The sequence below is a fragment of the Amycolatopsis sp. lyj-108 genome, assembly GCF_046549005.1.
GTDB lineage: Bacteria > Actinomycetota > Actinomycetes > Mycobacteriales > Pseudonocardiaceae > Amycolatopsis.
In genome coordinates this window covers 109,807-167,477 of record NZ_JAJPWQ010000002.1, presented here as the reverse complement: position 1 = coordinate 167,477, position 57,671 = coordinate 109,807, and the positions used below count along the sequence as shown (strand labels likewise).

Below are 57,671 nucleotides of genomic sequence, written 5' to 3'. Positions count from 1 at the left end.
CGCGGGTCAGCTCCTCCAGATGGCGGGCGGCGTCCGCCTTCGGTCGCAGCACGGCGCCGAGCCGATCCGGCGTCATCGCGTCGACCAGCCCGTCGTCCAGCACGCCGGCGGTGTGCACGACCGCGGTCAGCGGATGCTCCGGCGGGATCGCGGCGAGCAACGCCGCCACCGCGCCCCGGTCCGCGACGTCACAGCTGACCACGGAGGTCTCGGCACCGAGTTCGGACAGCTCGGCCACCAGCGCCTCGGCGCCGTCGGCCGCCATTCCGCGCCTGCTGACCAGCAGCAGCCGCCGGACCCCGCGGGTCCGCACCAGGTGGAGCGCGACGAGAGCGCCGAGGGACCCGGTGCCACCGGTGATCAGCACCGTCCCGTCCGGGTTCCACGAGGCGGGCTCCGCGGCCAGTGCCCCGGCCGCCGCGAGGCGGGGCGCCCGGAAACCGCCGTCCCGGGCCGCGAGCTGTGGTTCACCGACGGCCAGCGCCGTACCGAGGACCGGTCCGGCGTCGAGGCCCGGCTCCACGTCGAGCAGCAGCACACCGGGCATCTCGGCCTGTGCCGCCCGGACAAGGCCCCATACGGCGGCACCGGTCGCGTCGGTGACGCCGCCGGATCCGCCGTCGACGGCACCCTCGGTCCGCACCACGAGCCGGAGCTCCTCGGGGGCATGGCGTTGCCAGGCCTGGAGCACGGCGAGAACGTCGGCGAGGACGGCCGCTGGATCCGACGTGCCCGCCGGCACGTCGTACACGGCGGCCGTCAGCCGAGCGGGCTCGGCCACGACCGCGGCCAAACCGTCAGCGCCGGTGATCTCGGCGGTCGCGGGAAGATCGGAAGGGACCTCGGGGGTGGCGACGGGCTGCCAGCCCACCCGGTACATGGCGTCCGTCGCGGACCGGGCGCCCACGTCGTCCTGGCTGACCGGCGTCGAGCCGACCGACCGAGCGGACACGACCTGCCCACCGGTCTCGTCGGTCGCCTCGAGACTCCAGTGATGGTGGTCCAGCCGGGCGAGACGCGCCCGTAGCCTGCGTGTCCCGGTGGCGTGCAGCACCACCGACTCCCATCGCGTCGCCAGCGAACCGGGGTCGAGCACCGCACCGGTCACCGCGTCGAGCAGGGCCGGGTCGAGGCCGAACGGGGCGGGCTCCTCCTCGTCGGCGAGTGCGACCTCCACGAAGGTGTCCTCGCCGCGACGCCACAGCCCGAGCAGCTCCGAGCGTCCGACGGTCTCCTGGCCGGTCGCGACCTGCTCGGCGCCGGACGGCGGCCATTGCCGCACCGGCTCGATTTCGATGGCGGCGCCGGATTCCAGCGTGCCGACGGCGTACCGGACCCAAGTCCCCTCGGCGTCCCGCGCGCCGAAGACGCTGAACGGGCGGCTGCCGCCGTCCTCGGCTCCGACCACGATCTCCAGCCGGACGGTCGTCTCCGGCTGGATCGCGAGCGGTGCCTCCAGCACCAGGTTTCCCAGTACGCCGCAGCCGAGTTCGTCACCCACCCGCACGGCGAGATCGACGAACGCGGCGGCGGGCAGGATCGCCACCTCGTGCAGCCGGTGCCCGGCGAGCCAGGGATGGGTCGTGAGCGACAGCATGGCCGTGCCGATCAGGCCACCGGTGTCCGGAACGGGCACGATCGCCGACAACAGCGGGTGCTCGACCTCGACCTGCCCCAGATCGGCCGCGTTCACCGCGCCGGGCGCCGAGATCAGCCAGTAGTGCCGCCGGTCGAACGCGTACGTCGGCAAAGGCACGCTGGGAGTGCCTGGGACGTCTTCGGGGACGAGCGGCTGCCAGTCCATCGGCACCCCCCGCACGAACAGCGCGGCCAGCGAACCGATCACGGTGTCCGGCTCGGCCTGTCCGTCCCGGAGCGCGGGCACGCACAGCGGTTCGTACCCGGACCGCGCCGCCGTCTCCAGGATCGGCGAGGACAGGGCGGCCCCCGGCCCGAGTTCGACGAACAGCCGTCCACCTCGGTCCAGCGCGGCGCGGACGCCGTCGGCGAAGCGCACGGTGCGCCGGACGTGGTCGACCCAGTGGCCGGGGTCCGTCAGGTCGGCTCCGTCGTGGGCGACCACCGGGATCCGGGCAGGCCGCCAGACCACGTCCGCGATCGCGGACCGGAACTCGTCGAGCATCGGGTCCATCCGCGCCGAGTGGAACGCGTGGGAGACCGAGAGCCGGTGCACCTTGCGGCCCTGTTCCCGCAGCTCCCGCACGGCGGCGTCCACCGCGTCCTCGTCACCGGACAGCACGGCCGACGCGGGATCGTTCACCGCGGCGAGGGAAACCCTCCCGTTGAGGAACGGCCGGAGCTCCTCCTCCGTCGCGGCCACCGCGGCCATCGCACCACCGGCGGGAAGCGCCTGCATGAGACGGCCACGGGCGGCCACCACGGTCGCCGCGTCGTCGAGCGACAGCATGCCGGCGGCGTGCGCCGCGGTGATCTCGCCGATCGAGTGCCCGAGCAGCAGAGCGGGCCGTACGCCCCAGGACTCGGCGAGCCGGAACAGCGCGGTCTCGACCGCGAACAGCGCCGCCTGCGTGTAGACGGTCTGGTTCAACGCGGCCGCCTCGGTACTGCCGGTCCGCGCGAAGACGACGTCCCGGACGGGCCGGTCCACGACGCCGGCCAGCCGTTCGTCCAGCTTCGCGCACGCGTCGTCGAAGGCGGTGGCGTAGACCGGGAACCTCTCGTAGAGGGCACGGCCCATCTCCGCCCGTTGCGCCCCCTGTCCAGGGAACACGAACACCACCGACGCCCCGGCACCGGCGGAGACGGCACCCAGTGCGGTGCCCGGACCGGTCTCGCCGACGGCGACCGTGTCCAGACCGGCGAGCAGCGTGTCGCGGTCGGCCGCGGCGACGACCGCCCGATGCGGGAGCAGCGCGCGGCCGGCGATGAGCGTCCTGGCCGCACCCGGAAGCGGCACTCCCCGCTCCACGGCGGCCCGCAGGCGTCCCACCTGGCCTTCGAGGGCCGCCGCACTCTGCGCGGACAGGACGAACGGCAGCACGACCGGCTCGGCGTCCCCGTCCTCTTCCGGCGCCGCCGGTTCGGGGACCTGTTCCAGGATCAGGTGGGCGTTGGTACCGCTGATCCCGAACGACGAGATCCCGGCGCGCCGCGGCCGGTCGACGTCGGGCCAGTCCCGGCCCTCGGTCAGCAGGGTCACGGCGCCTTCGGACCAGTCGACGTGGGGGGTGGGTTCGTCGACGAAGAGCGTGGGCGGCAACTGCCCGTGCCGGATCGCCTCCACCATCTTGATCACCGCCGCGACACCGGCCGCCGCCTGGGTGTGACCGAGGTTGGACTTCACCGAGCCGAGCCACAGCGGTCGCTCGGCCGGACGGCCGTGACCGTAGGTCGCGATGATGGCCTGCGCCTCGCTCGGATCACCGAGCGTGGTTCCGGTGCCGTGTGCCTCCACGGCGTCGACCTCGTCCGGGCCGATACCGGACGCGGCGAGAGCGGCCCGGATGACCCGTTGCTGGGCCAGGCTGTTGGGGGCGGTGAGGCCGTTCGACGCGCCGTCCTGGTTGATCGCGGAACCGCGGACGACGGCGAGCGGCCGATGTCCCTTGCGTCGCGCGGTGGACAGGCGTTCCAGCACGACCACGCCGACCCCTTCGGACAACACGGTGCCGTCGGCCGCCGCCGCGAACGCCTTGAGGCGGCCGTCGGCGGCCAGTCCCCGTGCCCGCGAGAACCCGGTCAGGCCGACCGGGGAACCCATGACGGCGACCCCGCCGGCGAGCGCGGTCTCGCATTCGTCCTGGCGTAGTGCCTGTGCCGCCAGGTGGATCGCCACCAAAGAGGACGAGCACGCGGTGTCGACCGTCATGGCCGGACCCTCGAGACCGAACACGTATGACACCCGGCCGGAGGCGACGCTGCCTGCCGTCGCCGTGGTGGTGAAACCCTCGAACTCGGCCGGTACGCGCGCCAGGTCGCCGAGGTAGTCGTGGATGGACATGCCGGTGTAGACACCGACGGACTCGCCGCGCAGCGACGACGGATCGACACCGGCGGCCTCGAGCGCCTCCCACGTGGTTTCGAGCAGCAGCCGTTGCTGAGGGTCCATCGCGGTCGCCTCGCGCGGCGAGATGCCGAAGAGCGCCGCGTCGAAGTAGCCGGCGTCGTGCAGGAAACCGCCCTGCCGGGCGTAGGTGGTACCGGCCTGATCGGGGTCGGTACCGAGGAGGCGGTCCACCTCCCAGCCGCGGTCGGACGGCAGCGGGGACATCCCGTCCCTGCCTTCGGCAACGAGGTCCCAGAACTCGGCGGGCGTGGTGATCCCGCCCGGCAGACGGCACGCCATACCGACGATCACCACGGGATCGTCGGCGGCCGGGAGCGGACGTTCCGCGGCCCGTGGCGCGGGCACCGCGTCGTCGTCGACCGGCCCCCGCACCTTCTCGATCAGGTGGGCGGCCAGCTGGCGAGGGGTCGGGTAGTCGAAGATCAGCGTGGCCGGGAGCTTGACCGCGGCCGACGCGGTCAGCCGGTTGCGCAGCTCGACCGCGGTCAGCGAGTCGAAGCCGATCTCGCCGAAGCGGCTGTCGTCGGAGGAATCGTCGAGGTCGGCGATGCCGAGCACAGTCGCGACCTCGGTGCGTACGAGCGCGAGAACCAGTTCTTCCCGCTCCTCGGCGGTGAGCCCGGTGAGCCGCCTGCCCAGCGCGCCCCCTTGCTCGCCGTCAGCCGCCCGCGCGGTCCGCCGTGGCGGCCGGACCAGCGACCGGAACAGTGCCGGAACGGTGCCGTCGGCACCCGCCTCGGCCCGGACCGCGCCGAGGTCGAGACCGATCGGCACCAGCAGCGGGGCGCCGGCGCGGATACCGGCGTCGAAACTGGCGAGTGCCTCGGCGGCGGGCATCGGCCGGACGCCGCCCCGGCTCATCCGGGTCCGGTCGACGTCGGCCAGCCTGCCGGTCATCCCGGTCGCCGGGCTCCACAGTCCCCATGCCAGCGCCACCGCGGGGAGGCCACCGGCAGCGCGCGCGGACACGACCGCTTCGGCGTACGCGTTCGCGGCCGCGTAGTTGCCCTGGCCCGCGGAGCCGAAGACGCTCGCGGCCGAGGAGAACACGGTGAAGACCTCGGGCGGGTCGTCACGGGTCAGTTCGTCCAGCAGCCGCAGTGCCGTCGCCTTCGGTGCGAACACCCGCGCCAGGCGGTGCGGGTCGAGGCCGGTGATGACGGCGTCGTCCAGCACCCCTGCCGCGTGGATGACGCCGGTCAACCGGTGCTCGGCCGGGATCGCGGCGAGCAGCGCGGCGAGCGCGTCCCGGTCGGTCACGTCGCACGCGGCCACCTCGGCCGACGCGCCGAGGCCGCCCAGTTCGGCCACCAGTTCGGCCATCCCGTCGGCGGCCATGCCGCGCCGGCCCGCCAGAACCAGCCGTCGCACGCCGTGCTCGCTCACCAGATGCCGGGCAAGCAGCGCGCCGAGCACGCCGGTCCCGCCGGTGATCAGCACGGTGCCGCCGTCGGTGAATCCGCTCCCGAGCTCGCCGGTGAGGACGGCGCGACCCAGCCGCGGGGCCAGTACGACGTCTCCGCGCACCGCGACCTGGGCCTCGCCGGCGGCGAGACCCGCGGCGATCGACCCGTCGCGGTCCCCGCCCGGCTCCACGTCGACCAGGAGGAGGCGGCCGGGGTGCTCGGCCTGCGCCGAGCGCACCAGTCCCCAGACCGCCGCACCCGCCGGATCCACGACCGGAACCGACGCCGGAACCGCGCCGTGGGTCACCACCACCAGCGGCACCGAGGCGAGCACCGCCTCCTCCAGCCAAGCCTGCACCACTTCGAGCACCCGGCCCAGCGCCGGCAGCGGCTCGGCCCCGGGTACGACGTCCAGGACGGCGACGTCCGGGAAGGGATCACCGAGCTCCTCGGCCATCGCCAGCCGCACCACATCGCCGGAGTCGTCGACGACGACCCGGTGCCCCGGCGCCGTGGCGGGCCGCGTCAAGGGCAGCGGCGTCCAGTCGACCTGCCAGAGCGAATCCGGCGTCCGGCCGCCCTGCCGCCCGTTCAGGTCCGTGATCGGGAGCGAGACCAGTGATTCCATGGAGAGCACCGGCGCGCCGGTCCCGTCCGCGGCGTCGAACGACAACGCGTCCGGCCCACACGGCGCGACCCGCACGCGCAGCGCGACGGCACCACCGGCGTGCAACCGGACACCGTTCCAGGCGAACGGCAGGACGTTGCGGTCGTCCGCCCGCCGGTGGAAGGCGTTCGCGTGCAAGGCGGCGTCGAAGAGCGCCGGGTGGATGCCGAACCGGTCCACGTCGTCCCGATGGTCGGCGGGCAGCGCCGCCTCGGCGAAGATCTCCTCACCACGCCGCCACACGGCGGTCAGCCCGGCGAAAGCCGACCCGTACTGGTACCCGCGGTCGGCGAGACGCTCGTAGAAGTCGTCGACCGGCTCGGGAACGGCACCCGCGGGCGGCCACTGAGCGAAGTCGAAGCCGCCGCCCGGCGTCTGGTCATCCGCGTCGGACAGCAGACCGGCGGCGTGCCGGGTCCACTCACCGTCGGCGTGGGAGCTGTGCACCTCCACCCGCCGTCGACCGGAGGCGTCCGGCGCCCCGACGGCGACCTGCAGGCTGACGGCCGCGTCCGCCGCGAGCACCAGCGGCGCCTCGATCACCAGCTCGTCGAGCACGCCGTAGCCGAGCTCGTCACCGACCTGGATCGCCAGGTCGACATAGGCGGTGCCGGGTACCAGCACGTTGTCCTGGATACGGTGCCCGGCCAGCCACGGATGGGTCGCCAGTGACAACCGGGAGGTGCAGACCACGCCGTTGGTCTGCGGAAGTTCCACCACCGCACCCAGCAGCGGGTGGCCGCTGGTCACCTGACCGAGCGATTCGGCGCCCGCCGCGGTGGTCGGCATGGTGATCCAGTACCGCTGGTGGTCGAAGGGGTAGGTGGGTAGTCCGACCCGTGCCGCTCCGGCGTTCTCGGGCAGCAGGGCCTGCCAGTTCACCGGCACGCCACGGACGAAGACCTCGGCCGCCGAGGTGGCCAGCCGGGCGGGCCCGTCCTCGTCCCGCCGGAGCGACCCGACCGCGAGCACGTCCGCGTCCAGCTCCGCCGCGGTCCCGGTGATCGACGGCAGCAGTACCGGATGGGCGCCGAGCTCGATGAAGACCCGGTGGTCCTCGGCGATCAGCTCGCGGACGGCCGGTTCGAACAGCACCGGTTGACGCAGGTTGCGATACCAGTAGCCGGCGTCGAACGGGCCGTCGTCCCGGCGGCCGGGCTCGACCGTCGAATAGAACGGGACGCGCGTCGTCGTGGAGGTGACCGCGGCGAGATCGGCCAGCAGGGCGGATCGCACACTTTCCACATAGTGGCTGTGCGAGGCGTAGTCGACCGGCACCCGGCGGAACCGGACGTCGCTGTCCGCCAACCGCGCGGCGAGCTCGTCCAGCGCGGCGCCCTCGCCGGCGATCACCACGGACGACGGCCCGTTGAGCGCCGCCACCTGCAGGCGTTCCCCCCACGGCTCGATCAGGGCGCGGACCGCGTCCTCGGCCAGTCCGATCGATGCCATCCCGCCCCCGGCGGGCAGCAGCTCGGCGATCAGCTGGCTGCGCAACGCCACCACCCTGGCGGCGTCGGCCAGCGAGAGCGCGCCCGAGACGCACGCCGCCGCGATCTCACCCTGCGAGTGTCCGACGACCGCGTCCGGGACCACGCCGAGCGATTCCCAGACCGCCGCCATGCCGAGCATCATCGCGAAGCACACCGGCTGCACGACGTCAACGCGTTCGAGGTCCTCGGGGGCCTCTCCGCGCAGGACGTCGGCCACGGACCAGTCGACCCAGGGTTCGAGCGCCTTCTGGCACTCGGCGATCCGGGCGGCGAAGACCGGCGAGGTGTCCAGAAGCCGGCGACCCATGCCGAGCCACTGGGTGCCCTGGCCGGGGAAGACGAAGACGACCTTGCCCGGCCCACTCGTCCCTGCCGATCCGGTGATCACTCTGTGCCCGGTCCGGCCATCGGCCAGCGAAGTGAGCCCCGCGCGCAGCTCCTCCCTGGTCTGGGCGACCACCACCGACCGGTGGCTTTGGACCGCGCGTCCGGTCGCCAGCGCATGGGCGAGGTCGCCGAGCGCGGTGCTCCCCTCGCTCTCGCCGCTCTGGTCCAAGGTGTCCGTGAGCCGACGGCCGAGGTTAGCCAGCGCGGTCGGGGTCTTGGCCGTGACGACGAACGGAAGCGCCGTCTCCGGCGCGACGCCGCCGGCCTGCTCGCCCGGCTCGAGCTCGGGCGGAACCTCCTCCAGGATCATGTGGACGTTGGTCCCGCTGGCACCGAACGAGGAGATGCCGGAGCGGGCGGGCCGTCCGGTGTCGGGCCACTCGCGACCCTCGGTCAGCAGCTCGACCGTGCCGGGCGACCAGTCGACCTGCGGGGTCGGCGCGTCGACGTGCAGCGTGGCGGGCAGATACCGGTTACGCAGCGCCAGCACGGTCTTGATCACCGCCGCGACGCCGGAAGCACCCTGAGTGTGGCCGAGGACCGACTTGACCGAGCCGAGCAGCAAGGGCTGCTCCGGACTACGTCCCCGGCCGTAGGTCGACAGCAGCGCCTGCGCCTCGATCGGGTCGCCGAGCGTGGTCCCCGTTCCGTGCGCCTCGACGGCGTCGACCTCGTCCGCGGACAGCCCGGCGGCGTCCAGCGCGGCGCGGATGACCCGCTGCTGCGCGGGCCCGTTCGGGGCCGTGAGGCCGTTGGAGGCGCCGTCCTGGTTGACCGCGGAGCCTCGGATCACGGCGAGTACCTGATGTCCGTTCCGCCTGGCGTCGGAGAGGCGTTCGAGCAGCACCACGCCGACCCCCTCGGCCCAGCTGCTGCCGTCCGCCGCGGCGGCGAAGGACTTGCACCGGCCGTCGCGCGCGAGACCCCGCTGCCTGGCGAACCCGACGAAACCGCCCGGCGTCGCCATCACGGTCGAACCCCCGGCGAGCGCCATCGTGCACTCGCCCCGGCGCAGCGCCTGGCTCGCCAGATGGATCGCGACCAGGGACGACGAGCACATCGTGTCGACCGTGACCGCGGCCCCCTCGAGCCCGAGGCAGTACGCGACCCGGCCGGACGCGATGCCGCCGGCACTACCCAGCGCGCGCTCGAGGCTGAGGAAACCCTCCGCACCCGCGACGTCGGGCGCGTAGTCCTGATGCACGATCCCCGCGTAGACGCCGGTGGGGGTGCCGCGAAGGCTGTCCGGATCGATCCCCGCCCGCTCGATCGTCTCCCAGCAGACCTCGAGCAGCTGCCGCTGCTGCGGGTCCATCGCGGTCGCCTCTTGCGGTGAGATCCCGAAGAAGCGGGCGTCGAACTCGGCGGCGTCGTGCAGGAACGCGCCCTGGTCGACGTAGGTCGTACCCGGGGTGTCCGGGTCCGGGTCGTACAGGTTGGCCAGGTCCCAGCCCCGGTCGCCGGGGAACGGCGTGTAGACGTCGACGCCTTCGGACACCACCCGCCAGAAATCCTCCGGCCCGGCGATGCCCCCGGCGAAGCGGCATCCCATCGAGACCACCGCGATCGGCTCGGAGGCCGCGGCGAGCAGCTGGCTGTTCCGCTGCTTCAGCCGGGCCGTTTCCTTGACCGACTCGCGCAGCGCCCGGATGAGATCTTGCTCGGAGGTACTCACATCGGTCAACGCTAGGGTCGAGGCATCGCGGCCGGGATCCCTCAGCTTGACGGGCGATGTGGCCGCAGCCGGTCGAGCAGACCGTTCACCAGCGCGCCGGTCGCGCCCGCGGCTGCGGTGCCGTAGACGTGGTAGTCCGGCCTGATCAGCACGGACGCCGCGCCCCGGTCACGCAGGTAGTCCAGGTACCCGCCGTCCTCCTGGTCGCCGGGTCCGAGATGGACGACGGTGGCGCCGAGCCCCGACAGTGCGGCGCGCTGAGTCGCGCTGACGGCGTCCGGCTCCTCGGTGGTGAGCAGCAGGAAACCCGACGCGATCAGGTCGTCGAACCGGCCGGTGACGATCACGTCACCGCCGCCCGGCTGGAGGAATCCGGTGGCCAACGGTGTCGCTTCGGGTGGTGACGTCCGGCGGCCACCGCCATTGGCCCGGATCGCCGCGTCGCGGTCGGCGGCGGCGGCCGGATCGGTCACGCAGATGACCCTGCCGAGTTTGACCGAGGCGAGGACGGCCGCCTTGGTGTGGCCCCGCCGCTCGAGCGTGTAGGTGTCGAGCAGCCGCTCGTCGGCCCGGCCGCCGAGCACCAGGTCCAGCTTCCACGCCAGGTTGCTGACGTCACGGATGCCAGAGCACATGCCCTGACCGGCGAACGGCGGCATCAGATGGGCAGCGTCCCCGGCGAGAAGAACCCGGCCCTGCCGCCACTGCTGGGCCCATCGGGCATGAGATCGGTACACCCCGCTCCGCAGCAGCTCCGCCGTCCGCGGTGTGACGCCGTGCGGCGCCAGCAGCCGCCACGCCGTCTCGGCGTTGTCCATTTCCGCCGCGGACTCCCCCGGCAGGCACATGAACTCCCAGCGCCTCCGGTCACGTCCGCTGCCCACCAGCGTCGTGGGCCTGGCCGGGTCGCACAGCTGCAGGTTGGTCGGGACGAATTCGCGGGGCTCGTGCAGTCTGACGTCGCACAGCAGCCACTCGAAGGAGAACCCCAGATCGGTCATCGGCACGGCGGCCAGTTCGCGGACGACGCTGTTCGCCCCGTCGCAGCCGACCAGCCAGCCTGCTCGGAAGGTGTGGGTGGCACCGCTTTCGTCCTCGGCGCTCGCGGTGACGCCGTCGTCCGTCTGGCTGATGCCGACGACGGACAGGCCTCGCCGGACTTCGACCCCGGGTTCGGCCGCCAGCGCGGCGCCGAGCAGCCGCTCCAGCGCGGGCTGATGCATCGTGTTCGCGTCCGGCCACCCGTACCGGCCGGCGTCGCTGAAGGAAATGTCCAGCAGAACCTGTCCATCGGCGCCGCGCCACTGGTAGCCGGTCGCGGGCACCGCGATTCCGGGCAGACCGGCGCCGACCCCCGCCGCCGCCAGCAGCCGGGCGGTCTCCCCGTCGAAGCTGGTGGCCCGGGGCAACCCGAAGACCTCGCGATGCCGCTCCAGCACGATCACCCGGTGGCCCCGGCGGGCCAGCAGGCTCGCCAGCACGGCACCACTCGGACCGCAGCCGACCACCAGGACGTCGGCGCGAGAGGTCAAGAAAGCCATGTCTCGCGACCATACGCAGGCGGGCAGGCGCCACCATCGCTCGCACTGACAGTGCGGGCGGGGAACCTCGTCCGGCACCGGCGACCACTGTCAACGCGAGGGATCCGCGACGGCGGGCCCCGCACCTAGCGTTGCCCTGCACACCGTCACGACGGCCTGGTTTGTGCCGGCGCCCATGATCGCGGCCGCTCCGTCGGCCTCGATCGTCGAGCTGCATTGGAGATCACCGTTGCGGGGGCATGACCACTACGTCCGCCAGATCCTCGGCAGGCTCGACGCCGACCCTGCCGCCATTCCCGTCTGGCTCGGAGACGAACCCTTCTCGGCCGAGCGGCTCGCCAGAGCGGTCCGCACGACCGCGGCGTCGCTGCGTTCGGCCGGTGTCGGCCCTGGCACCTCGGTCGCCGTTCTGACCAGCCCCAACACGCCGTCCACCCTGGTCTACCGGTACGCGGTGAACCTACTCGGCGCGACGGCGGTCCACATTCGCGGAATCAACGCCGCCGACCCCAGGGACGAGCTGGGTCCTCGCGTCCAGGCCGAGATTCTCGCCGGCCTCCGGCCGAGCGTGCTGGCGGTCGACCAGGACAACCTCGACCGGGCGCGCGGGTTGCGTGCCGCGGCCGGATCGGCGTGCGCCCTCGCCGCCCCTGGTCCGTCCGGACCGGACGTGCTGGACATGACCCGGTCCCCGGAGACACCGTTCGACGACTCGACGGCCGAAGAGGCGGAGACCGCCGTGGTGACCTTCACCAGCGGCTCGTCGGGGCGGCCGAAGGGCATCAGCTGGCCGTTCGCGGTCAAGAACGACATGGCCGCCGCCGGCTCCCGGCCCGCGGTCTGCCTGATCACCGGGTCGCTGACCCACTCCAGCGGTTTCTCCGCCGATGACGCCATCATCGCCGGGGGCAGCGTCGTGCTGCACCACGGGTTCGACGCCGAGACGGTGCTCCGGGCCGTCGAACGGCACCGCGTCACCCGGCTCGTCCTCGCTTCTCCGCAGGTCTACGCCCTCACCGAGCACCGCGCGTTCGACGACTACGACCTCTCCAGCCTGCGTGAGGTGTTCTACACCGGGAGCCCGGCCGCGCCGGAACGGCTGGCGGCCGCCGCCAAATCACTGGGCCCAGTGCTGTTCCAGGTCTACGGGACGAGCGAGACCGGCATGATCAGCCTGCTCACCCCCCAGGATCACCTCGACCCCGACCTGCGCCGCACGGTCGGCAGGCCACCGGCGAACGTCCGGGTCACCGTCCGTGATCCGCAGGACCACGACCGGGTCCTCCCACCGGGTGTCGCCGGCGAGATCTGCTCGTCCGGGCGCTGGGCGATGAGCCACTACTGGAACGACCCGGAGCAGACCGCGCGGACGGTGCGCGACGGTTGGGTGCGCACCGGCGATATCGGACGGCTCGACGAGTCGGGATACCTGACTCTCGAGGGGCGGCTCGACGGCGTCCTGAAGGGCGAAGGCGTCCGCATCTACCCGGAGGCGGTCGAACGCGTGCTCCTCGAACACGCCACCGTGGCACAGGCCGCGGTGTTCGGGATCGAGGACGAGGACCGGCTGGCGCTGGTCCACGCGGTGGTCACCCCGGCCCCCGGCTGCACGCCGCGACCGGCCGACCTGCGGGCGGAGGTGGCGGCCGCGCTCGGTGACCGCCACGCTCCGGTGGATATCGAGGTCAGACCCGAACTGCCCCTGCTGGGATCGGCGAAGCCGGATCGGAACCTGCTCCGGGAGCAGGCGCTGGGGGCGCGGTTCTGGCAGTCGTCGCTGGCCGGTGCCGACGGTGATTCCCTGCTCCGGGACAGGCTCGGCCAGCGTGGCGACGACACGGCCGGGGGACCGGCTCCCGTCCGGCGGATCCCGGAGTTCCCGGCCGCGGAGAACACGCTGCTCGGAGCCTGGGCGGTACTGCTGCACCTGCTGGGTGCCGGCTCTCCGGTGCTCTTCGGAACCGGGCCCCGGCCACTGCTGGTGGCCGTCGCGCCGGGCGACGAGATCGGCACCGTCCTGGACCGGGCCGGGGACGCCGTGACCGCTTCGGGCGGGCACGCCGAGCTCGGACCGCGGGGGCGCGCCCTGCTCGACGCCGCGGCGGACGCGTCGTTCGACACCGCTGTCACCTTCACCCCTGCCGAACCGCCCCGGCCCCGCACCGCCGAACTCAGGGTCGGCCGCGACGCGGGCGAACTCGTCCTGACCCTGGTCACCGACCCGCGGCTCATCGGCGCGGAAGCCGCGGGGCGTCTGCTCGACATGGTCGTACGCCTGCTCCGTGAGTTCCGCGAGGCGCCCGGCCAACCGGTCGGCAGGCTGGACCTTCTCGACCCGGACACCCGCCACCAGGTGCTCCGGAAGTGGAACGCGGTCCGGAACCCGCAGCCCGCCGCGACGCTGGGCAGGCTGTGGCAGCGCGCCGTCGACGAGCACGCCGGGCGACCGGCGGTGGACTCCGGCGGCGCCGTGACCTCGTACGCCGAACTCGACCGCCGTGCCGGACGGCTCGCGGCCGCCCTCGCCGAGGCGGGGGCGGCACCCGGCCGGATGGTGGCCATCGTGCTGCCACGATCGCTGGACCTGATCACCGCGCTACTGGCGACGGTCCGGATCGGCGCGGCGTTCGTCCCCGTCGATCCCGGCTATCCGCGGGAGCGGATCGCGGCGATGCTGGAAGACTGCGACCCGCTCGTCGTCTGCACCTCGGCGTCGGCCGACCTCCCGCTGACCCGTCCCTGGCCGCGCGTCCTCGTCGAGGATCCGGGGATCGGCGAACGGGCGGACGGGTTTCCGCGAGTCACCCCGAGACTGACCGATCCGGCGTACGTCATCTACACCTCCGGCACGACCGGCCGTCCGAAGGGCGTCGCGGTCACCCACACCGGACTGGCGAACCTCGCCGCGACCAAGCGTGAAGGGCTGGGACTGGACAGCTCCTCCCGGTTGCTGCAATTCGCCTCGCCGAGCTTCGACGCGTTCGTCGCCGAACTGATGGGCGCGTTCACCGCGGGGGCGACGATCGTGGTGCCGCCGCCGGGGCCGCTCGCCGGGGAACCGCTGGCCGCGGCCCTGCTCGAGCGACGGATCACCCACGCCATTCTCCCGCCGGTGGCACTGTCCAGCATCGACCCCGTGGCCGTGCCCTCGCTCCGCGGCTTGATCAGCGCCGGCGAGGAATGCCCCGCCGAACTGGCCGCGCGGTGGTCCGGGAACCGCCGGATGGTGAACGCCTACGGGCCGACGGAGGTCACCGTCTGCGCCACTCAGAGCGAACCGCTCACGGGTGGCGGCCGCCCCCCGATCGGGCGCCCCGTCGCCGGTGCCCGCGTCTACGTCCTCGGTCCCGGGCTGCGGCCGGTGCCACCTGGATTCCGCGGCGAGCTCTACGTCGCGGGGCACGGTGTCGCCCACGGTTACCTCAACCGGCCCGCGTTGACGGCCGAACGCTTCGTGGCCGACCCGTTCGGCCCGCCCGGCAGCCGGATGTACCGCACCGGCGACATCGCCTCCTGGCACGGCGACGGCGACCTGGACTTCCACGGCCGCGCCGACGACCAGGTCAAACTCCGTGGCTTCCGGATCGAACCCCGCGAGGTCGCGGCGGTACTCGAAGAACTGCCCACGGTCGCCCGCGCGGTGGCGGGCCTGCGCGAGGACGGCGACGGCCGCGTCCGGCTGGTCGCCTGGATCGTGGCCGCGGCCGGGGAAGCGCCCGTCCGCGAGCAACTCCGCGAGCACGCCGCACACCGATTGCCGGACCATATGGTGCCGACCGGGTACGTCGTCGTCGAGGCCCTTCCCGTGACGCCGAACGGCAAGCTCGACCTTGCCGCGCTGCCCGCGGTCCCCGAGCAGGAGAGTTCCGCGACGGCACAGCCCGCCCTGCGGACCCCGGCGGAACACGCGCTGGCCGCCATCTTCGAGGAGCTGCTCGGCGTCACCGACGCCGGTGCCGACTCCGACTTCTTCGCACTCGGTGGCGACAGCATGCTGGCGATCTCGCTGATCCGGCGCGCTCGCGAAGCGGGGCTGGCCGTCTCCCCCAAGGAGATCATCGGGAACCCCACGATCGGTGCCCTCGCCGCGATGGCCACCTCGCTGCCGTCCTCGACCGCCAAGACTCCTCACGTGGAAGGCCGCCGATGATCCGCCCCGTACTCAACCCCGAGCTCCTCGATTCGCTCGACCTCGCCGACCCGGTGCTGCACGCCGAGAACGAACTCTCCGAGGTTTGGCGCCGTCTCCGCGAAGACCGGCCCCACTACTGGCATCCGGCGAAGGACGACCGCCCCGGCTTCTGGGTCTTCAGCCGCTACTCCGACACGATGGCGATCTACCGCGACAAGGAGCACTTCACCACCGAGGGCGGCAACATGCTGTCGACCCTGCTCACCGGCGGGGACTCCGCGTCCGGCTCGATGCTCGCGATGACCGACGGCGACAAGCACACCCAGCTGCGCAACGTGCTGAACGCGGCCTTCGCCCCCCGCAGACTCAAGACGATCCGCGAGGCGATCCGGCGGACGATCGACGACCTCATCAAGGCGGCGATCGACAAGGGCGAATGCGATTTCGTCCACGACATCTCCGCGAACATCCCGCTGGGTGCCATCTGCGGGCTGATGGACGTGCCGGAGGCCGACCGCCGTTATCTGCTCGGACTCACCTCGCAGGCGTTCAGCTCCGACTACGCGGACGCCCCGCCAGAGGAGAGCTGGCAGGCGAAGAGCGAGATTCTGCTCTACTTCGCCGACCTGGCACAAACCCGGCGCGGCCGCGACTCCGACGACGTGGTCAGCCTGCTGGCCAACTGCCACGTCGGCGGTCAGCCGCTGAGCGACGCCGACCTGATGTCCAACTGCTACGGGCTGATCATCGGCGGCGACGAGACCGGCCGCCATGCCATCTCCGGCGGTATCCAGGCGCTGATCGAGCAGCCGGACCAGTGGCGCGCCCTCAAAGAGGGCACCGTCGGCCTCGACACCGCCGCCAACGAGGTCCTGCGCTGGACCGTTCCCGCGTTGCACAGCGGGCGCAAGGCCACCGGCGACACCACGGTCGACGGGCAGCCGGTCAAAAAGGGCGACATCGTCACCGTCTGGATCTCCTCGGCCAACCGCGATCCCGAGGTCTTCGCCGACCCGGACCGCTTCCTGCTCGATCGCAAGCCGAACAAGCACCTCACCTTCGCCTTCGGCTCGCATATCTGCCTGGGGCACACGCTGGCGCGCATCGAGGTGGAGGAGGTGCTCGACGCGCTGCGCACGCTCGTGTCGTCCGCCGAACAGACCGGGCCGGAGCGGTGGATCTACTCCAACGTCCTGAACGGCATGAGCTACCTGCCGGTCAAGCTGACACCCGAGACGACGTGAACCGCGTCGCCATCGTCACCGGATCGGCAAGGGGCATCGGTGCCGCGGTGGCCGGACGGCTGCTCGAGGAGGGCATCGATGTCGCCGTCCTCGACATCGATCCGCCTGCCGCGGAACGCGCGGTCGCCGTCCTCGACCGAGCGGGCGGCCGCGCCACGGCCGTCGCGGTCGACGTGAGCGACCCCGACTCGGTCCGCAAGGCGGTCGACGAGGTCGCCGACCGGCTCGGGCCGCCCGGCATCCTGGTCAACAACGCCGGTGTCACCAGGGACAGCCTGGTTTTCTCGCTCTCGCCCGCCGACTGGGACCTGGTCATCAACGTGAACCTGCGCGGCACGTTCCTGATGACGCAAGCGGTCACCGAGCATATGGCCAAACTCGGCTGGGGCCGCGTGGTGAACCTGTCGAGTATCGCCGCGGTCGGCAACGCCGGGCAGGCCAACTACTCGGCGGCGAAGGCCGGGATCGAGGGCCTGACCAAGACGCTGGCCATGGAACTCGGTCCGCTGAACGTCACCGTCAACGCCGTGGCGCCCGGTTACGTGGCCACCGAGATGACCGCGGCACTGGCTGCGAAGGCCGGCCATACGGCCGAGGAGCACCAGGCGCGGGTCGCCGCGACGATTCCGCTGCGCCGGGTCGGTCATCCGAAGGACATCGCCCACCTGGTGGCCTTCCTGGTGAGCGACCACGCGTCGTTCGTGTCCGGCCAGATCATCCACGTCGCCGGTGGGCCGGTCTGCTGACCTGCGTGTCCACCTCGCATCCGGAAGGAACTCCTCCTGTGAAAACCGTGCTCCTGCTCAACGGGCCCAATCTCGGGATACTCGGAGACCGCGAACCGGAGATCTACGGCTACGACACCCTCGACGACATCGCGAAATTCGTCGCCGACGAAGTGGCCGAGGCCGGCTGGCAGGTCGTCCCGGTTCAGGACGACCACGAAGGCGGCCTGGTCCAGGCGGTGCACGCGCACCGCAGGTCGACCATCGGCGCGATCGTCAACCCCGGCGCGCTCATGATGGCCGGGTGGAGCCTGCGCGACGCGCTCGCCGCCTATCCCGCACCGTGGATCGAGGTGCACCTGAGCAACGTCTGGGCTCGTGAGAGCTTCCGCCACGAATCGATACTGGCCCCACTGGCCAGCGGAGTCGTCGTGGGTCTCGGCGCGTTCGGCTACCGCCTGGCCGCCAGGGCGCTGCTGCAGCTGTGCGGCCCCGAATGAACCACCAGGTCGTCACCAGCGGCCCGGAGCACTCACGACAGGACACCAGGGAGACACCCACGATGCCGGAGACATCGGCGCGATTCCAGACGTGGCTGCGCCGCTTCAGCCCGCCAGGCGAAGCGACGTCCACCCTGGTCTGCCTTCCCCACGCGGGCGGATCGGCCAGTTTCTTCTTCGCGCTCGCTCGAGCGCTGGCCCCGGAGATCGACGTACTGGCGGTTCAGTACCCGGGACGGCAGGACCGCCGTCACGAGCCGAATATCGACAACCTCCCGGAACTGGCCGACCGGATCGTCGACGCGGTGCGACTCGTGGACGATCGGCCGTTGGCCCTCTTCGGGCACAGTATGGGCACGCTGCTGGCGTACGAGGTCGCCCTGCGGCTCGCCGCCGCCGGGTCGCCGACGCCGGCCCACCTGTTCGCCTCGGGGCGCCGGGCGCCGTCCCGGCATCGGAACGACCGGTTGCACCTGTCCTCGGACGACGACCTGCTCGCCCACATCCGGCGGCTCGGCGGTCCCGGTTCGGCGATGCTCGACGACCCGGAGATCCGGGCCATGGTCCTTCCCCTCCTCCGCAACGACTACCACGCGGTGGAGACCTACCGGCACGATCCGTCCGCCGTCCTCGACTGCCCGATCACCGTGCTCACCGGCGATCGCGACGCGCTGGTGACCATGGACGAGGCACACGCGTGGGCCCGGCACACGACCGGCCCCACCGAGGTCGTGACGCTGCCCGGCGGTCACTTTTACCTGGCCGACCGGAACGAGGAGGTCGTAGCGCTCCTTCGCCGGCGACTCTCGGCCGTCACCGTGGAAAAGACGCCGTAGCGGTCGAGTCCCGCCCGCTATGTCCTGGCCGCCGCGACCAGCTCCGCGACCGAGTAGGCGAGCCCCATCGCCTGCCTGGCGTTCAGGCGTGGATCACAAGCGGTCTCGTACCGGTTCGGCAGATCCTCTTCCGTGACGGCCGGGACACGGCTGAGACACTCCGTGACGTCATCGCCCGTCACCTCCACGTGAATGCCGCCGGGATGGGTGCCCAGCTGCCGGTGCACCTCGAAGAACCCGGTGATCTCGTCGACCATCCGATGAAGCCGGCGCGTCTTGTAGCCGTTCGCCGACAGGTAGGTGTTGCCGTGCATGGGGTCGCACTGCCAGATCACCTGGGATCCGGAGGCGGTGACTTTCTCCACGATCGGCGGCAGGACGTCACGGACCCTGCTGTGCCCCATCCGGCTGACCAGGGTGACTCGCCCTGGCTCACCGTGCGGGTCGAGCCGTCGCACGTATTCGACCGCCTGCTCGGGGGTCGTCGATGGACCGATCTTGACGCCGATGGGGTTGGACAACAGTTCCGCGAACGCGAGATGGGCGCCGTCGAGCCCGCGGGTGCGCTCGCCGATCCACAGGAAGTGCCCCAGTCCGCTCGACACCCGAGGCTCCGGCCCGCTGGTGTCGGCCCACAGCTGCGACCGTTCGTAGTCCAGCAGGAGTGCCTCATGGCTGACGTATGTTTCGTCGCCGTCCGTGCCGCCTGGACGGAATTCACGGACAAGACCCATGGTTTCGACGGCGCGGGCGTGGGCTCGCAGCATCCGTTCGGGAGCGGGTGTCCTGGCCACGAGCGTGGATTCGGCCGAGTTGATCATGTCGCCGCGGTAGACGGGCAGCCCCAGGGCGTCGACGGCTTGGGAGCGAGGCTTGGCATACTGCCCGGCCATTCGAGCGATCTTGACGACGGGCAATCCGGCACGCTCGGCGAGCACCGCGGCCATCTGGTCCAGTGTCCGGAGATTGCCGCGCTGATGCGCTTCGGTGTTTCCGGCGAAAGTCTCCGCACAGTCGCCTCCCTGCAGCAAGAACGCCTCGCCCCTGGCAACCGCGGCGAGCCGTCCCGCCAGCCGCGCGGTCTCGTCCGGCAGGACGATCGGCCCCGCCCGGCTCAGCGCGGCCACCACGTCTCGTGCCCGGCGCGGATCGGGCCACACCGGTTGCTGCGCCGCGGGCTTCCGCAACGCCGCCTCCAGCCGTCCGGCGAGAAAGCCTTCCAGCGGGGGAAAGTGCGTCATCGGCGAGCCCCACCGGACGAACCGACGAGGTCGGCCACGGGAGTTCGCGGCATCCGGGCCAGCTCGCTCGCGACCAGATCCGGGGGAACGTCACTCACCAGCGCCGCGCCCTCTGGTCCGTCCAGGACGAAAGTGAATCCCCGGACCGCCTTCTTGTCGTGTCGCATCAACCGCATCAGGGTGGCGGTATCGGCCTCGGCCGGCAGCGCGTCGGGGAGTCCGTAATGCCGGACGACGTCGCGATGCTCCGCCACCCGGCTCTGCCCGATCCGGCCGAGAGCACCGGCGAGCCGTCCCGCGAAGACCGTTCCGATGGCCACCGCCTCGCCGTGGCGCACGGCGTAGTCCGTGGCTCTCTCCACCGCATGGCCCAGCGTGTGGCCGTAGTTGAGCAGGTGCCGCGGTCCGGTGTCCCGCTCGTCCGCCTCCACGATGCGGGCCTTGAGTGTCACGCTGGCGGCGATCTGTTCGACCAGGGTGAGCCCTCGCAGATCCGGTGCGCCGATGAAGTGGCAGCGGGCGATTTCGCCGAGGCCGCTCAGCATCTCCCGCCGCGGCAGGGTCGCCAGGTAGTCGGTGTCGCAGAGCACCGCGCTCGGCTGCCAATACGTACCGGCCAGGTTCTTGCCGTCGGGCAGGTTCACCGCCGTCTTCCCGCCGACACTGGCGTCCACCTGTGCCAGCAGGGACGTCGGCAGATGGATCACCGGCACGCCCCGGTGGTACAGCGCGGCCGCCAGCCCGACCACGTCGGTGGTGGTGCCGCCGCCGCACGAGACGACCACGTCGGACCTGGTCAGGCCGAACCGTGCGAACTCACCGCACAAGGCCTCCACCGTGCCGAGGGTCTTGTCATGCTCACCGTCACGCGCGGGCAGCACCAAACTGGGTACCCCGGTGTCGGGCAACGACTTCCGTGGTCGAGCGGACACGACGACGGCCCGCTCGGCGCCCAGCCGCCTGATGACATCGGCGAGCGCCGTCCGCACGCCCGGGCCGATGATCACGTCATACGAATGGTCCCTCAGACGCAGAGAAACCGTGGTCATGTCATCCCCTTAGGCCGCCGCGTAACGGGTTCCGCCCACCGCCTGATCAGTTTTGCCGCCGCCGCTCCGCGCAGCCATCACCAACGTGAATAGTTCGGCCGGGCGCTGTCACACAAGCCGGCGGCTACCTCGAAAACAAACCCTCGGAGCACTGATCAGCGGGCGCAGGGGCCGCTGTCCGAAGAAGCTCGACTTCCCCATGGCGGCAACAAAACCTGGGTACTGCCGAACGCGATGCCGGGGGGGCGGTCAAAGATCGTCGACTGTCCTGCTTTCGCAGGTCGGAAGCATGCTGGTGGTGGGCCGCCTGGGGCTCGAACCCAGAACCTACGGAATCTTGGGCCGGGTCTGCGGACATCTGCCGTTAGCTGACGACAACTGCCCTCACCTGCATGAACTTCGACTACGAACGATCATGGTCTGTGATCGTTTGGCGTCGCCTGCGGTCGTTTCCCGGGGATAAACCGGGGAGATGATCATGACTTCCGAGTCAACTTCAGACGACCGCGGGAATGACCACCCTACTGCCCACTCTTTCCCCGTCACCCCGATACGAAGCCAGTACGCGGCCGGTGGCGCTGGGGCAAGGCACTCCTTCCCGCCTTGACGCGGCGCTACCGGCCGTTGTCACGATCAGGCGTCGGGGCGACGCGGCGGCCACTGGTGATGTTGGGACAACTCCGCCTCGGTAATTAAGTAGAGGGCAGCGGGCTCGTACTGAGAGTCGACGTATGCACATGGAGATGTGCCCGGCACGAGACCGAGACCGCGCAGCTGGCTCTCGGTGCACAGGAAGGGCGGCGCAGCCTGTGATCGGTAGCAAGGCAATCCGTGCTGGGTCCACTTGTATGGCGCGGCGGTCATGAACGCCACGGTAGAGATCATTGAAGCCGGTCTCAGCGGCCTTCCGGGGGACGTCAACTTTGCCCGATCTCGCACATGGGTGAACTTCGTCGGCGGCGTGCTGGACAGTGCTGCTCGTCGGCGGGCTCGCCGCGACCGGCGGCCGGAGCGGAGCGGCAGGCCGTCCGCGTCGCACCAGGCGGAGCCCGCCGTACGAGTGGTGACATGCGCGCCGACGACGGCGGCGCCTTGATCCCATAGAGCTAATTTCGGCAACACGAAATAATGACAGAACCTAGACCGTCAGGCCTTGATTCTCAGCCTCGTCTACATCGTCGCCCGCTATTGCGTCATACACTTCATTCGCAATCCACACAGTCGCACCCCCCTTACCCGCTACTCCAATTTCAGAGAGCCAGCCGCGACCCGCAAGGCTTCTAATGAGGTTGAGTGCGCCCTGGTTTGTTATCTGCAATTTCTTGCGAATCAATGTCGTTGTAATAACGGGGTTCGTAAATAAGAGCTCAACTACTTCGACCGCCCGACTGCGACTACCGGCAAGCTCAGCTCGATACCGTTCGCGCAAACCCAGCAACTCACGCGAACGCAGTACGCCATCATCAGCCTGGGCAGCCACGGCGGTCAGGAAGAACTGAAGCCACTGCTGCAACTCCCCGCGCTCACGCACCGCCTGAAGCCGGTCATAGTACTCCCGCCTCCTGCTTGCAAAGTAGGGGCTCACATAGAGAAGGGGCACAGACAGTCGATCTTGATGACACAGGAACAGTAGAACCAGCATCCTGCCAACGCGACCGTTACCATCAGAGAACGGATGTATAGTCAAGAATTGATAATGCAGAAGAGCTGCCCGAATAAGGATTGGCACACGTGGCGGATTACTGAGATATTCCTCCCAATCACTCAAAGCCAAGTTAAGAGCATCTCCGACAGGTGGCACGAATACAGCAGTCTCCGGCCTCTGAGTCGGAGAACCGAGCCACACAGGGGAAGATCTAATACTTTCTTCGCTTGAATTTCGAAGCGAGGTTGACATTAGCGCGTTGTGAACTTCGCAAAGCGCCTGCAAGTTCAGACGTTCTCTCGCAAGAGAAAGCCCTTTTTCGAGGGCTTCGACATGTGCAGTCACTTCGATAATATCTCGCTCACGCGGGTGAACGCGACTCGCCTCAGCCTGGAAAACATCCGTTAAGCTCGCCTGCGTTCCCTCGATGCGTGCGCTAGCGAGCGCCTCCCGGACCGCATACGGCCGCATCAACAGTCTCGGATTCCGAAGCATCCCCCCGACGCCGGACAGGCGACCAAGGGCAGCGTCGGCCTCCGACAGAGCCAACTGGGTCTCCGGATCAAGCGCGACCACCCGAGGAAGGGGAGCCGGGTCATACCACCAGTAGCCGCCCGATTCGTCCCAGCGGGCACACCCATAGGTTGCGACCTCGATCTGATCAGCCCTCACTGGTCCAACTTACAACACGGCGGCGTGTTTCGTTGATAGAAGCACCATCGGGTGTAGACTCCGTTGCAAGTTGCGGATGGGATGGTGGGACGCGTTGGGAGTTGCTGCAGCCGTCGTTGTGGACAGCCGCAACGTCTTTCATCAGAGCGGTGACGCCATCGGGTTACGAGCGTGTCCGTCCGTAGATGGCATCCGAAACGCCCTTCGGCGGTATGGATATGACGTGAAAGCCGTTCATGTCGGGCTCGCGCTGGCTCGACCGCGCGACAAGCACGAGCTTGCCCAGCAAAACGCACTGAACGAAGCTTACCGTGATCGCGTGATAGCAGAAGGTGGCGAGCCTCTGCTGGGCGAGCTTCACCTCAAGCCTGGTGACACCATCGAGGAAAAGATGGTCGACAGCGCCTGCTGCGTACGCATCACGCGATACGTTGAAGAGATCGCAACCGGCAGGTCGGCGGTAGAGGCCATCGTGGTCCTGAGCAAGGACATTGACCTAACACCAGCCGTGGACTACGCGCTCGCCACAAAGGTTCCGATTGCTGTGGGCGCTCTGGACGTTGTACAGCACCGTGGTCACCCCTACATGCTGCTCGGCCCGAGCGCTTACGCGGCGATGGCAGGAAGTCCAGACCTGATCACAGGACACGAATATCGCGAACTTCTCGCTTGCGCGCTCCGGGATGGCTCCCCAATACCCTGGCGTGTGGGCGGCTCACGTCGACATCCTCGCCTGCACCATGGCACAGGCATCGTCGCCGTGCCAGAGAAGGGCACTGTGCTGCCGAACGTGGGGCAGACAGTAAGCCTGAGCCCGGTAGACATCGTTTGGCAGGAGAAGCTACTCGGATCGTTTCCGATCTTGCTCTGCGGGGAAACTCCTCACCGCACGAAGACCTGGGATACCGCGACTGTCCTGCGCAGGACTGCCCCCATGACGCTGGAGATTCAGCTCAGCGACAGCTCGGTCGGGCGAGAACAGTACATGCTAGGAGGCGTCGTCCGCGGCGACAAAGTGCTAGTCCACCGCGCAACCGGCAAGATCCTCGGTCGCCTGATGAGCGACAACGCTCGCTCTTTTGACCCGGACCTTGTTGACACCCTCCGGGTCACATCTGCGCTGCCACGAGGTGGAGCGTTGGCAGTGGACAGCGAGGGGAAGCGTGGACTGATGACGACCAGCCAGAAAGTCACCGCCGGCCAGCGGCTCCCAGGCATCCAGATAGACGCTAACAAGAAGGGTGCGGTCTGGGCCGCAGTCGGCACACCCCTGCCCTGAACAGAGCAAAGGGGACGGCTAGGCCGTCCCCTTCGTTAAAACGGGCCCTTGCGTCCCGCAGTGAGTCGCTGCCAACTCTACATAGGTAGGCTAAGAGCGTCAAACACGAGAGCCAAGCCAACCTACCCAACCGCGCCCTCTTCGTAACTTTGAGTAGCGAACTTCTCTAGTTTGCCCCTCGGGGGCTCAACACCTCAACGCTTGACTAACTTTGCGTGACGATGGCCACCATGTGTAGCCACTATTGAGTCCTGGCGCGAAGGTCCTCTGGCGGTCTCCTCGCACTGACACGCGCATCTTCTATCTTCTTAAGCAATTTGGCGATCTATGCAAAACGAGCAAACCAAGTCCGCACGTCTTTAGCGGAGCCGCTGTTAGCCTGGTTACGTGCGTGGTGCGGGTGATCAGCTCAGCATCGGGGAGCGTATTGCCTTCTACCGGCGGCGGCGTGGTCTGTCGCAGGCGGTTCTTGCTGACTTGGTGGGCCGTACTGAGGACTGGTTGAGCAAGATCGAGCGCGGTGAACGTGAGATCCGGCGCCTGGATGTGCTGGCTGACGTCGCGCGGGGCTTGCGGGTGACGCTGGGAGATCTCCTCGGCGAACCGGTGCTGATGGAGGACGAGGACAAGAACGACGACGTCCCGGCCATCCGAGACGCGCTCATGGCCCCTCGACGGCTGTCCCGCACCTTGTTCTCCTCGGCCATGTCGCCGGAGTACATCGACCCGGCTCCTGTCGCTCAGCTGGTCGAGGGCGCCTGGTCCAGCTATCAGAAGGGCGACCTCGGCCGCGTCGTCGCCGCGCTGCCTGGCCTGATCAAGACCAGCCAGGGCATGGAGTCCGCCTCGGCCGATGACACTGCCTACCGGCGGGCTTGTGCAGCGGTGTCGGCACGCGTTCACCACCTGGCCGCGACGACGCTGAGCAAGATCGGTGAAGCCGACCTCGCGTGGATCGCGGCAGAGCGCGCCATGCAGGCGGCCGACGAGGCAGACGACCCGTTGGTCCTGGCCTCGGCTGCCCGATCGGGCACTCACGCGCTCCTGGCTGTCGGCCGGTTCGACGACGCGCTTGAGCTGGGCGATGTGGCCGCGAAGTGGCTGGTCCCGAGGATGCGCGATGGTGATCCGGCCGCGCTGAGCCTGTACGGGATGCTCTACCTGCGGACGGCTGTCGCCGCTGCGCGGCAACAAGATCGGTCGACGGCGAACGAGCTGCTGTCTCACGCTGGTCGGGCGGCTGATCAGCTCGGCGTGGACGCGAACCACTGGCAGACCGGGTTCGGCCCGGCCAACGTCGAGCTTCACCGGTTGTCGGCGGCGCTGGATCTGGGCGATATTTCGCAGGTGATCGAGTCGGCTCCGAGGATCAGCGTCGATCATCTGCCGGTGGAGCGGCAGGTCACCCATCTGATCGACTTCGCGCGGGCGTTGAGCCTGGTGGCGAAGGATGATGAGGCGTTGTCGGCGTTGCTGACGGCTGAGCAGAAGGCGCCGGGGATCGTTCGGCACAGTACGGCGGTGCGGGAGGTTGTGCGGTCGATGTATCGCCGTGCTCCGGCGACGGCTGGTAGGAAGTCCTCGCCGTTGTTGGCGTTGGCTGAGCGCTGTGGCGCGGTGAGGTAGGTCGGGTGTCGTCGCGTGTTCTGGGCCTGGTGGGCTCGGGTGCTGGTGGTGTTGAGGATCTTCTTCCGCGTGTGATCCGGCCTCTTCAAGAGGACGGCTGGACGGTCGCGGTGACCTTGACCCCGACGGCGGGGCGCTGGCTGGACGAGAACGGCGGCCGCACTGAGATCGAGGAGGCCACCGGGTTCCCGGTCCGGGTCGAGCCCCGCTCGCCGGCCGAGTCCAGCCCGCATCCGGCGCCGGATTGCTATCTGGTCGCGCCTGCCTCGGCGAACATGGTCGCCAAGCTCGCGATGGGCATCGCCGACAATCAAGCCCTGACGCAGGTCAACGAGGCCATCGGCACGCTCAACCTGCCGGTCGTCGTCTTCCCGCGCGTGAACGCCGCACACGCTCGTCACCCGTCCTGGGAAACCCATATCGACGCGCTGCGGCGTGCTGGTGTGCGTCTCGTGTACGGGGACGACGTGTGGCCGCTGCATGAACCGCGGAGCGCTCCGGGCCGTGAGCTGCCCTGGTCAGCGGTGCTTTCCGCGGTGAACGAGGCCGTTCCTCTCCCCCGCTAGCCCCTACCCGGACAGTTTGTCCGGGGTGAGGCTGCTCACTGGGTGTCTCCTGTGTTCAGCGCGCCCGACCGGGCTCGCCGAGACCGAGACATCGGGAGAGCACACATGGGCATTCACGTGGTGATTCAGCCCCTCGTCGGCTACGGCGCGGCGGTGGTTTCACCCTCTCCTGGCGTTCGTCAGCTCGTCGCCGGAAGTGAAGAGACCTCCTTCATCGTCCAGGTGCCCGCCCGTATCGGCGGCCTGATGGACACCGCACGGTTCGCGCAGAGTCTCGCGACCGCTGCCAGCGAGTTCAGCGAATGGTGCGAAACCCAGCACCGCACGCGCTCGCACTCCTCTTCCTTCCACGACCAATGGTCCGACGCTGCCGATGACGCCGTCACGCGCAAGAACGACTGATCACACGTATCTAGGAGCAGCAAATGGCTATCTACAAGGGTTTCCGGTTCCCCATCGATTTCGACGAGGCGTTCGGGCAGGGCTTGGTGATGGTCGGCGAGGTGTCGCCGGACAACGAGTACCAGTCGCGAGAGGACAGGTCGTCGGGTCGTCCGGCGCGGCAGCGGGTCGACGAGGTGACGGGCAAGCGTCAGTGGAAGGTCACGGTGACCGACCCGGACGAGGTCAAAGCGAAGCGGGCGTCGTTCGAGATCACGCTGCTGGCCGATGTGCAGCCGGTGCCGACCACATCGGAAGTTCTGCCGGGCATGCGGCCGATCGAGCTGGAGGGCCTGACGGCTGAGCCCAAGGTGGCCGGTCAGGGCGAGTTCAAGTACCAGTCCTACATGTTCCGCGCGACCGGCTTCAAGGCTGCGGCCGCTGGCGGGGCGTCGAAGTCGTCGCGGACCTCGGGCGCTGCCGAGTCAACGCCCAAGGCTGCGTGATGCCGGGCGGGGTGCCGGGGAGCCACCGTGTCGGCGTGGTTCCTCCGCACCTGGTCCAAGCGTGGGAGATGGCCTACCACCACTACAGCGCCTTAAGGGCACAGACCGCCCAGGTCGTCGATCCCTTGGCGGCGCACGACGTGGGTGTTGCTTCCCTCGCGGTGGCGTCGGCCTGGCGGGATCTCCTAGCGGAAGGCCGTTTGCCGTGGTGGGTGCTCGCGGCCGTGACTGCGGCGGCTGAGGGATTCGAGGAGAACGCGCGGTCGTGGGAGTTCCGCGCTCACAGTGAGGAGGGACGAGGCCGTGGCGTTCAACGCGATGTGGAAGCCGGGGCCGCAGGCGGTCGCGGGGATGCAGGGGTTTGGTTCGGCGAACCCGGCCCTGGTGATCTACCTCGACCCGGACAGCCTGGCGATCCTGCCGCCCTCCGATCCGGCCGCGTGGCCGGAGTTCATCCGGCTCCTTCGCCAAATCCGCGACAGCGCGGACGAACTGGCCGTGTTCCTCGGCAAGCACCCGACAGCCGGGGAGGTGGACGGTGACGACACCGGGCCGGAATGAGCCACAGACGCTGAGGGACGCGCACGCGGTTGCCTCGGCTCATCGTCCGAAACCGGGATCGAATCTGACGACCTGGCTGAAGTTCCATCAGGCCAACGCGCGCATGTATCGCGCCGTGTCCGATGTGGACCGTGCGCACCACCACGAACTCCGCTACTGGGTGGGATACGAGGAACGCAAGGCGGAGGAGGTGGCCGCGAAGATCCAAGAAGGGAAGTCGCAAGCCAGCTGAAAACTGAATGACAGAGCGAAAAACGCACGTGGGGACGTGCGGCGTACAAACACGTCCTCAAACGCTTTTCTTGTCCTGTAAGGCGCAGAAGCGGAATCCGGCTACCAACCTTGCCGCTCCTGCGCTGTCCACAACCTCTGGAAGTGAACAATGACAACGCTAAACGATGGCAACAAGCATGCGCTAGACGGGGTCACCCGAACGCGCTGCGCACTCTGTAAGCGGTTCGCGAAGCTGCTGCCCGGAGAGAAGGAATGCGCTCCCTGCCGGGGAATGCTCCCGCTGGACCTGACCGGCGGTGGTCGTCGATGAACGCGAACGGGATCGGTGTCCTTCTCATCGGCGGCGGAGTACTCGGTGTGGTGGTGTGGCTGCTGCACAAGATTGGTCGCGCGCTCGCCATGATCTTGGAAGTCCTGGCGGCGGCCGCACTGGTGTTCATCGCCCTCTGGTGGATGCTGAAATCGTTGATGTGGCTGGGAAAGCAAGTCATGACACGCTGGCGGACCAGTCTTACCGTGGTAGCGATCATGGCGTGGTGGCAGTGGCTCGGGTGGCTGTCCCTGGCGATCGTGACAGGCTCGGTCGTCGCCGTGCTGGCGTCATGGCGGCTGCTTGACGTGGTGTCCTATGACCAGCACTGCGGCCGGTTCCTCCGGTCCTGGTGGATGCGCTGGGCGGTCTACGCGCGCAAGCTCCCGGCCTGGTTGCACGCTTGCGGGCTGAGCATCCGGGACGAGACGCTGCCGGTGGAAGTGACGGTGAACCTGGTCGGCCGTCGACGTTTGCTGTCCCGCAAGGCCGCGTCGGCGTCTCGCGCCGTTCAGGTGCCGAAGGTGCTCAAGGTCCGGTCGGGTCCGTCGTGGGATGAGGTGCGGGTGCAGCTCGTTCCGGGGCAGAAGCCCGAGGACTTCGACGAGGCCGCGCGGGCGCTGGCGGTGGCGCGGAAGGTCAAGCGGTGCCAGGTGCGGGAACTGGAGCCCGACGTGGTCTCCATCGACTTCCAGCGCCGTGACCTACTCAAATCCGCGGTGACCTCCCTGCCCGTTCCTGACCTGGTGGCCCCTGATGGGCTCGGCGTGGACCTGCGGCATGTGTGGTCCGGAACCACGGAGTACGGCTCGGACTGGCGGGTTCCGCTGGTCGGCTCTGGCGCGCACTGTCTGACCGCTGGCGCGACCGGATCGGGCAAGAACTCGGTCATGTGGTGCCCGCTGGTGTCGGCCGCACCCGCGATCCGGTCCGGTGTGGTCCGGGTGTCCGGCATCGACCCCAAAGGGATGGAACTCGCCTACGGGCGCGGGATCTTCGCCCGGTACGCGGTGACCGGTAAGCAGGCGCTCGAACTCCTCGACGGCCTGCTTGAGGAGATGGAAGCCCGCAAGCACGAGTTCGCCGGACGCGTGCGCATGATCCCGATCAGCGTCGAACACCCGCTAGAGGTCCTGGAGTTCGACGAGATCGGCGCGCTGACCAAGTACACCGACCGCAAGACCCGCGACGCGATCGTGGAAAAGGTCGCACTCCTCACCACACAGGGCAGGGCATTGGGGATCACGGTGCGCGGCTACGTCCAGGAACCCACAAAGGACACCGTCCCGGTTCGAGAGCTGTTCCCCCGCCGCGTGTGCCTGCGAGTGACGTCGAAGACGCATGTCGGGATGGTGCTCGGCGATGGCGCGTACGAACGGGGCGCGTGGGCGAACCGGATCGGTGATTCCGAAGCCGGTGTCGGCTACGTCTGGGGCGAAGGCGTCCGTGAACCCCTGCGGGTCCGGGCCGGTTGGGTCGCCGACGAGGAGATCAAGGCCCTGGAGACCTATGTGACCAAGGGCGGCGCTCACATCATCTCCGAGGGGAGGGCGGCATGAACCGGCTGATGGTCTTCCTCGACGCGATCCGCGATCACCTGGACTCGTTCGCGCTGCCTCCGACCGCGTCCGTTCGCGTCGGGGTGGGTCCTGATCCGATCAAGGTGCAACTCGACTCCGACCGCCTGGAGGACGTCGCTCGTGGGCTGCTCACCTGGGCTACCTCGCTCGACGACGTGACGGCATCGCTGTGGCGTCCTGCGGGCGGCGGGTCGGTGCATCTGGAACTCAGTGGCCGGACTCCCTGCGGCATCCCCGTGGTCGTCTATGGCGGCGTCTGGTTCGACGAAGCCACCTTCCCGGACTTGCCTGCTGGTATGCGGCAGGAGATGCCGGTGTTCGTGCTGCGGCAGTGGAGTACGTCTGGAGAGGTGGCCGCCTGATGAGCACCCATGAAGCCGCGGTGACCATGCCGGCCAAAACTCGGGCCGCTCGGATGCGGGAACCCCTGGCCTCCGATGTGGTCAAGGCGACCGCTGAGAAGCACGGCGTGTGCGTCCGGCCGTTCACGATGGAGGTGGGCGACACCGACACCGGAGAACTCCGCTACGTCCCCGTTCCCTGTGGCTCGACCGTCGAATCGGTCTGCCTGCCTTGTGCCCGCAAGGCGAAAGCACTGCGACAGGTCCAGTGCCGCGAAGGCTGGCACATGACCGAAGAACCCGACTTCCCCGCAGAGGCACCGTCCGAGACGCAGACGGAGCTGCTGGCGTTTCGGGCCGACCTCGTCGCCGCCTATCGGCAAGAGACGGACCAGGCCGAAGCGGAGGAGCTGCGGGAGGAGATCCAGGGAGTCGATGAGGAACTTCGGCAACTCGGGATGCGGGGCCGTCTTCCGTCGATCGACCTGCCGACGAAGCGGGCGGTGAAGCGTTCGACAAAGCGGCGGCAGGACGCGCCGAACCTCCCTCGCCGGAAGGTCGCCAAGACCACCGTGGGCCGCGAGTACGCGGGCAGGTTCCGGCCGTCGATGTTCGTCACGCTCACCTGCGACACCTACGGCCCGGTCCGCTCCGATGGTGCCCCGGTCGATCCGTCGACTTATGACTATCGGCGGGCCGCTCGGGACGCGGTGCACTTCTCGGCCCTGGTCGATCGGTGGTGGCAGAACCTGCGGCGGGTCGTGGGCTGGGACGCGCAGTACTTCGCAACCGTCGAACCCCAACGGCGGGCCGCCCCACACCTGCACGCGGCTATCCGGGGATCGGTGCCGCACGACGTGATCCGGCAGGTCACCGAAGCGACCTATCACCAGGTCTGGTGGCCCAACCATGACCAGGTCGTCTACGTCGACCGGATGCCGCTCTGGGACGGCGACGCCAGAGTGTTCGTCGACCCCGACACCCGCGAACCGCTGATCGAGTGGGACGACGCGGTAGAAGCCGTGGAAGACCCGGCGCACGTGGTCACCTTCGGGCGGCAAGTGCACTCCAAGGGCATCCTCGGCGGCTCCGAAGAGGCTGGGCGGCACATCGGCTATCTCACGAAGTACCTCACCAAGTCCACTGGCGAGGTCGTGGAAGCCGACACCACGCGACAGAAGGACCACCACGACCGGTTGCACGCGGAACTATCCGTGACACCCTGCTCGCCTCGCTGCGCGGTGTGGCTGCTCTACGGCATCAATCCCAAGGGCGCCAACGGAAAGACCACACCAGGCCACTGCAAGGGAAGGGCGCATCGGCGGACCACCCTCGGCCTGCCGGGGCGTCGAGTGCTGGTGTCGCGGAAGTGGTCGGGCAAGACGCTCGTCGACCACAAGGCGGACCGCAAAGCGTTCGTGCTGGAGGCGCTGGCGGCGGTCGGGATCGAGAAACCGGCACCGGACCCGACGCGGCTGGTCTGGCGCAAGGTCGACTCCGGCGATCCATCCGTGCCGCCTAGGGACCACCTGGTGATGCACGCCATCTCGGAACGGATCACCTGGAAAGCCGAGTACGACAAAGCACTACTAGCCGCCCAGAGTCCACCAGATCTTTCGGCAACTCCACTCGCAGCCTAAGGGGGATCACATGAACAACGTGCACGACATCGATCCACTCTGGACAGTGGAAGACGTCTCGGCCTACCTCGGTGTGCCCGTCGGGACGCTGTACCAGTGGCGCAGCAAGGGTTACGGCCCTGCTGGCCGCCGCATGGGCCGATACGTGCGGTACCGCCCTGAGGACGTCCGGGCGTGGGTTGATCAGCTGGCCGTCGAGGTGGCCTGATGCCTCGGCCTCAACTGGAGATCGGAACGTACGGGGAGATCCGGTATTCGCCTGTTCCGGGCGGGTACCGGGCTCGTGCGCTGTTCCGCGACTTCGACGGCAACACGCGGGAGGTCGAGCGGACCGGGAAGACGAAGGGCAAGGCTGCGCAGCGGCTCAAGGACGTGTTCCGCGAGTGGACCGGGTCCACGAATGGCGAGATCACCCGAGAGACGCACCTGAAGGTCCTGGCTGAAGTCTGGATGGACCAGGTACGGCACGACGTCGAGGACGGCAAGAAGTCGCCGACCACCGAGACCGCGTACGAATCGGTCTTAAACGCTCACGTCGTGCCCGGCCTCGGTGAGCTGCGCGTGCGGGAAGCAACCGTGATGCGGCTCGATCGCTTCCTAGGGGCTCTTCAGCGCAACATCGGGGCGTCGACGGCGAAGACCGCGCGGACCGTCCTTTCGGGAATGCTCGGGCTGGCGGCTCGGTACGACGCGATCGACGGCAACCCGACTCGGGACACTCGGCGCATCCCGACGGCGAAGAAGAAGCCGCGTGCCCTGGACGCGGACGAGCGCGCCGCATGGCTGGCACGGCTGGAGGCGAATGAGAAGGCGGTGCGCTGGGACCTGCCCGACTTGTCCCGGTTCATGATGGCGACCGGTGTCCGGGTCGGCGAAGCGCTCGCGACGTACTGGGAGGACGTCGACCTGGTGGAGGGCACGGTCGACATCACGCACACCGTGGTCCGGATCAAAGGGCAAGGGCTGCTCCGCAAGCCGCGTCCGAAGAGCGAGTCGAGCAAACGCGCGCTTCCGCTCCCCTCCTGGGCGGTGGAGCTGCTGACGAAGCGGGCGGCGGCCTCTGGCCCCATCTTCCCCAGCTCGACCGGCGGGATGCGGGACCCGAACAACGTCCTGCGGGTCATCCGGGAGATTCGCGGCGGGGAGGACTTCCTGTGGGTCACCTCGCACACCTTCCGGAAGACGACGGCGACCGCCCTGGACGACGCGGGGGTGCCGACGCGGCTGATCGCGGACCAGCTCGGCCACTCGCGGGTGTCGATGACGCAGGACAACTACCTGGAACGGAAGACGGTCGACCCGGCTACGGCGAAGGCCCTGGAAGGGCTCTTGGATAAACCCGTTCGACCCAAAACCGGGGATAAACCGGGGAGATGATCTTGGTCTTGGGTGGCCACAACGCGTGGACCAGGCGAAAGAGTGGGCCGCCTGGGGCTCGAACCCAGAACCTACGGATTAAAAGTCCGCAGCTCTACCAATTGAGCTAACGGCCCGTGCGGCTGAGTCTAGTAGACCGCCGCTGACCACCAGGATGGCGGGGCCGCCGCCGGAGCGCCACGGAATTGTCGGGGGTCTCTGCCAAGGTCGGGGGCATGGACACGATCCCTGACGAGAACTACTCGGCGACGTGGGAGGGCGACCGTTCGGAGCCTCCGCGGGTGGCGAGTGAGCGCGAGATCTTGACGTCCACGCTCGACTGGCATCGGCGCACGTTCGAGCTGAAGTGCCAGGGTTTGACGCCGGAGCAGCTGGCGCTGCGGGCGATCGAGCCGTCGGGGTTGTCGCTGCACGGGCTGCTCAGGCACCTCACGGGCACCGAGCGCTGGTGGTTCCGCCTGCAGTTCGCGGGTGAGGACGTCCCGCTGCTCTATTACTCCGACGAGTGGCCTGAGCAGGACTTCGAGGACACGGGTGGCGACGTCGAGGCCGCGTGGGCGGCTTGGCGTGAGGAGTGTGCGCGGTCGCGGGAGATCGTGGCGGCCGCTTCGCTGGACGACACGGGCAAGAGCCGCCGTGACGGGGAGCCGTTCTCGCTGCGGTGGCTGCTGACGCATCACATCGCCGAGTACGCGCGCCACGCCGGGCACGCGGACCTGCTGCGCGAGCGCATCGACGGGAGGACGGGCCACTGAGACCCTGAAATGCGATGCTGGGGCGATGAACGCCGATCCCGACTCCGGCCTCTTGTCCCCTGTCCGTGCGGGCACGCCCGCCGAGGCGGCGACGGGTGATCTCGCCTGGGTGCGGGCCCTTCTGGACACGGAGGCGGCGCTCGCCAGGGCGCAGGCCAGCACGGGGCTGATTCCGCAGGCCGCCGCGGAGGCGATCACCGAGGCTGCCGCGTCGGTCGAGATCGACGTGGTCGCGTTGGCGAGGGCGGCTCGTGAGACGGCGAACCCGGTCGTGGGGCTGATCAAGGAGCTGACCGAGGCGGCCGGGACGGAGTACGTGCATCGCGGCTCCACCAGTCAGGACATCTTCGACACCGCGATGATGCTGGTCGCCGCGCGGACCCGGGCGCTCATCACCGCGGATCTCGAGGCGACGGCGAACGCGCTGGCGGATCTCGCCCGCGCGCATCGCGACACGATCATGGCCGGGCGCACCCTCACCGCACACGCGGTCCCGACCACGTTCGGGCTCAAGGCGGCGGGCTGGCGTCAGCTGACCCTCGACGCGCTCGGCAGGCTGAACCGCGTCGTCCTGCCGGTTTCGCTCGGGGGTGCGGCGGGCACGAGGGCCGCGTACGCCGAGTACGCGCGGCTCGCCGAGCTGCCCGACGGCTATCCGCAGCGGCTCCAGACGGCGTTCGCCGAGGAGACCGGCCTCGCCGAGACCACGCTCCCCTGGCACACGCTCCGCACCCCGACGGCCGACCTCGCGGCCGCTCTCTCGTTCACCGCCGCCGCGCTCGGGAAGATCGCGGTCGACGTCCAGTTCCTGACGCGCACCGAGGTCGGGGAGGTCACCGAACCCGCGGGCGAGGGCCGTGGCGGTTCGTCGGCGATGCCGCACAAACGCAATCCGGTGTTCGCGACGCTGATCCGTTCGGCCGCGTTGCAGGTCCCGGTGCTGGCCACCGGCGTCACCCAGGCCCTGCTCTCCGAGGACGAACGGTCCGCGGGCGCGTGGCATGCCGAGTGGCAGTTGCTGCGCGAGTGCCTGCGCCTGACCGGCGGCGCCGCGCATACTGCGGCCGAGCTCGCCCGCGGTCTGGTCGTCAACGACGAACGCATGCGCGAGAACCTCGGCTTCACGCACGGCCAGATCGTTTCCGAGCGGCTTTCGACCGTGCTCGCCCCGCTGCTCGGCAAGGCGCGGGCCAAGGAGGTCCTCGGTCAAGCGTCCAAGCTCGCGCTGGAGCAGGACCGGGCTCTCGGCGACGTACTTTCCGACCTGCCGGAGATAACCGGAGTGCTCGCCGCGGAATCCCTCGCCGACCTGCTGGATCCCGCGCACTACACCGGTTCGGCCGGGGTGCTCACGGACGCCGCGCTGGCGGCCCGCGAAGAAAATCCGCGAACTCCTTGAACCGGTCCCGCGAGGGCTCCGTGTAGGGGGTACAAGCTCACCGCGCCAAGCCGCGGAACCCCTACGAACAAGGAGAAATCCCATGCTTCGCAAGCGTTTCGTCGTCGCAGCGGCGTCCGCGGCCGTGGGCCTGGTCGCGCTGTCGGCCTGCTCCGGCGGCACCGAGACGGCGGCGCCAGCGGTCGCTCCCGCCGCCGCGGTGGCCGGGGCGGGCGGGAACGCCCCGGCGGCCAAGGGCGAGACCAAGGTGGCCGTGGCCGAAGCCGGGAACCTCGGCCAGGTGCTCGTCGACAAGGACGGGTTCACGTTGTACCGCTTCGACAAGGACAGTGCGAAGCCGCCGAAGTCCACTTGCGACGGTGACTGCGCGAAGGCATGGCCGCCGGTGCTCGCCGAGGGCGAGGTCCAGATCGAAGGCGTGGATCAGGCCTTGGTCGGTGAGCTGACCCGCGCCGACGGCCGCAAGCAGGTGACCGTCGGCGGCTGGGCGCTTTACCGCTACGCCAAGGATGCCAAGGCGGGCGAGGCGAAGGGGCAGGGTGTCGGCAGCACCTGGTACGCCGCGAACGTCAAGGGCGGCAAGGCGGGCCAGGCGACGAAGGAGGCCGAGGCGGCTCCGGCCGAGAAGAAGGCGGAGCAGAACGCGGACGGCGCCACGAAGCTGGTCGCGAGCAACGTCGACGGCATCGGACCGGCCATTGTGGACCAGGAGGGTTTCACCCTCTACATGTTCACCAAGGACAAGAAGAACAAGCAGCCGACCTGCAACGGTGACTGCGCGAAGGCCTGGCCGCCGGTGCTCGCCGAGGGCGACGTCCAGCTCGAAGGCATCGACCAGAAGCTGCTCGGCACGGTGAAGCGCGCGGACGGCACCACGCAGGTCACCGTCGGCGGATGGGCCGTCTACCGCTACGCCAAGGACGCGAACGCCGGCGAGGCGAACGGTCACGGCGTCGGCGGCACCTGGTTCGTCATCGAGCCCGCGGGCTGCAAGAGCACCGCGCCGGTGAAGAACAAGGCGGCACAGAGCGGGAACGCCTCCGAGAAGAAGGAAGACGCTCCCGCCCAGTCCGGTTACTGAGACCTAGTGGGCGAGGCCCGGTGGTCGCTCTTCACGAGCGGCGGCCGGGCCTTTCTCATGCTTCGGCCGTCGCGGATCGTCGTGGACGGGCTGGACGACCGTGGCACTGTCCGCCCGGTCCGTCACCACTGTTTCGTCCTCGTCCTCCGGCAGCAGCACCTTGTGCCGCGCGGGCAGGAACGCGATCACCAGCCCGAGTGCGGCGAGGCCGAGGTGCAGCCAGTTGTCCGGCCCGTTGAGGTTGAACGGGTTCCCCGCCTGTGACACCGGGTTCGTGGAAACGGTCCCGGCGATCATGAGGCCCCAGACGAACAGCGCCCCGAAGGCGATGAACGTCAGGAAGCCGAAGGCGCGGGACCGGCCCGAGCCGAAGGTCAGCAGCAGACCGATCGCGCCCAGCAGGACGAACCCGAGGTTGTAGAGCGGGTTCACCGAGAATCCGAGAACGGTCTCCTCGTGACGGCCGGCGAAATCGGCGAACCCGGTCCTGGTGAAGCCCACGATCCCGAACACCAGGAATGCCAGGCTCGCCAGGCCGGCGAGGACCTGGGCGGGTTGGAGTCCCGCCGTTCGGATCCGAGCGCGTTGTGCACGTGCCATTGCTCCGCCTCCCAGAGTTGGCGAACTGAATGGAGCCCGGATACCCCGCAGCCCTCCCAGGCAAACCGAGGAGGCCGAATGGCCTAGCCGTGAACACGAACGGGTGATGCGGGCAAGAACTTGTGTGGGCAAAGCGAGCGGGGTCTTCCTCTTGGTGGGGCTGTGCCTGGGTGCGATCGTCGCGATGACGCTGGTTCCGCCGTCGCGTTCCGGCCCGGCGGCGATCGCGGCGTCGAGGGCCGGGGCGCCGACGATCGAGGCCGAACCGGTCCCGGTCGAATCCCCGCCCCCGTCCTCCTCGGCGGTGCCGGGTCCACCGCCGAAGACCGTCGACGTTCAGGCCCTCGCGGACCTCGTCCCCAGCGGGCAGGTGAGCATGGTCGTCTACGACCGCACGGCCAAGAAGACCGCGGTTTCCCTCAAATCCGAGCGTTCCTACACCTCGGCGTCGCTCGTGAAGCTCCTCATCGCGCTGGAAGCGCTTCAAGCGGGCACACCCGCGAGCACTGTTCAGCGGATGCTCTCGGCCAGCGACGACGACATCGCCAGCAGGCTGTGGTCGGCCCACGGCGGCCCGGTCATCGTCACCCGATGGGCGGCCAAGATCGGCCTCGGCGGCACGCGTCCGCCCGAGGATCCCGGCCGCTGGGGTGACACCAGGATCACCGCCGCGGACATCGCGAAGATCTACCGCTACCTGCTGGACCAGGCGGGCACGGGAACGCGGACGACGATCATGCGCGCGTTGAGCGGCGCGACGGAGAGCGGCTCCGACGGGATCCGGCAGTACTTCGGCATCCCCGACGCCGTCGGCACCCTTCCCTGGTCGATCAAGCAGGGCTGGGCGTGCTGCCGCGGTTCCCGGATCCTGCACAGCTCCGGCGTCGTCGGCGAAGAGGACCGTTACATCGTCGTCGTACTGACTTCCCAACCGACGTCCACCACCTATGCCGGCGCCGGAAAGCGGGTGACCGACGTGGTGAAGGCGCTTCTCCCCGCTATTGACGGCCTGTAAACAAGGTGGGACAGTGGTCGTACGCCACTCTTCCGGGAGGTCGTCATGAGCACCGAAGCCCGCCTGCCCGCCGTGACCCCGCTCGGCCTGGATTCCGTTGCCTGGCAAGTGGCCGGCGACCGGCGGCTGCTGCTCGGCGCGGGGACGGCGTTGCTGCTGCAGGTCGCGTATCCGGTGGTCGGCGCGGGCGTCCACGACCATTCGAACTACACCGAAGACCCGTGGGGCCGTCTCGACCGGACCATCGATTCCTTGCTGTGCCAGGTTTTCGGCGGCCGGGAGGCGATCGCGGAGGCCGAGCGGCTCCGCGAGATGCACAAGGCGATCAAGGGCGTCGACCACCACGGCGAGCGCTATCACGCGCTGAACCCCGAGGCCTACTGGTGGGTGCACGGATCGACGTTCTGGACGACCGTCCGTATGCACGAGGTCTTCGTCCATCCCTTGTCCCGCACGGAAAAGCACCGTTTCTACGCGGAATGGCGACGGCTGGGCCTGATGCTCGGCCTCCGTGGGCACCACATGCCGGAGGACCTCGAAGGATTCGAGGCCTACTTCGACGACGTCGTCGCGGACCGGCTCGAAGACAACCACACGGTCCGAGAACTGCTCCGCTCGATCACCATGCGAGACACCCCATCGCCGCCTTGGTGGTTCTTGCCGGAGTCTTTCTGGCGGCCCGTCCGGCCGGCGGGTGGGAACGTACTGACGCTGTGCGCGATCGGCTTGCTACCTCAGGCTCTTCGCGATCGATTGAGTCTCAAGTGGACAGACCGCGACGAGCGCAGGCTCCAGCGGCTGGGCGCGGTCACGAGGGCGGCCGGTAACCGGGTTCCCGAGCGGCTTCGCTTGTACCCCAAGGCTTATCGCGCCAAGCGCGGCTTGTGAGGGGTGACCGCAAAGGTGTCGGGTCGCGGGGATTCGCTCGCGGCCATGGGGCGATCGCGTCGCGAAAGCCACTTTCGCGACGCCTGGCGTCCCGAAAGTGGCTTTCGCGACCTGCCACCTTTGCTTATCCCTCAACAACTACTCGACGACATCGACCAGCGCGCCCTTGGCGCCGGTGTTGGGCAGCGGCCACGGGGTGACCCCGCCGTTGGTGACGATCTTCTTGTCCTGCGGCGCGCACGGCGGCACCGTCCGCGCGCCGATCCACGCCAGCACGTCGGGCACCTGTGCCTTGAAGGTGTTCATGTTGTGCCCGGCGTCCGGGATCCGCCACGACGAGAGCGTCGCGGGCGCGCGGACGGCCGCCTGGATCTGGTCGATCGAGAAGCTCTCGAAGCTTTCCTTGTCCCCCGCGATCGCGAGGATGTCGACGGGCGACGGATGCTTCTGCAGGTTCACCGTGACCGTGTTCGCGTCGGCGATGTCCTGCCTGCCCTTGAACAGGTTCTCCGTCTCCGCGTCCACCGAAGCCTTGTAGTAGCCGCTGACGCTCGCCGCCTGGCCGTACCACTGCGGATGTCGGGTCACCAGGTTCATCGCGCAGTACCCGCCCGAGGACCAGCCCGCCATCGTCCACGCCTTCCGCTGCGGGTTGGCGCCGAGTTTCTCGATCGCCCAGTCGCGGATGTCGGCGGTCAGGTAGGTGTCGTTGGCGGTGCCGTTGACCTCGTCGATGCATTCGGTGTCGTGGCCGACCTTCGGTTTCCCGGTCGGGTCCGGGATGATCACCAGTGTCGGCGGGAGCACGTGCTTCGCGATGGCCGCGTCCAGTTTGGCGGGCAGTTCGTAGGGGCCGGTGACCACTTCCGGGCCGGACGGGTAGTTCGGGATCCATTCGATGACCGGGAATTTGAGCGCCCGGTACGCGGGATCGTAGTACTGGGGCGGGAAGTACACCGAGACGTCGCGCGTGAGGCCGGTGCGTTTGCCGGTCACCGTCATGTGCACGACGGATCCCTTGCCCTCCTTGGCCCGCATCGCCCCGGCGTCCCGCAGTTTGTCGAGGTCCGAACCGTTCTGGCCGGCGACGGCGTCGACGCTCTCCCCCGAGTACACGCCGGTGCCGATCAGGGCGCCGACCGTCGGGAAGAACCCGCCGATCATGTTCCCGCCCATCGCGGTGCTGACCACGACGAGCACCACCGCGGCGAGGATCGTGGTGCTGCGGCCGAGGACCTTGCGGCGCCAGCGTTCCCAGAGGAACGGCACGGCGATGATCGCGAGCAGCGTCAGCACCACGACGATGACGAGGTTCAGTGTGGAATCGAGCCGGATGGCACTCAGTCCCAGTCCCATGGCGATCGTGTCCCTCTCCGGCGGCGGCACGCCCCCGCACCGCACTTCCCACATCTGGATCAAGAGACGTGCGGCCACCGGAAAGTGTTGTCCAGGGTGACGCGTGTCACCCTGGACGAACCGATCAGTCTTCGAGCGCGGTGCGCAGCACCCCGATCGCCTGCGTGATCGCGGCTTCCGCGGCGTGCGTTCCACGCAGCGTGTTGAGCATGACGAAGTCGTGGACGATGCCCTGGTACCGCACGGCCGTCACCGGAACTCCGGCCTGACGCAGCTTCGCGGCGTACGCCTCGCCTTCGTCGCGCAGGACGTCGGCCTCAGCGGTGATCACCAGCGCGGGCGGCAGGCCCGCCAGCTCGTCGAGGCTCGCGCGCAGCGGCGACGCGGTGATTTCCGCGCGCTGCGCCGGGTCGGTCGTGTACTGGTCCCAGAACCACTTCATGCCTTCGAGGGCGAGGAAGTAGCCCTCGGCGAACTGCTTGTACGACTCGGTGTCGAAGTTCGCGTCGGTGACCGGGTAGAAGAGCACCTGCTGACGGAAGGTGACATCGCCGCGCTGTTTCGCGAGCAGGGTGAGCGCGGCGGTCATGTTGCCGCCGACGGAGTCACCGGCGATCGCGATCCGCGTGCTGTCGAGGCCGTTCTCGGCGCCGTTCTCGGCGACCCACTTGGCCACGGCGTAGTTCTGCTCGATGGCGACCGGGTAACGCGCCTCCGGCGAGCGGTCGTACTCGGGGAAGACGACGGCCGCGCCCGCGCCGACGGCGAGTTCGCGGACCAGGCGCTCGTGGGTGTGGAAGTTGCCGAAGACCCAGCCTGCGCCGTGGATGTAGACGATCACGGGCAGCGGACCGGCGACGCCCTCGGGGCGGACGATGCGGACCTCGACGCCGTCGACGTGCGTGGTCTCGACGTCCGCGGCGGGCAGTTCGACGTCACCGCCTTGCACCTCGTCGACGGCCTTGCGGCCCTCTTCCGGCGGCAGCTGGAAGAGGAAGGGCGGGTTGGCGGTGGCCTCGACGAAGGCCTGCGCGGCGGGTTCGAGGGCCAGGTTGTGCGGGTTGGCGGTCATTTCTGCCTCCTGGGAGCTGAAGTCGATGAGTTGAAGGTAGCCCTCAACTCAGTTGTGCACAACTTAAATGTACCCAAGGAGATTTAGGCCACTCAAGTGGCGGGCTGAGGCATGATCGACGCACCATGGGACGAGGAGGACCGATGCCAACGGACAACACAGGCTCGCTGTGCCTGGACGATCAGCTGTGCTTCGGGCTCTACGCGGCATCGCGGGCCGTGACCGCGCTTTATCGCGTGGTGCTCGAAGACCTGGGCCTGACCTACCCGCAGTACCTGGTGATGCTCGCGCTCTGGGAGGAGGACGAGCGGCTGGTCAAGGAACTCGGCACCGTGCTGAACCTGGACTCCGGCACGCTGTCGCCCCTGCTCAAGCGGCTGGAGAAGACCGGACTGGTCCGGCGTGACCGGCAGGCCGACGACGAACGGTCCGTTCGCGTCAGCCTGACCGAGGACGGCGCCCGGCTCCGGGAGCGCGCGACCGGCATCCCGAAGATCATCGGCGACGCGATGGGCCTCGACGCGGCCGGTCTCGCCCGCACCCGCGCGGAACTCGATCGCTTGACAGAATCCGTGAACGCCTACCGCGAGGCCTACGTCCCGGCCGGTTAGCATGGGATTTCCGGCGCGGACAAAGGGATGACGATGATCGATCACGACGCGGCGCTCAAGGCCGTCGAGAACAGCTTGGACCGGCCGTCCGCGGCCCGCGTCTACGACTACTTCATCGGCGGCGACACGCACTACGCCATCGACCGCAATTTCGCCGAGAAGGTGCGCGAGCGACTGCCGCTCATGGGCGACTACTGCAAGACCAGCAGGCAGTTCCTCGGCCGGGCCGTACGGCACTGCGCCGGACTGGGCATCCGCCAGTTCGTCGACATCGGCTCCGGCCTGCCGACAGCGGGCAACGTGCACGAGGTCGCCGACGAGGCGCGGCCACAGGAGGACACGCACGTCCTCTACATCGACAACGAGCCGATCGCCCTCGCGCATTCGACACTGCTGCTCGCCGACACCGCCGACCCGGACCGGCACCACGCGATCGCCGCGGACCTGTTCGACCCCGAGGACCTGTGGGAACGGGTGATGGACTCCGGCATCATCGACGTCCGGGAGCCCGTCGCGCTGGTGATCAACGCGGTCATGCACTTCATCAAGGACGAGCAGGATCCGGACGCGCTGCTGGACTTCTACCGCGACCGGCTCGCGCCGGGTTCGCTGCTGGTGCTCTCGCAGATGACCAACGAGAACCCGGCCAACGACGAGGAACGGCAGGCCCTGCTCGACATCCTCGAGTACTACGAGACCACCACGAACCCCGGCTTCCTGCGCACGATGGACGAGTTCCGGCGGTTCTTCGGCGGCTGGCCGCTGCTGGAGCCGGGACTGGTCTACGCGCCGGCGTGGCATCCGGACGAGAAGACGATCTTCGCCGTGACCCCCTCGGAGTCGCGCGTCATCGGCGGTATCGCCCGCAAGCCGTAGCTTTCCGAAGTACATGAAGGCCCCCTTCCTTGCGCCTAGGTGCAGGAAGGGGGCCTTCATGTACTTGTGACCCACGTCGCCTTGCAGTGCAACTAGGTGCATATGAAACTAGGTGCATGGCATTGGAGCACGCGATCCTCGTTTCGCTGTCCGAGCGGTCCGGCTCGGGCTACGAGCTGACGCGTCGCTTCGAGAAGTCCATCGGACTGTGGTGGAACGCCACCCACCAGCAGATCTACCGCGTCCTCAAGCGGATGGAGGAGGCGGGCTGGGTCGCCGTCGACCAGGTCGCGCAGTCCGGGAAACCCGACAAGAAGGTCTACACCGTCGGCGACGCGGGGCGGGCCGAACTGGCCCGCTGGCTCGCCGAACCCGATCCGTCGGCCACCGCCAGGGAACTCGCCGTGAAGATCCGCGGCGCGACACTCGGCGATCCGGCCGCCGTCGCCGCCGAGGTCACCCGGCATCGCGACGCGCACGCGGCACGGCTCGACGCGTACCTGCTGATCGAGAAGCACGACTTCCCCGATCCCAGCGTCCTCAGTGGACAGTCGTTGCACCAGTTCCTCGTGCTGCGCGGAGGAATCCGAACCGAACAGGGCCATGTCGAATGGCTCGAAGAAGTCCTCCGGGCATTCCACCACGATGCGTAAGGACCAGCGATGAGCCAGTACCCGAACCTGCTGTCCCCCCTCGATCTCGGCTTCACCACCCTGCGCAACAGGGTGATCATGGGTTCGATGCACACCGGCCTCGAGGACAAGGAAGCGCATTTCCCGCAACTGGCCGAGTACTACGCCGAACGCGCCCGCGGTGGCGTCGGGCTGATCGTCACCGGCGGGTTCGCGCCGAACCGGACGGGCTGGCTCCTGCCGCTGGCGTCGAAGCTCTCGACGCGCGCGGAAGCCAAGGCGCACAGGCGACTCACCGATCCGGTGCACGAGGCGGGCGGCAAGATCGCGCTGCAGATCCTGCACGCGGGCCGGTATTCCTACCATCCGCTGAGCGTCTCCGCGTCGGGGATCAAGGCGCCGATCAACCCCTTCAAACCGCGGGCCCTTTCCGGGTACGGCGTGCTGCGCCAGATCCGCGCGTTCGCCGATTGTGCCTTCCTGGCCAAGGAAGCGGGCTACGACGGCGTCGAGATCATGGGGTCCGAGGGCTACTTCATCAACCAGTTCCTCGCCGAACGGACCAACAAACGCACCGACAAATGGGGCGGCAGCGCGGAAAACCGCCGTCGGATCGCCGTCGAGATCGTGCGCCGCACGCGTGAGGCGGTCGGCGAGGACTTCATCATCGTCTACCGGCTGTCCATGCTGGACCTCGTCGAAGGCGGCCAAAGCTGGGAAGACGTCGTCGCGCTGGCCAAAGAGGTCGAAGAAGCGGGCGCGACGATCATCAACACCGGCATCGGCTGGCACGAGGCGAGGGTGCCGACGATCGTGACGTCCGTGCCGCGCGCGGCGTTCACCTGGGTGACCGGGAAGCTCAAACCGCACGTCGGGATCCCGGTGGTCACGTCGAACCGGATCAACATGCCCGAGGTCGCCGAGGAGGCGCTGGCGAGCGGTGACGCGGACCTGGTGTCGATGGCGCGGCCGTTCCTCGCCGACCCGGAATGGATCCGGAAGGCGGAGACCGGACGCGAGGACGAGATCAACACCTGCATCGCCTGCAACCAGGCCTGCCTCGACCACGCGTTCAAGCGGAAACTCGTGTCGTGCATGGTGAATCCGCGCGCGGGCCACGAGACCACGCTGACGCTTTCGCCCACGCGGAAGACCAAACGCGTCGCCGTCGTCGGCGCCGGTCCCGCCGGGCTCGCTGCCGCGACCGGCCTCGCCGAGCGCGGGCACGCCGTCGAACTGTTCGAGGCGGACGACGAGATCGGCGGCCAGTTCGGGATCGCGCGGAAGATCCCCGGCAAGGAGGAGTTCGCGGAGACCATCCGCTACTACACGCGACGGCTGGAGGTCACCGGCGTCAAGGTCCACCTCGGCACCCGTGCGACCGCAGCCGATCTCGCCGTCGCCGGCTTCGACGAGGTCGTGCTGGCCACCGGCGTGACGCCGCGGGTGCCGTCGCTCCCCGGTATCGACCACCCCAAGGTTCTGTCCTATGTGGACGTCGTCCGGCACGGGAAACCGGTGGGCGGCAAGGTCGCCGTGATCGGCGCTGGCGGGATCGGCGTGGACGTCAGCGAGTTCCTGACGCACACCACCTCCCCCGCGCTCGATCTGGACGCGTGGATGGCCGAATGGGGCGTCACCGATCCCGAGCACGCCGCGGGCGGGCTGACCGAGCGGAAGGTCGAGCCGTCACCGCGGCAGGTCTTCCTGCTGCAACGCAAGAAGTCCGGTATCGGCGCGGGGCTGGGCAAGACCACCGGCTGGGTGCACCGGGCCGCGCTGAAGGCGAAACGCGTCGAACAGCTCACCGGGGTCACCTACGACCGGATCGACGACGACGGCCTGCACATCACCGTCGGTGACAAACCGCGTCTGCTCGACGTGGACACCGTCGTCGTCTGCGCGGGCCAGGAGCCGGTGCGCGACCTCGCCGACGACCTGCGGGCGGCCGGCTTGCCGGTGCATCTGATCGGCGGCGCCGACGTCGCGGCCGAACTGGACGCCAAACGGGCCATCGATCAGGGAACCCGCCTCGCCGCCGTTCTCTGACGAGTGGCCTCGTAGATGGCAGGATGAACCCTTGTGCGGGACGTATGCGTGATCGGGCTCGGGTTGATCGGTGGTTCGCTGCTGCGCGCGGCGCATTCGATCGGCCGTACCACGTTCGGGGCGACGACCTCCGAAGCTGACGCGGACGCCGCCAGCAGAGCGGGTTTCGACGTGACGACGCAGGTCGAAGCGGCGCTGAGCAAGGCGGCGGAGCGGGACGCGATGATCGTGCTCGCGGTGCCGCTGCCCGCGGTCGAAGAGGTGCTCCGGACCGTTTCGCGGGTCGCCGGGCACTGCGTGCTCACCGACGTGACCAGCGTGAAGGGCCCGGTGCTCGACTCGGTCCGCCGCCGCGCGCCGTACGCGAAGTTCGTCGGCGGGCATCCGATGGCCGGGACGGCGAACTCCGGCTGGAAGGCGAGCGATCCGGCGCTGTTCGATGGTGCCGCGTGGGTGCTGGGCGTCGAGCACGACACCGATCTGACGGCGTGGGCTGAGGTCGCCCGGCTGGTGCTGGACCTCGGCGCGCACGTCGTACCGCTGCCCGCGGACTCGCACGACGAGACGGTCGCGCGGATCTCGCATCTGCCGCATATCTTCGCGGCCATCCTGGCCACGATCGGCGCGCAGGGCGGTCCGCTGGCGATGGCGCTGGCCGCCGGGTCCTACACGGACGGCACGCGCGTGGCCGGTTCGAGTCCGGCGCTGGTGCGGGCGATGACCGAGGGCAACCGGGACGCGCTGCTGCCGATCGTCGACGAGGCGCTCGGACGGCTCGGTGCCGCGCGGGGTTCTTTGGCTTCGACGGGCGGCCTCGCGGTGACGGTCAACGCGGGTAACGAAGGGGCGCAAGCGTTCGCGGCCGCCAAGGACGCGGAACGCGCGGGGGTGCGCGTCAGTCTGACCGCTCCGGACGCGCGCGACGGCCTGATCGCGCTCGGCGAGCGCGGCGGCCGGATCACCGCGATCGACGGCGACACCGCGATCGGCGACGTCTCCTGACGCAATTCGGCACCTAGTTGCGTTCCTTGCACGCGCAACGATCGCAAGTAGGTGCCGAATTGCGAGGGATTACTGGCCCTGCGGCGGCTGCGGCCGGCCCTGCTGGGGCGGGTTGTCCGGGGTGTCGTCGAACTTGTTGATGAAGCCCTTCGCCTTGTCCACGCCGGAGTCGATCTGCGAGTCGTGGCCGGAGAACTTCGACTTGGCGAAGTCCGCCGCCTTGTCCAAGCCGCCCTCGATCTTGTCGTTGTGCTCACGGAGAGCGTCGGTGGCCTTGTTCTTCAATTCATCGAAGTTGATGCCCATGGCCTCATCGTCACACAGGTACCGGCGAACCCGCCCCGGCGATCACCCGTCACGGGGACGCTCAGAACGGCCGGTCGCCCACGATGGCGACGCGTTCTACCACCCGCGCGTGCGGGTGGTAGTCGTTGACGGCGTAATGCTGTGTGGCGCGGTTGTCCCAGAAGGCCACCGAACCGGGCCGCCAGGCGAAGCGCACCTGGAACTCCGGGGTGTGCGCGCGGCTGAACAGGTACCGCAGGAGCCGGTCGCTCTCGTCGCGGTCGATGCCGACGATGTGGGTCGTGAAGGCCTGGTTGACGAAGAGGGTGCGCCGCCCGGTCTCCGGATGGGTGCGGACGACCGGATGCTCGACCGGCGGGAAGGCGTCTTGGTGACGCAGCAACACTTCCGGGTCGGAAAAGCGGTCGAAGCCGGGGATGTAGTCGTGCACCGCGGTCAACCCGTCGAGACGTTCACGGATCTCTTCCGGCAGGTTGTCGTAGGCGGCGGCCATGTCGGCCCACATCGTGTCGCCGCCGACCGGCGGGACCTCGATCAGCCGCAGGACCGAACCGAGTGCCGGCGCGGGCCGGAACGTGACGTCCACGTGCCAGATGTTCTCGAACGCGGGCATGCTCGCCGACCGGGCGAACCGGGTGGTGTCCTCGGTCTCGCCCTTCGGGATGAACGGGTTCGTCTCCAGTTCACCCCAGTTGGCGGCGAACGCGCGCTGATGCGCCGAAGTGATGTCCTGATCGCGGAAGAACAGCACCTTCCACTCCAGCAGCGCGCGGTTCAGTTCCGCGTGGAGAGCGGGCGTGAGCGGCCGGGCGAGGTCGACGCCGCCGATCTCGGCACCGATCAGCCGTCCCAGCGGTCGCAGTGCGAAAAGTTCGTACGGGCGTTCTTCGACGCCCTCCGGCAGGCGCCGTAGCAGGCGCGGTCCTTCGAGGATCCCGCCGTCGGGGACGGTCGCGGGGCGGAGACGGACGTGGTCGGGCAGTGCGATGGACATACTTGCTCCCTGGATTCACCGTCGGATGACTTGGCGAGTTGAGGAGCTAGGCGGGCGGAGAACCCAACCGTCCACGACGCAGGAGCAATGCGGCAACGCCTTCGCCGGCCGAACGTGTCGGCGCGGACTCCCTATGGACGGACACGGGGCCATCGTGGGCGCTCTTTGGCGTGCGGTCAACACCGTCCACGAAACGGGAAGATCATCGTCTCCGCTCGGAGGGGTAGCTACCCGACCAAGTGTTCCGTTCCTCGCGCGGCCGCAGCGCCTCGGCCAGCACCCATTGCGAATGCGTCGTACCGCCCCGGCCGACCGGGCCCAGCTGAAAGGTGACCCAGCCGACCCAGTGCGCCGTCGTCGTCGCCCGCCACATCCCCAGCAGCCCGGGGACCGTGGCGGTCAGGTCCAGGCCGTCGGGCAGGCGGGTCTTCGTCGCGCCGACCGGGTACACCAGCTTGAGATCGACCCAAACGGGCTGGTTGGGCCGGACCATGTGCAGGTGACGCGGCCCCGGCGGCAGCGTGTCACCAGTGTCGAGCATGCGTCGATTATGCGTGAAAACTCGAACATTAGTTCGAGACGATGCTCACCCTCCCCCATCCGGGTGGTTGCGTCGCTAGGGTCGGCGACATGCTCGTCTGGATCAACGGCCCGTTCGGCGGTGGCAAGACGCAGACCGCGCACGAACTGCACCGGCGCTTGCCCGGCAGTGTCCTGTCCGATCCCGAGATCGCGGGTTTCGGTCTGCATCGGATGATGCCGCCGCGGCTGCGTACCGACTTCCAGGACCTCTCCGCGTGGCGTCAGGGCGTTTTCGAGGTACTCGACCTGGTACTCCGCGAACAGGAAGGACCGGTGGTCGTGCCGATGACGTTGGTGGAGCCCCGGTACTTCGAGGAGATCATCGGCGGGTTGGCCGACCGCGGGCACGACGTCCGGCACTTCGCGCTGCTGGCCCGGCGCGAGACCGTGCTGCGACGGCTGAGCGAACGCGGCATCGTCCACTCCGTGCGGCGGAAGGGCGTCCCGCCGAAACGCGAGAGTTTCGCGGTGTCGAAGCTCGACCTCTGCTTGGACCGGCTGAGTGGCGTCGAGTTCGGCGAACACATCCATACGGACACGCTCACCGTCGCGCAGGTCGCCGATCGGGTCGCCGCGTCGGCCGGGCTGACGCTCGCGCCGAACACGGACACCGCGCTGCGGGGCTTCGTCCGTCGCAAGTGGACGAGCGTCAAGCACATCCGGTTCGGCTGACGCTCAGGCGCGGCGGTGGTACGGCAGGAACCGCCGGACCAGCCGCAGCGGCGCGCGTTCGACGAGGTCGGGGCCGCGCACGGCGTCGAAGGCCGCGCTGATCTGGTCGACGACGCCGGACAGCTGCTCGCTTTCGGGCATCGGCATCTCCGCCGGGTCCCGTTCCTCGCGGACGGCGGCCGCGAGTTCGGTGAGGGCGGCCGTCAGGAGGGCGATGTCGGCGTCGGCCGGGGCGGGGGCGCCGCGGCCGAGGGTGACGCCGACCTCGGTGACGGCGTCCGCGACACGTTCGAGTCCGGCGATCACCGGCCACCAGGCGACGGCCTGCCGTCCGGCGGCGGAGGGTTCGACGACGACCTGCTGGAACGCGGTCCGCAGGTCGGCCAGCGCGCGGTAGGCGCGGCGGCGGGCGCGTGAGCGTTCCAATCGCGCTTCGCCCGACGGCGCGAGCACGAGGCCCTTGTCGACGTATTTCACCAGGCAGTCGAGGCTGTCGGCGAGTCGTCCGCCGACCTGCGGCCGTCGGCTGCCCGGCCAGAGCAGGTAGCCGAAGAGCAGGACGATCGCGCAGCCGAGCACGGTGTCGACCAGCCGCGCGAGCACGATGTCCCAGCTTCCGGTGCTGGCGAGGTCCATCTGCAGGATGATCAGCGGTGTCACGAAGGCGCTGAGGATGCCGTAGTTGCGGACCTTGCCGACCGCGACGCCACCCGCGAACACGGCGATCAGCAGGACCAGCAGCTGGCCTTCGCCGCCCGCGGCGAGCACGGCCGCGCCGATGCCGACGCCGATCACCGTGCCGATGCCGCGCAGTACGGCGCGGCCGAAGACCGAGCCGAAGTCCGGTTTGAGGACGATGCCGACGGTGAGCGTGATCCAGTAGGAGCGTTCGAACGGGACGAGCAGCGCGACGACTTCGGCGATCGCGACGCACAGCGTGAGGCGCAGCGCGGCGAACCAGGTGAGCGGACCGGAGACGAGCGAACCCGCCCAGCCGCGGAGGCGCTTGTGCCACGGCTGGACCTCGCGCCGTTTCCGGTTGTCGCCCTTGCCTATCCGGGCGAGTCCGGCGTAGAGCGCGGCGAGGACCGGGTCGGCGTCTTCGGGCGCTTCGGGAGGCTCCGGCAGTTCCTGGTTCGCGAGCACGGCGGCCGAGGTCGCGATGAAGTGGTCGATCACGTCTTCCGGGGCGCGGCGGCCGGCGTTGACCATCGCGACCGACGCCTCGACGGCCGGGGTGCTGGCCGAGAGCAGGTTGAGCAGCTGGCGGTAGGTGGCGTCGCGGCCCGACAGCCAGGATCGCGCGGTGAGCAGCCGGTCGTACGCGGTGTTCATCGCGGTCGTGAGCTGGTGGCGCGCGACGCGGGAGGTGGCTTCGTCGGTCGCGGACAGCATCGCGGCGAGTTCGACGTAGACGTGGGCGACGGCGCCGCGTTCGGGGCTGGTGGCGCGGAAGGTCCAGGTGGCCAGCGCGATCAGCAGGCTCCAGGCGGCGCCGACACAGAAGTAGCCGAGGAGGATTTCGACGCGCAGGCCGGTGACGTGCTGGCCGGTGCCGAGCACGCAGAAGACGAACATCTGCAGCCCGGCGACCGACGCGTTGCTGCCCGCCGCGCTGATCAGCGCGGACACCGCCGCGACCCCGACGACGACCGGGATGGACGCGGCCGGGACGCCACCGGTGATCAGCCCGGCGAAGTAGCCGAGGGCGGCGGCCGCGGTGGCGCCGCCGAGCCGACGGGCGCGGTAGCGGTACGGGCCGGCGGATTCGGAGAGGACGGTGGGCAGGGCGCCGGTGGAGATGAGCGCGCCGACGCCGATGTCGCCGAGCGCGAAGCCGACGGCCAGCGGGACGGCGAGCGCGAGGACCGCGCGGGCGACCATGTTCCACGGAATGGGAACCGGCGTGCTGCGGAGCAGCTGCACCAGCCAATGCGGTGCGGCGATCTCGCGGCGCGACGTGCTCACGCCCCTATCTTGACTTATCCGTGGCGGCCGGAGCGGTTATCGTCGCCACATGGGCAAGACGTACTCCTTCGAGATCAACCGGACGAGCAGCGCCTCGCCCGCTTCCCTGTTCGCGCTGGAGGCCGACGGTTCCCGGTGGTCGGAATGGGCGAAGCCGGTGGTGTTCCACTCGCGCTGGGCGCGGGAACCGGATGCGGACGGGGTGGGCGCCGTCCGGGCCGTCGGCCTGTGGCCGGTGTATCTCCACGAAGAGACTCTTGAGTACGAACAGGACCGAAAGCACGTCTACGGCTTCGCGGGCCTCGCGCCGCTGAAGGACTACCGCGCCGAGGTCTCGTTCACGCCGAACGCTTCCGGCGGCACGGATCTGCGGTGGACCGGCCGATTCACCGAACCGCTGCCCGGCACCGGCGCCGCCGTCCGCACCGCTTTGCGCACGGTGATCTCGATCCTGGCCACCCGCCTGGTGAAACACGCCGAACGGGCCTGACCCCACCCCCCGCCCGTCCCAGGGGGCGACCCCGAGTCCAGTCTACCGGCGATGGGCGGCGGGAACGGCTGGTCGGCGGGGTTGTCCACAGGTGGTGATGGTTGTGGACAAGTCCTGTGGGGAACTGAAGGACGCCATAGCCGCATCGGACGCGGCGAAGGGAGCTTTCGCCGCATGCGACGCGGCGAAGGGAGCTTTAGCCGCATTCGACGCGGCGAAAGTCCCCTTCAGCCCGCCCCAAGGCAAAGGAAGGGCCGCCGCAGCGGGTCGGCGGCGGTCGCTTCGGCGAGTGCCAGCGCGGGCGCGGTCCCCGAAGCCAGCCGCCGGTGCAGGTCCGCCATCGCTTCGGCGGCGGCCTTGTCCCCGACCCGCGCGATCGCGCCGATGACCGTCCGCGATCCGCTGGCGAGCAGCGTCCCGGCGAAACCGAGCGCCTCCTCGCCGGGCCGGATGTGACTCATCGCGAGTTCGCACGCGGCCAGCACCACCCGTTCCGGCGGCTTCGCGAGCCGCGCGGTTTCGTGCGCGTACAACGGGCCGTCGACGAGTTCCAGCCGCGAGAACAACGCGTTCGCCGGTTCGTGCGCGCCGTGCGCGACCAGATGCGCCATCCCGGAACCGTCCAAAGCGGACAGTACGGCTTCGCTGGTCGCGTCCTTACCGTCGACGAGCCTGGCGTGCGGGTACACCGTCCGCAGGTTCCGCACCTCACCGACCGAACCCGGCACACCGGGCCCGCCGGCGAGCAGGACCGGGCCGGAGTTCCGCCGTCCCGACGCGCTCACCCATGCGGTCGCCGACGGCGCGATCGACACCGGATGTCCGTGCAGTGACGGCAAAGCACCCCACGGCAACGCGTACAGCGAGCCGATCGGCACGATGATCAGCTCGCGGTTCTGCAGCGTTTTCGCCAGCGACGCCGAGATCAGCGTGTCCAGTTTGTCCGCCCGGCGCCGCGCGGAACCGGTGACGACCTCGACGAGCGGCGCGGGCAGGTTGTCCGGGGCCAGCGCGTCGAGGTCCGCGTGCAACTGCCGCGCGGTCTCGACGATCTCCGCGAGCGGCCCCAGCTTCAGCAGCCGGAACCGGCCGTGGTCGACGACCACCGCGTACAAGGTGTCGCGATACCCCATGAGGCTGACCAGCACGCGATCACCGAGCCGCTCCACCACCTCTTCGGGTGTCGACACCGGCCGCGGACGACCCCATTGGCTGGTGTACCACCCGAGCCGGGTCGCCTCCTGCTGCAACCGGTCGTAGCGTTCCTCGAGCTTCCCGACCGGTTCGCCGGACAGCCGCCGCGCCTGGATCGTCCCCTGCACGTGCCGCATTTCGTTGATGTGCCGGGCGAGCGCCGGATCTTCGATGACCGGGAGCGGTTCGTAGCGGTACACCTGCGCGCGCGTGCGTTCCAGCCACGCGAACAGGCTCTTCGCCCCGGCGCCGCTGCGCCTCGCCTTCTTGAGCACCAGTGTGAGCGCGAGTTTGCCCAGTTCTTCGCCGTGCGCCGCCGTCCCGCAGACGAGGTCGAGCCCGCCCATGCGGTCACGGATCTGCCCGAGTTCCGCCAGCCCGGCCCGCGCCTGCGCGAGCGCCGAACGCGGCCGATGCGACGCCACCGCGAGTTCGGCCCGGCACAACCGCAGCTGCATCCGGTGGTCGATCGGCGTCGTCTGCCGCGGTTTCGGTACCTGCGCCAGGAGTTCCTGCGCGGCGACCGTCTCTTCGCGACGGATCAGCAACCGCACCGCGAACATCCTGGCCGCGCCCGCTTCGTCGCGCAGACCGAGTCCGGCCAGCCGGATGGCGAGATCGGCCAGCCGCCCCGGCAGTTTCGCGGACGGCTTCTTCTCCCGGTCCGCCAGCACCTTCACCGCGTCCGCGCGGAGCCGGGTCAACGCGGCGATCTCCGCCCAGCGGCCCTTGCCACGCCGCAGGAAACTCCGCCGTGCCGACGCCGCGAGCTTCTTCGCCAGCGGGTAGTCGCGTTCCAGGATGGCGGCACCGGCCCTGGCGACCTCCGCCTCCGCGACGAGGTGCACCGCGCCGTTGTGCCGCAGTTCCGGGATAGCTTCGTCGAGATGTCGCGCGGCCTCTTCGGCGAGGCCCGCGGTGAGCAGCGCCTTCGCCTGGTCGAGCCGGACGAGCGGCAGCGAGCCGGGACCGTCGGTCACGAAGATCGCGGCCGCCTGCTCGTAGTGCCGGAGTGCTTCCGGGATGTCCCCGAGCAGCTGCGCGTGATCACCGAGGTTGTGCCGGATCTTCCCTTCCAGCAACCGATGGCCGTGCTCGACAGCGAGGTCCGACGCCTCGACGAGGTCGCGGTACGCCGCGTCCGGGTTGCTCATTTCCAGATGCAGCCACGCGCGGTTCACCAATGACCGGGTGAGCACCGCGCTGTACTTGCCCGCCTCGGCGGCGAGCCCGGGGAGGAAGGCGTTGTTGAGCGCGAGCGACTCCTCCAGCCGTCCGGCTCGCATCAGGACGACGGCACGCTGGAGCCCGACGACGAAGCGCAGCTCGTGGCGGACATCGCCACCCGGCAGCAGGAGCCGGATGCGTTCCGCCTCGTCCAGCCGGGCGAAACCGTCCTCTTGGGACACGAACTCCGCCTCGGCCGCCGCCAGACTGATCAGGATCCGGACCCGGATCTCCAGCCGGGCGACCAGATCCGCGTCCACCGGACCGAGAAGTGCGAGCGCGCGCCGAAGCAGCCGTATCGGCCTGCTGAGCCCGTGATCCGAGGCGGCGGCCCTCGCCCGGCGATGGAGTTCGGCCGCTTCCTCGGCTACGGGATCGACGACAGGAGGAGACGGCGCGGGCACACGCACTATGGGAGCACACCCACGCCGCATAACGGAACAGCCGTCCGGTTAGAGCACCACTGTGGGGGTCACGACGGTCCTGCGACAGGTCACGTCACCGAGGTGGATCACGATCTGGGTGGTGCCCTGGGGGACGTTGTCCAGCACGAACCGGCCTCCCTCGTCGGCGGTGGTGGAACTCGTGCCGTGCTCGGCCACGCGAACCTCCACTCCGTACTCGCCGGCGGGCACGAGCCAGCCGTCGATCCGGTGTTTCTTGCCGATCTTGGTGAGGTTGATCATCACGGTCAGGTCGCTGACGGTGAAGGTGATCGTGCCGGTGTCGCTGCCACGGACGCCTGCCGTGGCGTCCATCCGTTCCCAGCGGGCGACCTCGACGTCGAGGTTTTCGAGCGCGAGCGCGAACTGAACCCGCTGCACCAGATCTCCCGGCGGCGGGTCCAATTCGTCCATGAAGCGCCCGATATCGGCGAGCAAGTCCTCATCGCCCGGGGAGGTCATCTCCCCCGGCGTCCCGAGGTCGTTCATCGGCTTCCCCCTTCGTGGGCCAGCAGGTCGCGCATCGATTCGAGGCAACGGCCCCTGGTCGGGCCGACACTTCCGCGCGGCATACGGAGTGCTTCGGCGACCAGTTGGTATTCGGCCCGCCCGGCGAGCACGGTCAGCCGAAGGAGCTGCTGACAGCGGTGCGGCAGGCGGAGGAAGGCGCGCCAGACCCGGCGATCCCGGTCGGCGCGGACGGCTTCCTCCTCGGGAGCCGGATGGGTGCTCTCCATGCTTTCGGCCAGCTCGTCGGTCAGCGGGACGGGCTGGGCGCGGCGGCCGAAAGGATGCTGTGCTTCACGTCTGGTGGTGGTGATCAACCAGGCGGCGAGCGCCTTGGGGTCACGAAGTTTGTCGAGCTGGCTGAAGAGGGCGAGCCACACCGTCTGGACCACGTCCTCGGCGGTCAGGCGATCGAGCCCGTTCGCACGCGCGACATGCCACACGAGCGGGGTCAGCTCGTGCACAAGTCTGTCCATCGCCTGGCGGTCACCGGCGCGGGCCGCACGCATACAGGCGGCATGCAGGTCGGCACCGGTCAGTCCTTCCCATGGCGGGTCTACCTCGGTCGTTTGCACGTCGGTCACCGTATCTGCCCCACTTCGGACGTGTCTTCGTGTCGGCGCTGGCAGTATCGCGGGCCCTTCGGGGAAAAGGAGCGTGCAAGAGGCTCTGGGATACATCAAGTCACTAACTTTTTTGTCGGGTTTCCGGTCGTCCCCCTCGATGTGGGCGAGGACAAAGGCACCGGCCGGCGCGAGTAGGTGTGGACTGCGCACCGGCCGGCCCTTTTCCCTCCCCCCGGGCCCGCTCCCCAACGGGCCCGCGTCCGGGCGTCCCCCTCCCCCGAAGGAGCACCCGGAGGTGATGCCCGGAGGCCCCCTCGGCCTCCGGACATCACCTGTCTGTGTTAATTCAGTTCACCGGCGGTTTGGTGCCGTGCGGGTCCCAGTTGCCGTCCGGGCTCGTACCGGGACGGGGCGGGACCGGCGCCGTGATCGGGCCCGGCTTCGGGGTCTCTTCGAGGTCTTCGGTGGCCGTGGCCTCGTCGTCGACGGGCGCGGTGTTGGTCTCGGTCGTCATCGGGTGTCCCTCATTTCCTCGACTGCTCCATAGGACGCAACGAGGCTGCCACCAGATACACGCAGAGCCAGCTTTTTCGCGGAAATTTCTCGTTCTGTGGCAGGAGAGTGACCTGATCAGCGGTTTTACCGGTGAAATGTGCCGCTGAGTAGCCGGTGGCTCACGTCCGCGAGTTGTCCGGCCCAGCGCCGGTACCCCTCCGGACCGGGGTGGAAGCGGTCCTCGGCGAAGGTCGCCGGGTCCAGCATCGCGGCGGGCATCGGGACGTGGACGACGCCGGGCAGCGAGGCCAGCCGCGCGGCCGCGGCGTCGAGGGCGGCCGACCGCGCGCCGAGGACGTCCCGCAGCGGGCGCGGCAGCGAGGGGAACCGGCCCATCGGCGGTACGCCGGCCAGCACCACCGGGACCGGCCCGGCGCGGCGCCGCAGGGAGACGACGAGGTCGAGCAGGTCACGCCGGTAGCGCGCGGCCGAATGCAGTTCGATCGTGTCGTTGACGCCCAGCGCGATCACCACGAGGTCGGCGGGTTCGAGCAGCGGCAGCAGCTCCTCGCGCGCCACCCGGGCATTGGCCCCGGTCTTGCCGAGTGCCTGCCAGGCGACCGCGCGGCCGTCCCGCGCGAGTTCGTCCGCGAGCCGTCCGGTCAGCCCCTCGGCGTGCGTCGCCGCGCCGACGCCGTCCACAGTGGACTCGCCGAGCACGGCGAGCCGCACCGGACGGCCGTCGCCCGGCACGAGGCCGGTGACCGGGCCCGCGGCGCCGGGCAGCCTCGGCGTCGTACGGCGCACCCGGACGGCTTGCGCGAGCAGGATCGGGGCGAGCACCACCGCACGGCTGATCACCCCGCGACTCTACTTCCGCCTCAGCCGTGGGCGATCGAGACGGTCTGGCGGACGAGCGAGTCGTCCGCGGCCGCGCGGAGCAGGTAATCGGCGACGTCGGCGCGGTTGATGCTGTAGCTGCCACGGACGTTGCCGTCGGTGCGGGCGGCGATGGTGCCGGTGTGCGGCCCGTTCAACAGCCGCGGCGGGCGCACGATCGTCCAGTCGAGGTCGCTCGCGCGCACGATCCGTTCGGCGGCGATCATGTCCGCGAAGGCGTGCCGGAGGACCCTGCCCAGGATCGGCTTGACGACGTTCCTGGTAAAGAAGGTGTCGCCGTCGACGAACGGACCGCTGGCGCTCACCAGGAGCAGCCGCCGGGTCCCCGC

At 69.4% G+C, this 57,671-nt stretch carries 46 protein-coding genes, 1 tRNA gene and 1 pseudogene (2 of these 48 only partly in view); 29 read left to right on the top strand and 19 right to left on the bottom strand.

Features of this window, described 5'->3' with window-relative positions:
- Nucleotides 1-9,676, bottom strand: a pseudogene (locus tag ACLJO0_RS07125) (SDR family NAD(P)-dependent oxidoreductase); its annotated part reaches 5,705 nt to the left of the window's first position; the annotation flags it as partial.
- Between the two features lie 41 nt (nucleotides 9,677-9,717).
- Nucleotides 9,718-11,217, bottom strand: a complete 1,500-nt coding sequence (locus ACLJO0_RS07120; RefSeq protein ID WP_410577104.1) for a bifunctional 3-(3-hydroxy-phenyl)propionate/3-hydroxycinnamic acid hydroxylase — start codon at nucleotides 11,215-11,217, stop codon at nucleotides 9,718-9,720.
- Nucleotides 11,218-11,392: 175 nt separating this feature from the next.
- Between ACLJO0_RS07120 and ACLJO0_RS07115 the strand changes: the two genes are divergently transcribed.
- The 5 genes from ACLJO0_RS07115 to ACLJO0_RS07095 all read left to right on the top strand — a co-directional run bounded on the left by ACLJO0_RS07115 (nucleotide 11,393) and on the right by ACLJO0_RS07095 (nucleotide 18,654).
- Complete coding sequence (locus tag ACLJO0_RS07115) at nucleotides 11,393-15,367, top strand: amino acid adenylation domain-containing protein (RefSeq protein ID WP_410577103.1); 3,975 nt, start codon at nucleotides 11,393-11,395, stop codon at nucleotides 15,365-15,367.
- Nucleotides 15,364-16,593, top strand: coding sequence for a cytochrome P450 (locus tag ACLJO0_RS07110; protein ID WP_410577102.1), 1,230 nt, complete (start codon nucleotides 15,364-15,366; stop codon nucleotides 16,591-16,593). The genes ACLJO0_RS07115 and ACLJO0_RS07110 overlap by 4 nt, the downstream gene beginning before the upstream one ends.
- Entirely contained in the window at nucleotides 16,590-17,339 is a 750-nt protein-coding gene (fabG, locus tag ACLJO0_RS07105) for a 3-oxoacyl-ACP reductase FabG (RefSeq protein ID WP_410577101.1), read from the top strand. The genes ACLJO0_RS07110 and fabG overlap by 4 nt, the downstream gene beginning before the upstream one ends.
- A gap of 38 nt (nucleotides 17,340-17,377) precedes the next feature.
- Nucleotides 17,378-17,818: a type II 3-dehydroquinate dehydratase gene (locus ACLJO0_RS07100; protein ID WP_410577100.1), complete on the top strand. Its 441-nt coding sequence runs from the start codon at nucleotides 17,378-17,380 to the stop codon at nucleotides 17,816-17,818.
- 62 nt (nucleotides 17,819-17,880) lie between these two features.
- Complete coding sequence (locus tag ACLJO0_RS07095) at nucleotides 17,881-18,654, top strand: thioesterase II family protein (RefSeq protein ID WP_410577099.1); 774 nt, start codon at nucleotides 17,881-17,883, stop codon at nucleotides 18,652-18,654.
- Between the two features lie 17 nt (nucleotides 18,655-18,671).
- Here the strand turns inward: ACLJO0_RS07095 and ACLJO0_RS07090 are convergent, their stop codons facing one another.
- The 3 genes from ACLJO0_RS07090 to ACLJO0_RS07080 form a co-directional block, all read right to left on the bottom strand.
- The gene (locus ACLJO0_RS07090; RefSeq protein WP_410577098.1) at nucleotides 18,672-19,895 is read right to left on the bottom strand and encodes a 3-deoxy-7-phosphoheptulonate synthase; all 1,224 of its coding nucleotides are present in this window, start codon (nucleotides 19,893-19,895) and stop codon (nucleotides 18,672-18,674) included.
- Nucleotides 19,892-20,944, bottom strand: a complete 1,053-nt coding sequence (locus ACLJO0_RS07085) for a 3-dehydroquinate synthase family protein (RefSeq protein ID WP_410577097.1) — start codon at nucleotides 20,942-20,944, stop codon at nucleotides 19,892-19,894. Before ACLJO0_RS07085 ends, ACLJO0_RS07090 begins: the two co-directional genes overlap by 4 nt.
- A gap of 1,138 nt (nucleotides 20,945-22,082) precedes the next feature.
- A complete protein-coding gene (locus ACLJO0_RS07080; RefSeq protein ID WP_410577096.1) occupies nucleotides 22,083-23,261 on the bottom strand; it encodes a Fic family protein in 1,179 nt (392 codons plus the stop codon).
- Between the two features lie 76 nt (nucleotides 23,262-23,337).
- Here ACLJO0_RS07080 and ACLJO0_RS07075 point away from each other — a divergent pair, with 76 nt between their 5' ends.
- From ACLJO0_RS07075 to ACLJO0_RS07020, 12 genes are all read left to right on the top strand, one after another.
- Complete coding sequence (locus ACLJO0_RS07075; protein ID WP_410577095.1) at nucleotides 23,338-24,540, top strand: hypothetical protein; 1,203 nt, start codon at nucleotides 23,338-23,340, stop codon at nucleotides 24,538-24,540.
- A gap of 387 nt (nucleotides 24,541-24,927) precedes the next feature.
- A complete protein-coding gene (locus ACLJO0_RS07070; protein WP_410577094.1) occupies nucleotides 24,928-26,166 on the top strand; it encodes a helix-turn-helix domain-containing protein in 1,239 nt (412 codons plus the stop codon).
- 5 nt (nucleotides 26,167-26,171) lie between these two features.
- The gene (locus ACLJO0_RS07065; RefSeq protein WP_410577093.1) at nucleotides 26,172-26,732 is read left to right on the top strand and encodes a flavoprotein; all 561 of its coding nucleotides are present in this window, start codon (nucleotides 26,172-26,174) and stop codon (nucleotides 26,730-26,732) included.
- Between the two features lie 105 nt (nucleotides 26,733-26,837).
- Nucleotides 26,838-27,134, top strand: coding sequence for a hypothetical protein (locus tag ACLJO0_RS07060; RefSeq protein WP_125798323.1), 297 nt, complete (start codon nucleotides 26,838-26,840; stop codon nucleotides 27,132-27,134).
- A gap of 23 nt (nucleotides 27,135-27,157) precedes the next feature.
- On the top strand, nucleotides 27,158-27,619 hold the full coding sequence (locus tag ACLJO0_RS07055; protein WP_410577092.1) for a hypothetical protein: 462 nt from the start codon (nucleotides 27,158-27,160) through the stop codon (nucleotides 27,617-27,619).
- 303 nt (nucleotides 27,620-27,922) lie between these two features.
- Complete coding sequence (locus ACLJO0_RS07050) at nucleotides 27,923-28,180, top strand: hypothetical protein (RefSeq protein ID WP_410577091.1); 258 nt, start codon at nucleotides 27,923-27,925, stop codon at nucleotides 28,178-28,180.
- Entirely contained in the window at nucleotides 28,158-28,412 is a 255-nt protein-coding gene (locus tag ACLJO0_RS07045; protein ID WP_350578795.1) for an AMED_5909 family protein, read from the top strand. The genes ACLJO0_RS07050 and ACLJO0_RS07045 overlap by 23 nt, the downstream gene beginning before the upstream one ends.
- A gap of 308 nt (nucleotides 28,413-28,720) precedes the next feature.
- Nucleotides 28,721-30,283: an FtsK/SpoIIIE domain-containing protein gene (locus ACLJO0_RS07040; protein WP_410577090.1), complete on the top strand. Its 1,563-nt coding sequence runs from the start codon at nucleotides 28,721-28,723 to the stop codon at nucleotides 30,281-30,283.
- A complete protein-coding gene (locus ACLJO0_RS07035) occupies nucleotides 30,280-30,666 on the top strand; it encodes a hypothetical protein (protein WP_410577089.1) in 387 nt (128 codons plus the stop codon). Before ACLJO0_RS07040 ends, ACLJO0_RS07035 begins: the two co-directional genes overlap by 4 nt.
- Nucleotides 30,666-32,285, top strand: coding sequence for a replication initiator (locus tag ACLJO0_RS07030; protein WP_410577088.1), 1,620 nt, complete (start codon nucleotides 30,666-30,668; stop codon nucleotides 32,283-32,285). The genes ACLJO0_RS07035 and ACLJO0_RS07030 overlap by 1 nt, the downstream gene beginning before the upstream one ends.
- Nucleotides 32,286-32,295: 10 nt before the next feature.
- Nucleotides 32,296-32,493 carry a helix-turn-helix transcriptional regulator gene (locus ACLJO0_RS07025; RefSeq protein ID WP_034319955.1) on the top strand — a complete coding sequence of 66 codons (198 nt, stop codon included), beginning with the start codon at nucleotides 32,296-32,298 and terminating at the stop codon, nucleotides 32,491-32,493.
- The gene (locus ACLJO0_RS07020) at nucleotides 32,493-33,662 is read left to right on the top strand and encodes a tyrosine-type recombinase/integrase (RefSeq protein ID WP_410577087.1); all 1,170 of its coding nucleotides are present in this window, start codon (nucleotides 32,493-32,495) and stop codon (nucleotides 33,660-33,662) included. The genes ACLJO0_RS07025 and ACLJO0_RS07020 overlap by 1 nt, the downstream gene beginning before the upstream one ends.
- A 43-nt stretch (nucleotides 33,663-33,705) precedes the next feature.
- Here the strand turns inward: ACLJO0_RS07020 and ACLJO0_RS07015 are convergent.
- Nucleotides 33,706-33,778 (bottom strand) — tRNA-Lys (locus ACLJO0_RS07015).
- 99 nt (nucleotides 33,779-33,877) lie between these two features.
- Here ACLJO0_RS07015 and ACLJO0_RS07010 point away from each other — a divergent pair.
- From ACLJO0_RS07010 to ACLJO0_RS07000, 3 genes are all read left to right on the top strand, one after another.
- The gene (locus ACLJO0_RS07010; RefSeq protein ID WP_410577086.1) at nucleotides 33,878-34,417 is read left to right on the top strand and encodes a DinB family protein; all 540 of its coding nucleotides are present in this window, start codon (nucleotides 33,878-33,880) and stop codon (nucleotides 34,415-34,417) included.
- Between the two features lie 25 nt (nucleotides 34,418-34,442).
- Entirely contained in the window at nucleotides 34,443-35,816 is a 1,374-nt protein-coding gene (locus ACLJO0_RS07005; protein ID WP_410577085.1) for an adenylosuccinate lyase family protein, read from the top strand.
- An 82-nt stretch (nucleotides 35,817-35,898) separates the two neighbouring features.
- Nucleotides 35,899-36,897 (top strand): hypothetical protein, encoded by a 999-nt coding sequence (locus ACLJO0_RS07000; protein WP_410577084.1) that lies wholly within the window; start codon nucleotides 35,899-35,901, stop codon nucleotides 36,895-36,897.
- A gap of 3 nt (nucleotides 36,898-36,900) precedes the next feature.
- Here ACLJO0_RS07000 and ACLJO0_RS06995 read toward each other — a convergent pair whose 3' ends face one another.
- Entirely contained in the window at nucleotides 36,901-37,497 is a 597-nt protein-coding gene (locus ACLJO0_RS06995) for a DUF4383 domain-containing protein (protein ID WP_410577083.1), read from the bottom strand.
- A 124-nt stretch (nucleotides 37,498-37,621) separates the two neighbouring features.
- On the opposite strand from ACLJO0_RS06995, the gene ACLJO0_RS06990 reads away from it, so the two are divergent.
- Complete coding sequence (locus tag ACLJO0_RS06990; protein WP_410577082.1) at nucleotides 37,622-38,512, top strand: hypothetical protein; 891 nt, start codon at nucleotides 37,622-37,624, stop codon at nucleotides 38,510-38,512.
- A 45-nt stretch (nucleotides 38,513-38,557) separates the two neighbouring features.
- Nucleotides 38,558-39,400: an oxygenase MpaB family protein gene (locus ACLJO0_RS06985; protein WP_410577081.1), complete on the top strand. Its 843-nt coding sequence runs from the start codon at nucleotides 38,558-38,560 to the stop codon at nucleotides 39,398-39,400.
- Between the two features lie 138 nt (nucleotides 39,401-39,538).
- Here the strand turns inward: ACLJO0_RS06985 and ACLJO0_RS06980 are convergent, their stop codons facing one another.
- Nucleotides 39,539-40,756 carry an alpha/beta hydrolase gene (locus ACLJO0_RS06980; RefSeq protein ID WP_396554663.1) on the bottom strand — a complete coding sequence of 406 codons (1,218 nt, stop codon included), beginning with the start codon at nucleotides 40,754-40,756 and terminating at the stop codon, nucleotides 39,539-39,541.
- A 124-nt stretch (nucleotides 40,757-40,880) separates the two neighbouring features.
- The gene (locus ACLJO0_RS06975) at nucleotides 40,881-41,828 is read right to left on the bottom strand and encodes an alpha/beta hydrolase (RefSeq protein ID WP_410577080.1); all 948 of its coding nucleotides are present in this window, start codon (nucleotides 41,826-41,828) and stop codon (nucleotides 40,881-40,883) included.
- Nucleotides 41,829-41,971: 143 nt separating this feature from the next.
- Between ACLJO0_RS06975 and ACLJO0_RS06970 the strand changes: the two genes are divergently transcribed.
- The 5 genes from ACLJO0_RS06970 (at nucleotide 41,972) to ACLJO0_RS06950 (ending at nucleotide 46,998) form a co-directional block, all read left to right on the top strand.
- Nucleotides 41,972-42,439 carry a MarR family winged helix-turn-helix transcriptional regulator gene (locus ACLJO0_RS06970; RefSeq protein WP_396554661.1) on the top strand — a complete coding sequence of 156 codons (468 nt, stop codon included), beginning with the start codon at nucleotides 41,972-41,974 and terminating at the stop codon, nucleotides 42,437-42,439.
- Nucleotides 42,440-42,466: 27 nt separating this feature from the next.
- Nucleotides 42,467-43,315 (top strand): SAM-dependent methyltransferase, encoded by an 849-nt coding sequence (locus tag ACLJO0_RS06965; RefSeq protein ID WP_410577079.1) that lies wholly within the window; start codon nucleotides 42,467-42,469, stop codon nucleotides 43,313-43,315.
- A gap of 116 nt (nucleotides 43,316-43,431) precedes the next feature.
- Entirely contained in the window at nucleotides 43,432-43,968 is a 537-nt protein-coding gene (locus ACLJO0_RS06960) for a PadR family transcriptional regulator (RefSeq protein ID WP_410577078.1), read from the top strand.
- Between the two features lie 9 nt (nucleotides 43,969-43,977).
- A complete protein-coding gene (locus ACLJO0_RS06955) occupies nucleotides 43,978-45,996 on the top strand; it encodes an FAD-dependent oxidoreductase (protein WP_410577077.1) in 2,019 nt (672 codons plus the stop codon).
- Between the two features lie 48 nt (nucleotides 45,997-46,044).
- Nucleotides 46,045-46,998: a prephenate dehydrogenase gene (locus tag ACLJO0_RS06950; RefSeq protein WP_125791504.1), complete on the top strand. Its 954-nt coding sequence runs from the start codon at nucleotides 46,045-46,047 to the stop codon at nucleotides 46,996-46,998.
- 69 nt (nucleotides 46,999-47,067) lie between these two features.
- On the opposite strand, the gene ACLJO0_RS06945 is transcribed toward ACLJO0_RS06950, so the two are convergent.
- The 3 genes from ACLJO0_RS06945 to ACLJO0_RS06935 all read right to left on the bottom strand — a co-directional run bounded on the left by ACLJO0_RS06945 (nucleotide 47,068) and on the right by ACLJO0_RS06935 (nucleotide 48,839).
- Nucleotides 47,068-47,304 (bottom strand): antitoxin, encoded by a 237-nt coding sequence (locus ACLJO0_RS06945; protein ID WP_125790407.1) that lies wholly within the window; start codon nucleotides 47,302-47,304, stop codon nucleotides 47,068-47,070.
- Nucleotides 47,305-47,365: 61 nt separating this feature from the next.
- Nucleotides 47,366-48,298, bottom strand: coding sequence for a TauD/TfdA dioxygenase family protein (locus ACLJO0_RS06940; RefSeq protein ID WP_410577076.1), 933 nt, complete (start codon nucleotides 48,296-48,298; stop codon nucleotides 47,366-47,368).
- Between the two features lie 202 nt (nucleotides 48,299-48,500).
- Nucleotides 48,501-48,839: a hypothetical protein gene (locus ACLJO0_RS06935; RefSeq protein WP_396554655.1), complete on the bottom strand. Its 339-nt coding sequence runs from the start codon at nucleotides 48,837-48,839 to the stop codon at nucleotides 48,501-48,503.
- An 89-nt stretch (nucleotides 48,840-48,928) separates the two neighbouring features.
- On the opposite strand from ACLJO0_RS06935, the gene ACLJO0_RS06930 reads away from it, so the two are divergent.
- Nucleotides 48,929-49,552: an AAA family ATPase gene (locus ACLJO0_RS06930; RefSeq protein ID WP_410577075.1), complete on the top strand. Its 624-nt coding sequence runs from the start codon at nucleotides 48,929-48,931 to the stop codon at nucleotides 49,550-49,552.
- A 3-nt stretch (nucleotides 49,553-49,555) separates the two neighbouring features.
- On the opposite strand, the gene ACLJO0_RS06925 is transcribed toward ACLJO0_RS06930, so the two are convergent.
- Nucleotides 49,556-51,520, bottom strand: a complete 1,965-nt coding sequence (locus ACLJO0_RS06925) for an FUSC family protein (protein ID WP_410577074.1) — start codon at nucleotides 51,518-51,520, stop codon at nucleotides 49,556-49,558.
- Nucleotides 51,521-51,569: 49 nt separating this feature from the next.
- On the opposite strand from ACLJO0_RS06925, the gene ACLJO0_RS06920 reads away from it, so the two are divergent.
- Nucleotides 51,570-52,010 (top strand): SRPBCC family protein, encoded by a 441-nt coding sequence (locus ACLJO0_RS06920; protein ID WP_125790412.1) that lies wholly within the window; start codon nucleotides 51,570-51,572, stop codon nucleotides 52,008-52,010.
- A gap of 227 nt (nucleotides 52,011-52,237) precedes the next feature.
- Here ACLJO0_RS06920 and ACLJO0_RS06915 read toward each other — a convergent pair whose 3' ends face one another.
- From ACLJO0_RS06915 to ACLJO0_RS06890, 6 genes are all read right to left on the bottom strand, one after another.
- Entirely contained in the window at nucleotides 52,238-54,841 is a 2,604-nt protein-coding gene (locus ACLJO0_RS06915; protein ID WP_410577073.1) for a CHAT domain-containing protein, read from the bottom strand.
- 42 nt (nucleotides 54,842-54,883) lie between these two features.
- On the bottom strand, nucleotides 54,884-55,363 hold the full coding sequence (locus ACLJO0_RS06910; RefSeq protein ID WP_125780735.1) for a carboxypeptidase regulatory-like domain-containing protein: 480 nt from the start codon (nucleotides 55,361-55,363) through the stop codon (nucleotides 54,884-54,886).
- On the bottom strand, nucleotides 55,360-55,965 hold the full coding sequence (locus ACLJO0_RS06905) for an RNA polymerase sigma factor (protein WP_101611873.1): 606 nt from the start codon (nucleotides 55,963-55,965) through the stop codon (nucleotides 55,360-55,362). The genes ACLJO0_RS06910 and ACLJO0_RS06905 overlap by 4 nt, the downstream gene beginning before the upstream one ends.
- A gap of 328 nt (nucleotides 55,966-56,293) precedes the next feature.
- Entirely contained in the window at nucleotides 56,294-56,461 is a 168-nt protein-coding gene (locus tag ACLJO0_RS06900) for a hypothetical protein (protein ID WP_199748656.1), read from the bottom strand.
- 125 nt (nucleotides 56,462-56,586) lie between these two features.
- Nucleotides 56,587-57,303: an SGNH/GDSL hydrolase family protein gene (locus ACLJO0_RS06895; protein ID WP_410577072.1), complete on the bottom strand. Its 717-nt coding sequence runs from the start codon at nucleotides 57,301-57,303 to the stop codon at nucleotides 56,587-56,589.
- 20 nt (nucleotides 57,304-57,323) lie between these two features.
- A protein-coding gene (locus ACLJO0_RS06890) for an NAD(P)-dependent oxidoreductase (RefSeq protein ID WP_410577071.1) crosses the window boundary here: on the bottom strand, nucleotides 57,324-57,671 show its 3' portion. The gene runs 285 nt beyond the window's last position; 348 of the gene's 633 nt are visible here — the last part of the coding sequence; its start codon lies off the right edge, out of view — the gene reads right to left on this strand; it ends in the stop codon at nucleotides 57,324-57,326.

Coding starts and splice junctions, on each gene's coding strand:
- ACLJO0_RS07120 (WP_410577104.1), bottom strand. CDS start 11,217: ATGGCTTTCTTGACCTCTCGCGCCGACGTCCTGGTGGTCGGCTGCGGT.
- ACLJO0_RS07115 (WP_410577103.1), top strand. CDS start 11,393: ATGATCGCGGCCGCTCCGTCGGCCTCGATCGTCGAGCTGCATTGGAGA.
- ACLJO0_RS07110 (WP_410577102.1), top strand. CDS start 15,364: ATGATCCGCCCCGTACTCAACCCCGAGCTCCTCGATTCGCTCGACCTC.
- ACLJO0_RS07095 (WP_410577099.1), top strand. CDS start 17,881: ATGCCGGAGACATCGGCGCGATTCCAGACGTGGCTGCGCCGCTTCAGC.
- ACLJO0_RS07090 (WP_410577098.1), bottom strand. CDS start 19,895: ATGACGCACTTTCCCCCGCTGGAAGGCTTTCTCGCCGGACGGCTGGAG.
- ACLJO0_RS07085 (WP_410577097.1), bottom strand. CDS start 20,944: ATGACCACGGTTTCTCTGCGTCTGAGGGACCATTCGTATGACGTGATC.
- ACLJO0_RS07075 (WP_410577095.1), top strand. CDS start 23,338: ATGGGATGGTGGGACGCGTTGGGAGTTGCTGCAGCCGTCGTTGTGGAC.
- ACLJO0_RS07060 (WP_125798323.1), top strand. CDS start 26,838: ATGGGCATTCACGTGGTGATTCAGCCCCTCGTCGGCTACGGCGCGGCG.
- ACLJO0_RS07055 (WP_410577092.1), top strand. CDS start 27,158: ATGGCTATCTACAAGGGTTTCCGGTTCCCCATCGATTTCGACGAGGCG.
- ACLJO0_RS07040 (WP_410577090.1), top strand. CDS start 28,721: ATGAACGCGAACGGGATCGGTGTCCTTCTCATCGGCGGCGGAGTACTC.
- ACLJO0_RS07035 (WP_410577089.1), top strand. CDS start 30,280: ATGAACCGGCTGATGGTCTTCCTCGACGCGATCCGCGATCACCTGGAC.
- ACLJO0_RS07030 (WP_410577088.1), top strand. CDS start 30,666: ATGAGCACCCATGAAGCCGCGGTGACCATGCCGGCCAAAACTCGGGCC.
- ACLJO0_RS07025 (WP_034319955.1), top strand. CDS start 32,296: ATGAACAACGTGCACGACATCGATCCACTCTGGACAGTGGAAGACGTC.
- ACLJO0_RS07020 (WP_410577087.1), top strand. CDS start 32,493: ATGCCTCGGCCTCAACTGGAGATCGGAACGTACGGGGAGATCCGGTAT.
- ACLJO0_RS07010 (WP_410577086.1), top strand. CDS start 33,878: ATGGACACGATCCCTGACGAGAACTACTCGGCGACGTGGGAGGGCGAC.
- ACLJO0_RS07005 (WP_410577085.1), top strand. CDS start 34,443: ATGAACGCCGATCCCGACTCCGGCCTCTTGTCCCCTGTCCGTGCGGGC.
- ACLJO0_RS07000 (WP_410577084.1), top strand. CDS start 35,899: ATGCTTCGCAAGCGTTTCGTCGTCGCAGCGGCGTCCGCGGCCGTGGGC.
- ACLJO0_RS06995 (WP_410577083.1), bottom strand. CDS start 37,497: ATGGCACGTGCACAACGCGCTCGGATCCGAACGGCGGGACTCCAACCC.
- ACLJO0_RS06985 (WP_410577081.1), top strand. CDS start 38,558: ATGAGCACCGAAGCCCGCCTGCCCGCCGTGACCCCGCTCGGCCTGGAT.
- ACLJO0_RS06980 (WP_396554663.1), bottom strand. CDS start 40,756: ATGGGACTGGGACTGAGTGCCATCCGGCTCGATTCCACACTGAACCTC.
- ACLJO0_RS06975 (WP_410577080.1), bottom strand. CDS start 41,828: ATGACCGCCAACCCGCACAACCTGGCCCTCGAACCCGCCGCGCAGGCC.
- ACLJO0_RS06970 (WP_396554661.1), top strand. CDS start 41,972: ATGCCAACGGACAACACAGGCTCGCTGTGCCTGGACGATCAGCTGTGC.
- ACLJO0_RS06965 (WP_410577079.1), top strand. CDS start 42,467: ATGACGATGATCGATCACGACGCGGCGCTCAAGGCCGTCGAGAACAGC.
- ACLJO0_RS06960 (WP_410577078.1), top strand. CDS start 43,432: ATGGCATTGGAGCACGCGATCCTCGTTTCGCTGTCCGAGCGGTCCGGC.
- ACLJO0_RS06955 (WP_410577077.1), top strand. CDS start 43,978: ATGAGCCAGTACCCGAACCTGCTGTCCCCCCTCGATCTCGGCTTCACC.
- ACLJO0_RS06945 (WP_125790407.1), bottom strand. CDS start 47,304: ATGGGCATCAACTTCGATGAATTGAAGAACAAGGCCACCGACGCTCTC.
- ACLJO0_RS06940 (WP_410577076.1), bottom strand. CDS start 48,298: ATGTCCATCGCACTGCCCGACCACGTCCGTCTCCGCCCCGCGACCGTC.
- ACLJO0_RS06935 (WP_396554655.1), bottom strand. CDS start 48,839: ATGCTCGACACTGGTGACACGCTGCCGCCGGGGCCGCGTCACCTGCAC.
- ACLJO0_RS06930 (WP_410577075.1), top strand. CDS start 48,929: ATGCTCGTCTGGATCAACGGCCCGTTCGGCGGTGGCAAGACGCAGACC.
- ACLJO0_RS06920 (WP_125790412.1), top strand. CDS start 51,570: ATGGGCAAGACGTACTCCTTCGAGATCAACCGGACGAGCAGCGCCTCG.
- ACLJO0_RS06910 (WP_125780735.1), bottom strand. CDS start 55,363: ATGAACGACCTCGGGACGCCGGGGGAGATGACCTCCCCGGGCGATGAG.
- ACLJO0_RS06900 (WP_199748656.1), bottom strand. CDS start 56,461: ATGACGACCGAGACCAACACCGCGCCCGTCGACGACGAGGCCACGGCC.